Annotated in this window: 37 protein-coding genes (2 of these 37 running past the window's edge); 5 read left to right on the top strand and 32 right to left on the bottom strand. The window is 56.8% G+C overall.

The features are described from left to right. The 3 genes from J8E65_RS11895 to J8E65_RS11885 all read left to right on the top strand — a co-directional run. A protein-coding gene (locus J8E65_RS11895; RefSeq protein ID WP_210376367.1) for an ATP-binding protein crosses the window boundary here: on the top strand, nt 1-1,303 show its 3' portion. The gene continues 365 nt to the left of window position 1, outside the view; the window shows 1,303 of its 1,668 coding nt (coding positions 366-1,668); the start codon falls outside the window, past its left edge; its stop codon occupies nt 1,301-1,303. 97 nt (nt 1,304-1,400) lie between these two features. Further along, the gene (locus tag J8E65_RS11890) at nt 1,401-4,208 is read left to right on the top strand and encodes a serine hydrolase domain-containing protein (RefSeq protein WP_237181988.1); all 2,808 of its coding nucleotides are present in this window, start codon (nt 1,401-1,403) and stop codon (nt 4,206-4,208) included. A 101-nt stretch (nt 4,209-4,309) separates the two neighbouring features. Further along, nucleotides 4,310-4,558 (top strand): FmdB family zinc ribbon protein, encoded by a 249-nt coding sequence (locus tag J8E65_RS11885; RefSeq protein ID WP_210376363.1) that lies wholly within the window; start codon nt 4,310-4,312, stop codon nt 4,556-4,558. Nucleotides 4,559-4,674: 116 nt separating this feature from the next. Here the strand turns inward: J8E65_RS11885 and J8E65_RS11880 are convergent, their stop codons facing one another. The 8 genes from J8E65_RS11880 to J8E65_RS11845 form a co-directional block, all read right to left on the bottom strand. Then, nucleotides 4,675-5,562 carry a hypothetical protein gene (locus tag J8E65_RS11880; RefSeq protein ID WP_210376361.1) on the bottom strand — a complete coding sequence of 296 codons (888 nt, stop codon included), beginning with the start codon at nt 5,560-5,562 and terminating at the stop codon, nt 4,675-4,677. A gap of 70 nt (nt 5,563-5,632) precedes the next feature. Continuing rightward, entirely contained in the window at nt 5,633-6,388 is a 756-nt protein-coding gene (locus tag J8E65_RS11875) for a ThuA domain-containing protein (protein WP_210376359.1), read from the bottom strand. A gap of 18 nt (nt 6,389-6,406) precedes the next feature. Further along, complete coding sequence (locus J8E65_RS11870; RefSeq protein WP_210376357.1) at nt 6,407-7,429, bottom strand: sugar phosphate isomerase/epimerase family protein; 1,023 nt, start codon at nt 7,427-7,429, stop codon at nt 6,407-6,409. A 32-nt stretch (nt 7,430-7,461) separates the two neighbouring features. After that, nucleotides 7,462-8,634 (bottom strand): Gfo/Idh/MocA family protein, encoded by a 1,173-nt coding sequence (locus tag J8E65_RS11865; RefSeq protein WP_210376355.1) that lies wholly within the window; start codon nt 8,632-8,634, stop codon nt 7,462-7,464. Between the two features lie 13 nt (nt 8,635-8,647). Then, a complete protein-coding gene (locus J8E65_RS11860; protein ID WP_210376353.1) occupies nt 8,648-9,505 on the bottom strand; it encodes a sugar phosphate isomerase/epimerase family protein in 858 nt (285 codons plus the stop codon). A gap of 21 nt (nt 9,506-9,526) precedes the next feature. After that, complete coding sequence (locus J8E65_RS11855; protein WP_210376351.1) at nt 9,527-10,192, bottom strand: gluconate 2-dehydrogenase subunit 3 family protein; 666 nt, start codon at nt 10,190-10,192, stop codon at nt 9,527-9,529. Nucleotides 10,193-10,210: 18 nt separating this feature from the next. Continuing rightward, nucleotides 10,211-11,932 (bottom strand): GMC oxidoreductase, encoded by a 1,722-nt coding sequence (locus J8E65_RS11850; RefSeq protein WP_210376344.1) that lies wholly within the window; start codon nt 11,930-11,932, stop codon nt 10,211-10,213. 14 nt (nt 11,933-11,946) lie between these two features. Further along, nucleotides 11,947-13,665: a GMC oxidoreductase gene (locus J8E65_RS11845; protein ID WP_210376342.1), complete on the bottom strand. Its 1,719-nt coding sequence runs from the start codon at nt 13,663-13,665 to the stop codon at nt 11,947-11,949. A gap of 177 nt (nt 13,666-13,842) precedes the next feature. Between J8E65_RS11845 and J8E65_RS11840 the strand changes: the two genes are divergently transcribed. Next, the gene (locus tag J8E65_RS11840) at nt 13,843-15,087 is read left to right on the top strand and encodes a Gfo/Idh/MocA family protein (RefSeq protein WP_210376340.1); all 1,245 of its coding nucleotides are present in this window, start codon (nt 13,843-13,845) and stop codon (nt 15,085-15,087) included. Nucleotides 15,088-15,140: 53 nt separating this feature from the next. Here J8E65_RS11840 and J8E65_RS11835 read toward each other — a convergent pair whose 3' ends face one another. The 20 genes from J8E65_RS11835 to J8E65_RS11740 all read right to left on the bottom strand — a co-directional run bounded on the left by J8E65_RS11835 (nt 15,141) and on the right by J8E65_RS11740 (nt 48,780). Further along, nucleotides 15,141-16,475, bottom strand: a complete 1,335-nt coding sequence (locus J8E65_RS11835; RefSeq protein WP_210376338.1) for a Gfo/Idh/MocA family protein — start codon at nt 16,473-16,475, stop codon at nt 15,141-15,143. Nucleotides 16,476-16,488: 13 nt separating this feature from the next. Then, entirely contained in the window at nt 16,489-17,886 is a 1,398-nt protein-coding gene (locus J8E65_RS11830; RefSeq protein ID WP_210376336.1) for a Gfo/Idh/MocA family protein, read from the bottom strand. Nucleotides 17,887-17,889: 3 nt separating this feature from the next. Then, nucleotides 17,890-18,600, bottom strand: coding sequence for a 3-keto-disaccharide hydrolase (locus J8E65_RS11825; protein WP_210376334.1), 711 nt, complete (start codon nt 18,598-18,600; stop codon nt 17,890-17,892). Nucleotides 18,601-18,612: 12 nt separating this feature from the next. Further along, the gene (locus J8E65_RS11820) at nt 18,613-19,527 is read right to left on the bottom strand and encodes a sugar phosphate isomerase/epimerase family protein (protein ID WP_210376332.1); all 915 of its coding nucleotides are present in this window, start codon (nt 19,525-19,527) and stop codon (nt 18,613-18,615) included. A 16-nt stretch (nt 19,528-19,543) separates the two neighbouring features. After that, nucleotides 19,544-20,806 (bottom strand): nucleoside permease, encoded by a 1,263-nt coding sequence (locus tag J8E65_RS11815; RefSeq protein WP_210376330.1) that lies wholly within the window; start codon nt 20,804-20,806, stop codon nt 19,544-19,546. Between the two features lie 132 nt (nt 20,807-20,938). Continuing rightward, nucleotides 20,939-22,138: a tetratricopeptide repeat protein gene (locus tag J8E65_RS11810; protein ID WP_210376328.1), complete on the bottom strand. Its 1,200-nt coding sequence runs from the start codon at nt 22,136-22,138 to the stop codon at nt 20,939-20,941. 5 nt (nt 22,139-22,143) lie between these two features. Further along, complete coding sequence (locus J8E65_RS11805) at nt 22,144-23,406, bottom strand: tetratricopeptide repeat protein (protein ID WP_210376326.1); 1,263 nt, start codon at nt 23,404-23,406, stop codon at nt 22,144-22,146. Next, nucleotides 23,346-25,061, bottom strand: coding sequence for a CRTAC1 family protein (locus tag J8E65_RS11800; protein ID WP_210376324.1), 1,716 nt, complete (start codon nt 25,059-25,061; stop codon nt 23,346-23,348). The genes J8E65_RS11805 and J8E65_RS11800 overlap by 61 nt, the downstream gene beginning before the upstream one ends. A gap of 89 nt (nt 25,062-25,150) precedes the next feature. Further along, nucleotides 25,151-26,203: a PorV/PorQ family protein gene (locus J8E65_RS11795; protein WP_210376322.1), complete on the bottom strand. Its 1,053-nt coding sequence runs from the start codon at nt 26,201-26,203 to the stop codon at nt 25,151-25,153. 90 nt (nt 26,204-26,293) lie between these two features. Continuing rightward, nucleotides 26,294-28,540, bottom strand: a complete 2,247-nt coding sequence (locus J8E65_RS11790) for a T9SS type A sorting domain-containing protein (protein ID WP_237181987.1) — start codon at nt 28,538-28,540, stop codon at nt 26,294-26,296. 53 nt (nt 28,541-28,593) lie between these two features. Continuing rightward, entirely contained in the window at nt 28,594-31,866 is a 3,273-nt protein-coding gene (locus J8E65_RS11785) for a TonB-dependent receptor (protein ID WP_210376320.1), read from the bottom strand. A gap of 116 nt (nt 31,867-31,982) precedes the next feature. Beyond that, nucleotides 31,983-34,196, bottom strand: coding sequence for a CRTAC1 family protein (locus J8E65_RS11780; protein WP_210376313.1), 2,214 nt, complete (start codon nt 34,194-34,196; stop codon nt 31,983-31,985). A 14-nt stretch (nt 34,197-34,210) separates the two neighbouring features. Continuing rightward, nucleotides 34,211-35,425, bottom strand: coding sequence for a tetratricopeptide repeat protein (locus tag J8E65_RS11775; protein ID WP_210376309.1), 1,215 nt, complete (start codon nt 35,423-35,425; stop codon nt 34,211-34,213). A 20-nt stretch (nt 35,426-35,445) separates the two neighbouring features. Beyond that, a complete protein-coding gene (locus tag J8E65_RS11770; RefSeq protein ID WP_237181986.1) occupies nt 35,446-37,191 on the bottom strand; it encodes a CRTAC1 family protein in 1,746 nt (581 codons plus the stop codon). A gap of 3 nt (nt 37,192-37,194) precedes the next feature. After that, on the bottom strand, nt 37,195-39,909 hold the full coding sequence (locus J8E65_RS11765) for a tetratricopeptide repeat protein (RefSeq protein WP_210376307.1): 2,715 nt from the start codon (nt 39,907-39,909) through the stop codon (nt 37,195-37,197). A 14-nt stretch (nt 39,910-39,923) separates the two neighbouring features. Then, nucleotides 39,924-41,207 (bottom strand): tetratricopeptide repeat protein, encoded by a 1,284-nt coding sequence (locus J8E65_RS11760; protein WP_210376305.1) that lies wholly within the window; start codon nt 41,205-41,207, stop codon nt 39,924-39,926. 86 nt (nt 41,208-41,293) lie between these two features. Beyond that, nucleotides 41,294-42,325 (bottom strand): PorV/PorQ family protein, encoded by a 1,032-nt coding sequence (locus J8E65_RS11755; RefSeq protein WP_210376303.1) that lies wholly within the window; start codon nt 42,323-42,325, stop codon nt 41,294-41,296. Nucleotides 42,326-42,364: 39 nt separating this feature from the next. After that, nucleotides 42,365-44,602, bottom strand: a complete 2,238-nt coding sequence (locus J8E65_RS11750) for a hypothetical protein (protein WP_237181985.1) — start codon at nt 44,600-44,602, stop codon at nt 42,365-42,367. A gap of 15 nt (nt 44,603-44,617) precedes the next feature. Beyond that, nucleotides 44,618-47,893 (bottom strand): TonB-dependent receptor, encoded by a 3,276-nt coding sequence (locus tag J8E65_RS11745; protein WP_210376301.1) that lies wholly within the window; start codon nt 47,891-47,893, stop codon nt 44,618-44,620. Between the two features lie 278 nt (nt 47,894-48,171). Next, the gene (locus J8E65_RS11740) at nt 48,172-48,780 is read right to left on the bottom strand and encodes a hypothetical protein (RefSeq protein ID WP_210376300.1); all 609 of its coding nucleotides are present in this window, start codon (nt 48,778-48,780) and stop codon (nt 48,172-48,174) included. A gap of 192 nt (nt 48,781-48,972) precedes the next feature. Here J8E65_RS11740 and J8E65_RS11735 point away from each other — a divergent pair, with 192 nt between their 5' ends. After that, nucleotides 48,973-49,731: a DUF481 domain-containing protein gene (locus J8E65_RS11735; protein WP_210376299.1), complete on the top strand. Its 759-nt coding sequence runs from the start codon at nt 48,973-48,975 to the stop codon at nt 49,729-49,731. On the opposite strand, the gene hisN is transcribed toward J8E65_RS11735, so the two are convergent. From hisN to J8E65_RS11715, 4 genes are all read right to left on the bottom strand, one after another. Beyond that, nucleotides 49,721-50,479 (bottom strand): histidinol-phosphatase, encoded by a 759-nt coding sequence (gene hisN / locus J8E65_RS11730; RefSeq protein WP_210376298.1) that lies wholly within the window; start codon nt 50,477-50,479, stop codon nt 49,721-49,723. The two genes, J8E65_RS11735 and hisN, sit on opposite strands and share 11 nt — an antisense overlap. A gap of 40 nt (nt 50,480-50,519) precedes the next feature. Continuing rightward, nucleotides 50,520-53,876 (bottom strand): VCBS repeat-containing protein, encoded by a 3,357-nt coding sequence (locus J8E65_RS11725; RefSeq protein WP_210376297.1) that lies wholly within the window; start codon nt 53,874-53,876, stop codon nt 50,520-50,522. Continuing rightward, nucleotides 53,873-57,199, bottom strand: a complete 3,327-nt coding sequence (locus J8E65_RS11720; protein ID WP_210376296.1) for a VCBS repeat-containing protein — start codon at nt 57,197-57,199, stop codon at nt 53,873-53,875. Before J8E65_RS11720 ends, J8E65_RS11725 begins: the two co-directional genes overlap by 4 nt. A gap of 103 nt (nt 57,200-57,302) precedes the next feature. Continuing rightward, nucleotides 57,303-57,671 carry the final stretch of a RagB/SusD family nutrient uptake outer membrane protein gene (locus J8E65_RS11715; protein WP_210376294.1) on the bottom strand. 1,230 nt of this gene lie beyond the right edge of the window, so 369 of the gene's 1,599 nt are visible here — the last part of the coding sequence; its start codon lies beyond the right edge, outside the window — the gene reads right to left on this strand; the stop codon is at nt 57,303-57,305.

Here is a 57,671-nt window from a genome sequence, read left to right as displayed (position 1 = left end):
CCATTTTGCAGCGGTCTACCGCGCCACCGCTGAAGATGTAACGCGCATCTTTGGCCACGAAGCCAACGAGGGCGGCAACCGCTATTTTCAGGTTGGCGAGCCGCTGGGTATGCCCGGAATTCCAGTATGCATGGACTTAGATCGTCTGGTAGAGCGCTCGAATGCGGTTTTTGGCAAAACGGGCACCGGCAAAACGTTCCTTACGCGGCTGCTCCTGTGTGGTACGATCAAAACGGGCAAGGCCGTCAACCTGGTGTTCGACATGCACTCAGAGTATGGCTACAGTGCCCGTAAAGAAGACGGCACGTTTGTTAAAGGCCTGCGGGAGCTTTTCCCGACGCGTGTTGTGGTCTTCTCACTTGACCCTGAAGGCACCCGTAAGCGTACGCAGCGCACCCCAGATTGCGACGTTTACCTTTATGCCGACCAAATCGAGCCAGAAGACATTCTGCCGCTGCAGGAAACCCTTAACCTCAACGAAACCGCAGCCGAAAGCAGCTTTCTTTTGCAACGTAAGTTTGGCCGCAATTGGCTGCTTCAGCTGCTGCAGACTCCAGAAACTGAGCTCAATGACTTGGCCGAAGCGGTCGGTGCCCATCCTGCCTCCCTTGGGGCCTTACGACGCAAACTGTCCCCTTTTGAACGCTATTCCTTCTTTAAGACCGAACCTTCGACGGGTAAGCGAGATGTTCTGGAAGACTTGCTTGAAGCGCTGCGCAGCCAAAAATCGGTAGTCTTTGAATTTGGCCGTTACGACGACTTGCGCGTCTACATGCTGGTGGCCCAGGTTATCACGCGGCGCGTGCGGGCTGCTTACGAGGAGATGACCACCACCTATTTGCAAACCCAAAACGAAGCTGATCGCCCACCCCAGCTTGTCATCACCATTGAAGAAGCGCACAAATTCCTTATGCCCGGCATTGCCCGCGAAACGCCTTTTGGCAAAATTGCCCGGGAAATGCGCAAGTACTTTGTGTCGCTGCTGGTGGTTGACCAGCGGCCTAGTGCTATCGATGAGGAGGTGCTGAGCCAGATCGGCACGCGCATTATTGCCCAACTGAACGACGACAAGGATATCGCTGCGGCCTTGGTGGGCACGCGGGATGCAGGTGCGCTGCGCCAGGTGCTGGCTTCGCTGGACTCCAAGCAGCAGGCGCTCATCTTAGGCCATGCGGTACCCATGCCCATCGTGGTCAAAACGCGCACCTATGACGACGCGTTCTATGCAGCGCTGCGCAGCAGCGACTTGCCTGGCCAGGACTTCGACAGCTTAGACCGCAACATGAAACAGTGGTTTTACTAAGTTTATGCTGGCGTGTCGACTTTTTGTGCTGCTCTGCCTATTGTGGCTAGGTTGCCGCGCACCCCGGTCGCCGTTTGATAGTGCTGCAGCCACAGAAATGGAAGCTGCAAGCTGGGCCGAAGCCCAGCTGCGCACGTTGACGCTGGAGCAGAAAATCGGTCAGCTTTTTGCCGTACGTGCCCGAGGCCTTTTCCAAAGCGTAGATGATCCAGAGTACCGTGAGCTGGTAAGGCTGGTTGAGCATCTTGAAGTTGGGGGTGTGGTTTTCTTTCAAGGGGACCCCTACGCCCAAGCCATGCTAGCCAACGACCTTCAGCGCCGCAGCCGAATCCCCCTCTTGATTGCCCAGGATACCGAGTGGGGTGTGGCCATGCGTGTAGCCCGCACCACAAGTTTTCCCCGTGCCATGGCTATCGGCGCAACGGGCAATCCACAGTACGCCTATGCCGTTGGCTACGTAACGGCACGCGAAGCGCGCGCCCTGGGCGTACACCAGCTGTACGCTCCAGTAGCTGATGTCAACAACAATCCGTTGAATCCAATCATTAACGTTCGGGCTTTTGGGGAAGACCCCTACCTGGTAGCGACCATGGTGCAGGCGTTTGTGCGCGGTGTTGGCCGGGCAGGCGCTATTGCTACGGTGAAGCATTTTCCTGGCCATGGCGACACGGCCATCGACTCGCACAGCGAGCTTCCTGTATTGCCCTTTGACCGCAACCGGCTCGATACGCTAGAGCTGGTACCTTTTCGGGCAGCCCTTGCAGCAGGCGTGCCTAGCGTCATGACCGGTCATCTGGCCTTACCGCGTTTGGAGCCCATCCCCCATCTTCCGGCTTCACTTTCGCGCCGCATCACGCACGACTTGCTGCGCGGGGAACTAGGCTTTGACGGCCTGGTGGTGACCGATGCTTTAGAGATGCGCGGTGTGACCCAGTACTTTGGCGTAGGCGAAGCAGCCGTTCGCGCCCTTGAAGCTGGCGCCGACGTGCTTTTGCTCTCAGAAGACGTTGAGGCCGCACGGGCGGCTATTGTGCAAGCTGTTCAGTCTGGCAGGCTATCGGAAGCGCGGATCGACGTTTCTGCACGCCGCATCCTGCAGCTCAAAGAGCGGCTGAACCTACACCGAGATCGGCTGGTCGACCTTGAGGTGATTCCACAAGTGGTTGGGATTGCCGCGCACCAAGCCATTAGCCAGACCATTGCTCGGGCCTCGCTAACGCTGCTGCGCAACGAAGGGTCGGTGCTTCCTCTGCCCGATGCACCGCTTACCCCCTACCGCTTGCTGGTTGCCTCGCTTAGCGACAGCGACGATCCTGCAACCGGCCGTTTTTTTGTGCAGGCGATCCGGGAAGCAGCCCCTGATGCGCTTGTCAGCGCTCGCTTGCTTGACGTTCGCTCGCATGCCGACGACTACCAAAGCGTTTTGCAGGCTGCAGCGCAGCACGACTTTGTGGTCGTGCCAGCTTATGTGTTTGTGCGCTCTGGAAGCGGCCGCATCCGCCTTCCCGAGGCGCACCGAGTTTTTCTGGATGCGCTCATTGCCCAAGGTAAGCCTGTCGTGCTGATCGCTTTTGGCAATCCCTACATCATCATGGATCTCAAAAGACAACCAGCAGCGTACGTGGTGGCCTACAGCGGCAACGAATCGACCCAGCGGGCGGTTGTCCAAGCCTTGTTTGGGCAGGCGGGCTTCTCGGGAAAACTTCCGATCACGATTCCCGGCTATTTTCGACGGGGCGAAGGCATGGTGCTACCGCAGGTTGCCCCGCGCCGCGCCTATCCTGAAGAAGTTGGCATGCGCACCGAAGGGCTTTACCGGATCGATTCCCTGCTTGAAGCGGCAATCCGCCAGAAGGCGTTTCCTGGCGCCGCTGTGGCCATCGGGCGTGGCGAAGCGATCGTCTGGCTTAAGGGCTACGGCCACTATACCTACAGCTCCGACCAACGCGTCACGCCTGAATCGGTCTTCGACCTCGCTTCGCTGACCAAGGTTGTGGTTACAACGACCGCAGCCATGCAGCTCTACGAGGCTGGAAAGTTGGACCTAGAGGCGCCGGTTGCCCGTTACTTACCCGAATTTGCGCAAAATGGCAAAGACCAGGTAACCATACGGCAGCTGCTGTCGCACACCTCTGGTCTGGCCCCCTACCGTCCGTTTCATCGGATGGGCCTGACCACAGCCGAAGCGGTGCGGCAAGCAATTTTGGCCGACACGCTCGTCTACGCCCCTGGCACCGAAGCGCGCTACAGCGACCTAGGCATGATTGTACTGGGCTGGGTTATCGAGCGTATTACAGGCCAACCGCTTGATGCGTATGCACAAGCCCATATTTTCCAGCCCCTGGGGATGCGCCATACCCGCTTTCGGCCTGTAGGTTGGAGCGACAGCACGGTGGTGCCCACAGAGGTGGATACGATCTTTCGCCATCGCCTCCTTCAGGGCGAAGTGCATGATGAAACTGCCTGGATACTGGGGGGTGTAGCTGGGCATGCCGGCGTTTTTTCAACGGCAGCAGACCTCGCACGCTTTGCTTACATGCTGGTTAACGAAGGCCGCATTGGTGGGCGGCAGTTCCTCAAACCTGAGACCATTCGGCTGTTCACCACACCGGTTGATCCTCCGCGTGCCGGCACACGTGCCCTAGGCTGGGATACCAAAAGCCCACAGGGCTACACTTCGGCCGGCCGCTTCTTTAGCCTAAGGAGTTTTGGGCACACCGGCTTTACAGGCACCTCGCTCTGGATCGATCCAGAGCAACAGCTCTTTGTGATTTTACTGACCAACCGCGTTTATCCCACCCGGGAAAACCAGAAGCACCTGGCCATACGTGCTGCTTTAGCCGACTTGGCCTGGCAGGCGATCATCGGTCCGCCCCAATTGAACTTAGAAGCCCTGCTGCCGTAAAAGAGCGCTGTCTGTCATATTGACGGGCTGGAATGTTGTTTGCACTCGCTCCCAGCCCAAACGTATGGGCAACCCGTTAAACCAGCCAGAAAGGGTGTCGTATGCCGACCTACGTCTACCGTCGTGAGGATGGAAGCATCTTTGAAATGGAGCAGCGTATCACGGATCCACCCCTGACGCATTGTCCGACAACCGGCCAGCGTGTCGAGCGCTTGATTACGGGCTCAGCCGGACTGATCTTTAAAGGAAGCGGCTTTTATCTGACCGACTATGCGCGCAAAGGGAGCAGCAACAGTGCTAACGGTAGCAAAGCCAAAAGCGAGGCAAGCTCCGAGAGTAAAAGCGACTAAATAGGCGCTAGCCAAAAAAAAAAGCCGGGCTCAAGGCCCGGCTTTTTTTTGTCCACCCCGCAAGCAACTGCGGGACACCGTGGACGACCCAACGATTGTAGCAAAAATCGTACAATTTATCGGCAAGAGGCGCGTGCCAACTGACGTTTTAACCAAATCAGCACACCAGGTGTGGTTTTCCAATAGGGCAAGGCCACAGACACGTAGTCGATCGCTTCGTCTGGTTGGCCCGGCGTGATCTGTTCTGGAAGCTGTCGCGGCAATTTTTTCTGCCCCAGCAGGTATGCGGGCACATGCGGGTTAGCCTGGCGGGCTTGGCGTAGTGCCTGGCGGGTTTCGAGCGTATCTCCTTCCTGTTGATAGAGCACAAGCACCCGGCTATAGGTCCAGGCAGCCGAGTCGTCGTCTGGGTACATGTCCAGCAGCATGCGCAGTGCTTCGACGTCTTTGCGCATCAGTAATGCTTCCAGCAAGAGGTAGCGTACGCCTTGGTGGTCGCCCGCATCCAACCGCAGCAGTTCCCAAAAATGGCTCAGGGCTTCTTCTTGCTGGCCGCACAGCCAGAGGCTTTGGGCTAGTCCTAGGCGCGCCCGTAGGTAGGGACGGGCTTCCGGAAGATGCCAAAAGCGGCCGAGATGCCGCTCAAACCAGGCTGGCGGCAGCACGCGCTCGCCTGCGGCAACGCCTTGCCGGTACCACTGGAGTGCTTCTTCTGGCGTTGCGGCTTCTTCGGCAAGGAGGACGTAGGCATCGGCGCAATCGGACGACAGGCTTAAAGCCTGATGCGCCAGTTGAAGACGGCGTTCCGAGGCAGGCTCTTTCCAAGCCTGGTAGACCAGCATTTGGGCCTGCTCGAGCGGCGTACTGTCGGGGGCTGGCAGAACGTCTTCTTCAAGCCAGTTTTCCAGAAACGCCTCGAAAGGGGCTAAGGAATCCGGAAGCGGCTGCTCTGGCGAAGCGTTTGCATTGCTTGCTGCTGCAGAGCGGCGTTTGTGAGAGGCCATTGGGGGTGCCGTGCTGATTGCGAGCGTTTACGCTGCAATCTCCAACCGCAAAAATCCAGGAAGGTTCGGCTTAATCGGCGCGACGGGCTGCCCAAAGGATGCCCCCGAGCAGGTGCTGCCGGAATAGCGGCTCAGCGTAGCTTTCCTTGGTGTGGCCCATAGCCGTGTACCAAGCGCGACCTTCGCCTACCGTGTGATACCAGGCAATGGGGTGATCTTCGCCCATCTTGCCGCCTTCGTACGTAGTCTCATCCAGCACAGCCAGCACGTGCACGTTGTGCAGCCGTGGGTTGGCATGGAAGTTATACCACTCGTCGGTGCGCGCCCAGGCTTCGGGAAGATGCTGCGTGGAAGGATGGGTGCGGTCTACGACGCGCACCACGGCTTCCTGGATATGCGGATGGCTTTCAAAATAAGCACCGACCAGTTGGCCATACCAAGGCCAGTCGTACTCGGTGTCGCTGGCTGCATGCACGCCGACATAGCCCCCGCCACCTTCGATGTAGGCTTTAAAGGCCTCCTGTGCGAGCGTGTCGAGCACGTCGCCTGAGGTATTTAAAAAAACCACTACAGCAAACTGGGCCAGCGTATCGGGCTGAAAGTAGGTAGGATCTTCGGTTGCGGTCACGGCAAAGCCGTGCTCAGCGCCTAAAGCTTTGATGGCAGCGATGCCCTCTGGGATGGAATCGTGCCGGTAGCCCAAGGTTCGGCTAAAAACCAACACGCGGAAAGCCGGCTGGGCGTCGGCGTTATGCTGGCTGGATGGAGCCACGCAGGCGCCCAGCAGCAGGGCCCCCGCCACCCAAAAATGCGCGGTGTGCTTCATGGCACCTTAAGCCCTAAGTTAGGAAGCGGTCTGGGTTTGGCGTTCCCGAGCAAACGCTGCATCGAAGGCGGCAGCTGAAGGCGGGAAGTCCATGGCCTTGACACGCGCGCAGGCTTCTTGTGCGCCGTGCTCACGGTCCATGCCAATGTCTTCCCATTCGATCGAAAGCGGACCGTTGTAGCCAATACGGTTCAGGGCGCGGATAATCTCTTCAAAGCGGATGTTGCCGCGACCGATAGAGCGAAAGTCCCAATAGCGATCGCGGTGGCCAAACGCCAAATGGCCGCCAAAGACCCCTGAGCGCTTAGGCACGGGCGACCACCAGACGTCTTTCATGTGCACGTGGTAGATGCGGTCGGCAAAGTGTTCAATGAAGGCCACATAGTCGACGCCCTGATACCCTAGATGGCTGGGGTCGTAATTAAAGCCAAAGGAAGCGCGGTAGCCTAGGGCTTCGAGTGCCCGTTCGGCCGAGGCGATATCGAAAGCGATCTCGGTAGGATGCACCTCTAGGGCAAAACGTACCCCAACTTCTTCAAACACGTCGAGAATAGGATGCCAGCGCCGGGCAAAGTCCTCATAGCCTTGGTCGATCATGCCAGGCAAAAGCGGCGGAAAGGCATAAAGTAGCGGCCAAATGCTACTGCCGGTAAAGCCGTTGACCACTTTGACGCCCAGCTTGGCTGCTGCGCGCGCGGTATCCATCATCTCCTGGGCGGCTCGCTGGCGCACACCTTCGGGGTTGCCATCGCCCCAGACGTGGGGGGGCAGAATGGCTTTATGGCGCTCGTCGATAAGGTCGCAAACAGCCTGGCCCACCAGATGATTGCTAATGGCCCAAACTTTCAGTCCGTACCGGGCCAGTAGCTCCAGTCGCTGTTCGCAGTAGCCCTCTTCCTTCAGGGCCCGTTGCACGTCGAAGTGATCACCCCAGCAAGCCAGTTCCAAACCATCATAGCCCCATTCGGCCGCTTTTCGTGCAAGGGTTTCCAGCGGCAAATCTGCCCATTGGCCTGTAAACAAGGTTACTGGTCGTGCCATGGCTTTTGGGTTTAAGCGTTTACGTTTGGCATTCATGCTCCTGGGGGCGTGTAGCGGGCATCGACCCATGCGCGGCGACGGCCGCTTTCAAGCGCAGTCAAGATGAAATGCACGCCGCGCGCGCCATCCTGAACCGTTGGAAAATCGAGATCTAGGGGATCTGGCTTTTCACCCGCCAGGTGCGCCTTGAGCGTCCGAGCAAAGTTGAGGTAAATGTTAGCAAAGGCCTCAATAAAGGCTTCGGGATGGCCTGAAGGCAGGCGTGAAGCGCGGCGGGCTGCTGGCGCCAGGTAGTCATTTCCGCGTTTGTATACCTGCTCCGGCCGATCGGGATAGCGCACGTATAGGTAGTTAGGCTCTTCTTGGTGCCACTCCAGTGCGGCTTTTTCGCCGTAGATGCGAATGCGCAGGTTATTTTCTTCTCCTACGGAAACCTGCGAGGCGTAGAGGATGCCGCGCGCTCCGTTTTGGTAATGTACGAGCAGGTTGGCGTCGTCTTCGACCTTACGGCCTGGCACAAACGTAGTCACGTCAGCACAGAGCCGGTCCAGTTCAAGTCCCGTAATGTAGCGGGCCAGGTGTTCGGCATGAGAGCCAATGTCGCCAAGGGCGCCGGCCCCTGCCATCTTTGGATCGGTGCGCCAGGCAGCCTGCTTCTGGCCCGTCTGTTCCAGCGGCGTAGCCAGCCAGCCCTGGGGGTACTCCACCACGATTTTGCGAATCTCGCCCAGCAGTCCTTCCTGCACCATAGCCCGGGCCTGCTTCACCATGGGGTAGCCCGAGTAGTTATGCGTAAGCGCAAAGAGCACCTTGTGTTGCGCAACCAAGCGGCACAGCGCTTCTGCTTCCTCCAGCGTGGTGGTCAGCGGCTTATCGCAGACCACGTGGAAGCCAGCTTCAATGAAGGTTTTGGCGATGGGATAGTGGAGGTGGTTGGGCGTAACGATCGCAACAAAGTCGATGCGTTCTTCTGGGGGCAGGGCTGCTTCTTTTTCGGCCATCTCCTCATAAGAGCGATAGACGCGCCGCGGGTCCAGGTGCAGCACGGTGCCCATCTGGCGCGACTTTTCCGGGTCCGAAGAGAAGGCCCCAGCAACCAGTTCGATTTCACCATCCAGGGCAGCGGCCTTGCGGTGCACTGCACCGATAAAGGCACCTGGTCCGCCCCCAACCATGCCATACCGAAGTTTACGGTTTAGTGGCATTGCTTCTTGCGGTTTAGAAGGTTAGTTGCGACAGGTATTCATAGCTGCGGCGGATGCTGGCCAGCGGATCGGCCGGCTGGTCATGCTCTACAAAATAATGCTGGAGCTGCACGCCTGCCGCCTGCGCGAAAATCTTCACAAAATCGATCGTTCCCTGCCCTACATCCACCATTTGCCGGTCGGCTGTCATGTCTTTTACATGGCAAAGGGGGAACCGTCCCGGATGCTGCTGGAAGTAGACCAGCGGATCAAAACCGGCATAGGTGATCCAGTAGAGGTCCAGTTCCATTTTAACCAGCTCGGGGTCGGTTTCGGCCAGCAGCACGTCGTAGGGGACCTGGTCGCCGATGCGTGCAAACTCGAAGTCGTGGTTATGGTAGGCAAACTGGACGTTAGCGGCTTTGCAGGCTTCACCCCAGCGGTTGAAGCGTTCTGCCCAGCGTCGGTAGTCGTCGATCGTCTGACGCTGCTCGGGCGGTAGCCAAGGCACAATCACATAGCGGTGCCCCAGCGTATGGGCAGCCTCGAGCAGGGCGCTTAGGTTTTCTTCGAGCATCTGGAAGGGGACGTGCGTGGCTGGCGCCGAGAGCTCTAGTTGGTCGAGCATTTGGCGCAGCTCTTGGGGCGTGTAGTTGTAGTAACCGGCAAACTCCACTTCGCGGTAGCCGAGCTGCGCTACTTGCTCGAGCGTACGTGGTACGTCCTGCTCCATGAGCGTCCGCACCGTATAGAGCTGCAAGCCGATGCGTTCCAGCCGGCGGCTACCACCTGCCGTTGATGACGCCTCTGGGCGGTCGCAGCCTAGGCTTGCCCAAGCCAAGCTACCCAAAGCTAATCCGCCTGCCGTGCGCAAAAAGTTTCTCCGGTCCATAGCATCTTACAGGTCTTAAGCTTATGCCCAAGCGCGCCCGAGTTCAGCATAGGGCACGCATGCATCGTAGCGCCCTGGCACGAGGTTCAGGCGCAGCTCCTGCGTTGCGCCCACTTCTGAAGTGTAGTAGCCCACGATCGTTAGCTCTTTCATTACCCGGAAAAACGGCCGCAGCTCGACCGTCAGCGTGCGTGGCGGACGTCCTTGCGCAACGTCTTCGGCCGACGTGTCTGGCCCATCGATGATTTGTCCGGTCGTGCGGTCGATGACCACCCGTCGCGATTGGGCCTGCCGGGCTTCCTGCTCCAGCTCCTCCAAGAGTTGCACTTGTTGGGCTTCCGCAAGCTGCACAAACGACCGTTCAAACCGCTCCCTGGCCATCGTATCCACGCGCTTCAGCTCAGCCAGAAAATGCTCCCGCTCGGCTGCATACATCCAGTCCGTCAGCATCCGGTCAATGAATTCCGGCACCCCGGCTGCCTTTGCCCCTGGCGTATCCGTCTCCGGAATGATGAGCTCGGCAATCGTACTGACCAGATCGTACTGATCGGAGGCCAGCGTCTGCGGCTTGTAAGCTCCTGGAGCTGAACCTGCCCGGCACCCTCCTAGAACGCCGGCAATTGTCGACATCGACAGCGCCCCGCCCGCTAACAGGGCCAGACGCTTCAGTGCTTCTCGTCGGTCCATACGGCTATCGAATCGCTGTTACAAATTACCTTTTTTGAGTTGTTCAACGGCATAGTGCGCTGCCCGCGCCGTCAGCGCCATGTACGTAATCGACGGATTCTGGCAGGCCGATGAAGCCATGCAGGCCCCATCGGTTACAAACACATTCGGCACATCGTGCATCTGGTTGTACGCATTGAGCACCGACGTCTTCGGGTCCCGACCCATCCGCGCCGTACCCATCTCGTGAATGCATAAGCCCGGATGAGCGTACTCAATAGCATCGTAGACCTGGATATTCTTCGCACCTGCGGCTTCCAGCATCTCGGCTGCGCTCTGCGCCATATCTTTGCGCATAGCCAACTCGTTTTCGCTCCAGGTGCAGTGAATCCGCAACAGCGGCATGCCCCAGGCATCCGTACGCTCCGGGTCCAACTCCACATAGTTCTCATAGCGCGGCAGCATCTCACCCCAAGCGCCTAACCCCATGATCCATGGCCCTGGGTCTCGCAATGCCTGTTTGAGGGAAACACCAAAACCTTGCATGTCAATTCCCCGGTCCCATCCTGCCCGGTAAGCCCCTCCCTGGTAGCCAAAGCCGCGCAGATAGTCTGAACGCTTTGAGGCCTTATCGCCTAGATTTCGGAAGCGGGGAATGTAGATGCCATTCGGACGATTGCCATAGTAGTACTTGTCCTCAAAACCAGGAATCTCCCCGGTGGCCCCAACCACAAAGTGGTGGTCCATGAGGTAGTGGCCTAGCACCCCACTCGAATTCCCCAACCCATTCGGAAAACGACGCGACTTCGAATTCAACAAAATCTGCGTCGTCGCCAACGTCGAAGCACACAAAAAAATCACCCGACCATAAAACTCCAACATCTCCTTCGTCTCCCGATCAATCACCCGAACCCCAACCGCACGGTCCCGCTCCTCATCATAAATCACACTGTGCACAATGCTGTTCGGACGCAACGTCAAGTTCCCCGTAGCACGCGCCGCAGGAAGCGTCGCACTCAAACTCGAAAAATAGGCGCCTGGGGTGCATCCGCGATCACAGGGACCGCAGTAGTGGCAGGCGGCGCGGCCGTTTAGGGGCTGCGTCAGAACAGCTACCCGTCCGATAGTCATCTTGCGACCAGGGAAAGCCCGCTCAATGCGCTCCTTCACGTGCAGCTCCACACAGTTCATCGGCATCGGCGGCAAAAACTGCCCGTCCGGAAGCTGCGGCAACCCTTCGGCCTGACCACTAATGCCCGCAAAACGCTCCACATAGTCGTACCACGGCGCAAGGTCCCGATACCGAATCGGCCAGTCTACCCCAAAACCATCCCGCGCATTCGCCTCAAAATCCAAATCACTCCAACGGTAACACTGCCGGCCCCACATCAGCGAGCGCCCTCCCACACGGTCGCCCCGAATCCAGATAAACGGTTCAAGCTGAATGTAGGGATTTTCTTTATCGTTGATAAACAAGTGCTTGGTATCCTCCCGGCAGGCGTAGCAGTTTTTTTGGATGGCGTACGCTTCGTCAAAGAGGCTGCGCTCACCGCGACCCCGGAAGGTAAACTGCCACGGGGGCAGGTGTTCGGTGACGTAGTCTTTGCCGTGCTCCAGCGGTCGACCGCGTTCCAAAACCAGCGTCTTTAGGCCCAGCTCGCAAAGCTCTTTGGCTGCCCAACCGCCCGAGATGCCCGAGCCTACCACAATTGCATCGTACACCTCAGGCTGTCGCGCCACATACACGTTCTTTTTAACCATAGGCCTTGCCGGTTTTAGAGGTTACCCTTTTTGAGCTGTTCAACGGCATAGTGCGCTGCCCGCGCCGTCAGCGCCATGTAGGTAAGCGACGGATTTTGGCACGCTGCCGAGGTCATGCAGGCCCCATCGGTTACAAACACATTCGGCACATCGTGCATCTGGTTGTACGCATTAAGCACCGACGTCTTCGGGTCCCGACCCATCCGCGCCGTGCCCATCTCGTGAATACCTTCACCGGGCTTATAGTCGTCAATGAAAGGCCGCACATTTTTTCCACCAGCCGCTTCCAGCATTTCTGCGGCTGCATTGGCCATGTCTTCTCGCATCTTGAGCTCGTTTTCGCTCAAGGTGCAGTGAATCCGCAACAGCGGCATGCCCCAGGCATCCGTACGCTCCGGGTCCAACTCCACATAGTTCTCATAGCGCGGCAGCATCTCACCAAAGCCGGTAAGGCCCATGCGCCAAGGCCCCGGATCCCGCAATGCCTGTTTGAGGGCAACACCAAAGCCGTCCATTTCCGCACCACGCCACCAGCTACCCCGACTTGCGCCTCCCTGATAGCCGTAGCCCCGTAAGAAGTCTGGATGCCGCGTTGCGCGATCCCCTAGGTTTCGGAAGCGGGGAATGTAGATGCCATTCGGACGATTGCCATAGTAGTACTTGTCCTCAAAACCAGGAAATTCGGCACTGGCTCCTACCTTGAAGTGGTGGTCCATAAGGTAGTGGCCTAGCACCCCACTCGAATTCCCCAACCCATTCGGAAAACGACGCGACTTCGAATTCAACAAAATCTGCGTCGTCGCCAACGTCGAAGCACACAAAAAAATCACCCGACCATAAAACTCCAACATCTCCTTCGTCTCCCGATCAATCACCCGAACCCCAACCGCACGGTCCCGCTCCTCATCATAAATCACACTGTGCACAATGCTGTTCGGACGCAACGTCAAGTTCCCCGTAGCACGCGCCGCAGGAAGCGTCGCACTCAAACTCGAAAAATAGGCGCCTGGGGTGCATCCGCGATCACAGGGACCGCAGTAGTGGCAGGCGGCGCGGCCGTTTAGGGGCTGCGTCAGAACGGCAGCCCGTCCGATGGTCATCTTGCGACCAGGGAAAGCCCGCTCAATGCGCTCCTTCACGTGCAGCTCCACACAGTTCATCGGCATCGGCGGCAAAAACTGCCCGTCCGGAAGCTGCGGCAACCCTTCGGCCTGACCACTAATGCCCGCAAAACGCTCCACATAGTCGTACCACGGCGCAAGGTCCCGATACCGAATCGGCCAGTCTACCCCAAAACCATCCCGCGCATTCGCCTCAAAATCCAAATCACTCCAACGATAGCTTTGCCGGCCCCACATGATCGATCGGCCACCGACCTGATCTCCGCGGATCCATAGGAAGGGCTTGTCTGGATCGTACACATAGGGGTTTTCCCGGTCGTTAATAAAAAAGTGAATATTGTACTCGTTGACCGGACCGGCTTGCAGCTGGATGTAGTGATCTTCCAGCATGCGTTTTCGGTCTTCCTGACCGCGGAACGGCGTCTGCCACGGGGGCAGGTGTTCGGTGATGTAGTCTTTGCCGTGCTCCAGCGGTCGACCGCGTTCCAAAACCAGCGTCTTTAGGCCCAGCTCGCAAAGCTCTTTGGCTGCCCAACCGCCCGAGATGCCCGAGCCTACCACAATTGCATCGTACACCTCAGGCTGTCGCGCCACATACACGTTCTTTTTCATAGGTCATCCACCAAAACGAAAGCCCTTTCATCAAAAGAACGGATAGAAGATAGGATTTTAAAGACTCTTTACGCAAACCTTGAAACCGGTTCCAATGCAGAAAGAGGGGCTTCTTTTTTGTATGTTGTGGATCTATTTTACAGGTTACTTGGGAAGAGGAATCAATTTGGGCCGCTTATGAAACGTCTTGGCGTTGGCTTTATTGGAAGTGGTTTTATTACGCGATTTCACATTCAGTCTTGGCAGGCTGTACGGGATGCCGATATTTTGGGCATCTGGAGTCCTAATCGCGCTCATGCCGAAGCGGCGGCAGCGCTAGCGCGTGCGCTGCACGTTGGGGAAGCCCGCGTTTTTGACTCGATTGAAGCGATGGTGGCCGATCCAGCCATCCATGCGATTTGGATTTGCGGTCCCAACCACAAGCGCATTGAGAACCTGGAGGCCATTGTCGACACGCTAGCGCGTGGTAAGGGCGAGCTTATTGGTGTGGCTTGCGAAAAGCCCCTGGCCCGGAATGTGGCCGAAGCACGGCGCATGGTGGAGCTGGTCAAGCAGGCAGGATTACTGCATGGTTACTTAGAAGATCAGCTTTTTACCCCTGCAATTCGACGCGGCCGGGAAATCATCTGGAAGCGCGGTGCAGCGTTGACCGGTCGGCCTTATCTGGCTCGTGCAGCGGAAGAGCATAGCGGGCCGCATGCTCCCTGGTTTTGGTTTGGCCATCTGCAAGGGGGTGGTGTGCTGAACGACATGATGTGCCACAGCGTTGAGGTTGCCCGCTTTTTGCTTACGGAGCCGGGTGCGTCGCGCCAGAGCATTCGTCCAGTTAAAGTTACTGCCCAGATTGCCAGCCTGAAGTGGTCTCGTCCCGAGTATGCTGCCTGGCTTCGGGAGCATATGGATGCTCGTTTGGATTTTGAGCGGCACCCGGTTGAGGATTTTGCGCGTGCGACCATTGAATTTGTGGATGAGGCCGGCCGCACGCTGATTGCTGAGACGACCACCTCTTGGAGCTATGTTGGTCCGGGGCTGCGGCTTTCGGCCGAGCTTTTGGGTCCGGAGTACTCGCTGCAGGTGAACTCGCTGGACAGTGGTGCCCGGCTGTTTTTCAGCCGACGTGTGCAAGGCGAGGCAGGCGAAGACCTGGTCGAAAAGCAAAACGCTGAGCAAGGCTGGATGCCCCTCGTAGGCAACGAGGCAGCGGAATACGGCTACGAGTGGGAAAACCGCTACTTTGTACGCTGTTTCCTTGAGGGTCGTCAGCCTGAAGAAGATTTCCAGGCAGGCCTCGAGGTTGTCGAGCTCCTGATGACAGCCTACATGAGTGCCGAGCAAGAGCGCACGCTGCCTTGGAAGCCAGAAGGGTTAGAGACTTTTGTGCCCGCCGTTGCACAGGGCAGCTGGCAACCGGTCCTACGGTGAGCGCTCTAGGCTTGAGGTCCAAATCAACTGCTCCCTAGCGCATCGTAGACACTCTACAGATGCCAGCCGTTGCGATAGACGGGACGGAGGTATTCCTCTGGCACTGTTAGGTTGGTCACGCGCATGGTTGCAGCATCCCATTCAATGGTGCCGCCTGCACGAATGGCCAAGTTGCCCAGCAGCACCATTTCCGTAAGCGGTCCAGCGTAATCTGGAAAATTGGAACCAGCCTGAGTGCCGTTTTTACAAGCATCGATCCATTCTTGGTAGACACCTGGAGAGCGGGGATAGCGCGGGGCAGGGGCCGAGGCAATCCATTCCTGGTGGCGTTTTTCGGGGACCAGGCGAGGGTTTTCGCCGTAGGTGCCGGCAATGAGCACGCCTTCGTCGCCAATGAACATTTGGCCGCTGTCCATCGGCGGCCAGGGTTTGTCGGCTTCCCACTGAGGTGGGCGCGGGGGTGCCAGGTTGCCATCACGCCAAACCACGTGAAGGGCTGGGCGATTGGCTCGGGCAGCAAACTCGTATGTTACGCGAGATACCAGGGGGGCTGTCTCGGGGAAAACAGGCGTGGTTTCGGCCGTCACGCGCACCGGATCGCGCAGGTCGAAAGTCCAGAACGCGGCATCCATGATGTGGCAGCCCATGTCGCCCAAAGCCCCGGTGCCAAAGTCCCACCATCCTCGCCATCTGAAGGGTACGTAGGCCGGGTGATACGGTCGCTCAGGGGCGGGTCCCAGCCACAGATCCCAGTCCAGCGTAGGCGGGACATGGTAAGCCTCCATGGGCCGTGCAATCGCTTGCGGCCAAATTGGACGGTTGGTCCAGAAGTGGATCTCGCGCACTATGCCGATTGCGCCAGCCTCGATCCATTCGCGAATTTGGCGTGTGCCTTCGCCGGCATGGCCTTGGTTGCCCATTTGCGTGACCACGCGGTGCTGGCGGGCCGCTTCAGCCAGGCGGCGGGCCTCATAGATCGTACGCGTAAGCGGCTTTTCGCAGTAGACATGTTTCCCCATCTGGATCGCCATCATTGCCGCTACGGCGTGCGTATGGTCGGGGGTGGAGATGACGACGGCATCGATGTGCTGGCTTTCCCGCTCCAGCATGATCCGAAAGTCTTTGTAGCGCGGCACGTTCGGATACGTCCGGTAGATTTCGGCAGCCCGCTCGTCGTCGACGTCACAAAAAGCCACCAGCGTTTCGCTGGCTACGCCGCGCACGTTTGCCGCGCCCCGACCTCCTACCCCGATGCAGGCTATACCCAGCTTATCGCTGGGAGGTACAAAACCACGGCCTAGCACATGTCGGGGCACGATCGTAAAGGCCACGCCAGCGGTTGCCAATTGTCCCAAAAACTTACGCCGTGAAATACCTTGATCCGCCATGGCTTACGTCCGTTTAGGTGAGCTGCATGGTTTGCGGATCCCATCCAATGACCCGATGCTCAAGGTAGCTTGTGTTCGAAAGTAAGGCAGGTGCAGCAGCCCTAAAACCAAACGCACCATCTTCGACCACTTTGCCCCGTGTGCGCACGGCTTCAAAAAAGTTGCGGAAGTGGTCGAGCCGGTCGTCATAACCGGGTGGTGCTTGATAGACCACTTCTTGGGTTTCTGATACCTCTCGCTGCGGGGGGTTTTCGGCCCGGAATGCTTCCAGGAGTTGCCGCTGCATGGCTTCTGGGAACGTCGAAAGCGAATTCCACCCGCGAAATTCCTGTTCGCTTAGGCGGCGGGGAGGTAGCTTTGAAAGCCGTACCTGATTCCAGCCGATTTCAATCATGCCTTCATCTCCAATAAAGCGGAAGGCTTCCCCACCTCCTCCACCGTTGGCAAAGTTTACCTTGAGCGAGAGCGTAAAGGAAGGATGGGATTCGGTGTCGGGATACTCATACAAACCGGCCATCACGTCGGGCACGTCGCGGCCGTCTTTCCAGAAGCGCAGTCCACCAGAAGCGTAAATGTGGGTGGGGCCTAGGGCATCGAGCACGTAGTGAATGCCGGAAAACAGGTGCACGAACAGGTCGCCTGGGATGCCTGTGCCATAGTCCCAGTAGTTTCGCCAGCGGAAAAAGCGTACGGCATCGAAGGGCCGCCGCGGGGCGGGTCCTAAGAAACGCTCCCAGTCAACGGTTTGCGGCGAAGCATCCGGCGGGATGGTGTATTGCCAAGCGCCAATGGCCGAGTTGCGATTCATATAGGCCTCGACCATGTTAAGCTGGCCGATAGCACCAGCGCGGAAAAGCTCTCGGGCTTTGGCGTAGAGGATGGAGCTGACGCGCTGGCTGCCTACGATGAGCACACGTCCAGTGCGCCGCTCGGCCTCAATCACCCGCAAGCCATCCTCGATGCGCTGGACCATAGGCTTTTCCAGGTAGACATCCTTGCCGGCTTCCATCGCCTCGATTGCGATTTGGGCATGCAGGTGGTCTGGTGTGGAGATGACCACAGCATCGACATCGGTTCGTGCTAGCACTTCGCGATAGTCCCGCGTGGTGAACACCTCAGGGCCGAACACTTCTTTGGTGCGCACGAGGCGTCCGTCGTAGCAGTCGGCTACGGCTACAAGACGCACGCCAGGGATCTGCAGCGCTGTACGGGCATTCCCGAAGCCCATGATGCCCATGCCGATCATCCCCAAGCCGATCGTGTCAGAAGGTGGCCCTGGCCGCAGGGGTTCGGGATGCAACATTTCTGCTTTTGAGGAACGCGCAAGCACCCAAGGTCCTACGCTTACGCCCAGAAGCGAAGCAGCGCTCCAGCGCAAGAAATCGCGCCGCGATGGTTCAGAACGTTCCATGGCTCAGGGATTCAGTGGACGAATGCGAATGTTGCGATACCAAACCGGATCGCCATGATTCTGGAGGGCGATATGCCCTTGACGTGCTTTGCCAAAATCAGGATAAACTTGAAACTTACTTGCTGCCACACGGGCATTCCAGTCGTCGCTGCCCAGCGTGTACGTGACGACGTTGCGGCCGTTAAGCCAGTGTTCCACGTGCGTGCTGTCGACCACAATGCGCGTATGGTTCCACTCCCCTGCGGGTCGCACAGCGGCTGGATCGGTCGGATAGAGTGCATAGCAAGCCCCAGCACTGGTTTTGGGGTCATTGCCATCGGCATGACCAGCGTTATCCAAGATTTGGTATTCCGGCCCACTCATCCATGGGGCCTCGTAAGCCTCGGTGACGCGGTACATGATGCCGCTGTTGCCTTTTGGAGCGACTTTCCACTCTAGCTCCAGCACAAAATCGGCAAACTGCGCCTTGGTCACCAAGTCGCCGCTGCCTTCACCGGTGCAATGCAGCGAGCCGTCTTCAGCAATTTGCCAGCAAGGCGGAATGGTTTCGCTTTGGTAGCCTCGCCAGGCATCCAGGCTAGTGCCGTCAAACAGGACGATCCAGTCAGCACTCGTATCGGCCACTGGGGCCGAACCCGAAGGGTTATCGGAACGGGACGGTGTGCACGCGGTCAGTAGCACAACGACAGGAAGCAAGGGAGCAATCTTTATCATTGGAGGTTTGGTTTATTCTTCGGAAGAAACAGCCAAAGCATCGCGCACGCGCTCCAAAAGGGCTTTGGTAGCCCGAATGCCCTCCATCTCCTCGAGCCGGTTGCCTTCGTACTCGATACCGATGTAGCCGCGATAGCCGGCGTCGTGCACGATGCGCAGCAGCCGGTAGTAATCCAAGCGGGTTTCGTTTCCCTGCGCGTCGAAGTCATGGGATTTGGCGCTCACGCCTTTGGCAAACGGCATGAGCTCAGCCAGCCCCTGATAGGGATCGTACCAAGTGTCGGCTTCTATGCGCCAGTTGCCAAAGTCCGGCAGCGTACCGCAGCGGGGGTGGTCGACCATACGGATGACCCCAGCCAGCCAGGCCCCATTGCTGGAAAGCCCACCGTGGTTTTCCACTATCACGTTCAGTTCATACTCAGCGGCAAACTCAGTTAGCCGGCGCAGCCCATCGGCAGCCAATTTTTGCTGCTCTTCATAGGAGCCTTCGCTGGCAGCATTGACCCGGATAGAATGACATCCTAGGAAACGTGCGGCTTCAACCCATTTGTAGTGATTTTCCACGGCCTGGCGGCGCTTTTCGGGATCCGGGTCACCGAGTCGACCTTCCCGGTCGCACATAATGAGCAAGCTGCGGACCCCTTCCCCTTCGGCACGCAGTTTCATTTCCTGCAAGTAGGCCTGGTCTTTTGCGCGGTCAAAAAAGAACTGGTTGACGTACTCTACAGCATCCAGGCCAAACGTGCGTCGCGCAACCAGCGGGAAATCCAGATGGTCGAGCTTTCCCCCAAAGATTGTGCGGTGCAGTGACCATTCAGCCAGCGAGATCTTAAACCAAGGCTCATCGGCCGAAAATGCCCAGCGTGGCATCATTGTACTGGCCACCACGCAGGCAGCCGTATGGCGCAGAAAGTCACGTCGGTTCATGGCATGGATTTTTGGATTACTGTTCTGCAGTAGTGGCTTGGGGAGCTGTTACCGGAGCCCGTTCTACGCGATCGTTAAAGAGCAGTCCAAAGCCCACCATAACCACAGCCGCAAAGGCAGCTGGGATAAACCAGAACTGCTGCCACTGAGCCAGGGTTAGGTCCGAGGCGCCGTTTAGAAAACTGTTGTACACGTTACCAGCCACTTGAGCGCCAATCAGCATACCGACGCCATAGGTTACCAGCACCAGCATTCCCTGCGCCTGGCCGCGAATTTCTGGCGTGGATTTTTTATCCACGTAAATCTGGCCAGTGACAAAGAAAAAGTCATAGCAAATGCCGTGCAGCAGAATACCCAGGATGATCATCCAGAAAATTGTATCGGGGGCAGCCAGCGCAAACAGCACGTAGCGCAGTACCCAAGCGCCCATGCCAACCAGAAGCATCCATTTGACGCCCAAGCGGGCAAAAAACAACGGCATAAGTAGCATGAAGATCACCTCAGACATTTGGCCGAGTGTCTGTGTGCCGGCAATGTTCTGAAAGCCCGTAGCTTTCAGGAAAAGCTGCGTGAAGTTGTAGTAAGCCGCCAGGGGAATGCAGATTAAAAAGGAACTCACAAGGAACACGTAAAAAGGCCGGCTGCCCAGTTGCTGCAGAGCGTCGAGCCCTACGATGCTGCGTATCGAGACACGCTGCCCAGCAGCAGGCGGGGGTGTATGGGGCAGCGTAAAGCTATAAAGCCCCAGAAGGATGCTGGCCACCGCGGCCGTGTAGATGGGCATAGGTGTCTGCTCAGGCAAACGCCCATCCGTCACCAACGCTTTAAGCACAAAGCTGACAAATAGTCCAGCTATAATCCAACCGATTGTACCGAAGACGCGAATAAGCGGAAATTGCTTTTCTTGGCTTTGGATATTGTGAAAAGCGAGCGAGTTGGCTAGGCCCAGTGTAGGCATGTAGCAGAGGTTATAGAGCAATAACAGCAAGATAAACGCCACAGGTGTGCTGCTAAACTGCGGCACCAGCAGCATCACGAATCCTCCCAGCAGATGAAGCACGCCCAGCACCTTTTCAGTAGCAAAAAACCGGTCGGCCACCAAGCCCAAAAAGAAAGGAGCGACAATGGCTGCGATGGGGTTAACCGTGTACGGCCAGTGCGTAAGGGTTTCCATACCTTCGGCGGTCATGTACACAGCTACCGACGTATACCAAGCTCCCCAGATAAAGAACTGGAGAAACATCATGGCACTTAGCCGTGCGCTAAGAAAGTTTTTCATAGCTACGGTGGGCTTAGGTTTTCGAGAAAGCGCTATCCTGAAAACGTGAAGAGATTTTAGAGCAAAACAATCGATAAAAACAAGTCCCTAGATAGGGACTTTCTTGTTGGAAGCGTTCCCATGCTTACACCGCTAAGGGCGCGCTAGGCGGGCTAGGTACCGACGTGCAGCTGGATGCTCTGGATCGTAACGTAACACCTGTTGCCAGGCATGCCTTGCGGCTTCGCGTTCGCCGCGCAGAGCATAGAGAATGCCCAAATTCAGCCAAGCGTCGGCAAACGTAGAGTCGATGGCCAGCACCTGCTGGTAGGTGGCTATGGCCGTGAGCGTATCGCCCTGCACAAAGTGCAGGGCAGCTACGTTGTGCAAAATTTCAGGATTGTTCGGGGAAAGAAAGAGCGCGATGGTGTAGGCACGCAGCGCTTCGTCGTAACGTCCCAAGCGGCGCAGTACAGATCCTAATGCAGCAAATGCGTAGGGATTGCCGGGTGTGGTTCGCACGGCTTCTTCCATCATCTGCAGTTGGGCATTCAGTGGCCGGAGCTGTTCTGCGCGCCGAAGGGCAGCTTCGCCAGCTGCGCGCTGTCCCAATCGTAAGAGCGTCTGACCTATGCTATACTGGATTGCGGCATGCCAAGGCCAGGCCGTCGCGGCTTGTTGGAGATACCGAAGGGCCTCTTCGAACCGTCCGTTTTTCATCAGCAGCTCGCCCAGCAGATAATTCGTCTCGGGGCTAGCTGGGCTGAGTTGCTGCGCCTTTGCGGCATAGGGTAAAGCCGCTTCAAAGCGGCCCTCATTGTCCAGCAATTGGGCCATGCCGATATACGCAGGTACGTAGCTGCTGTCTAGGCTTAAGGCTTGCTGATAGGCGTAAGCAGCGCTGTCTACTTGGCCGAGTTCACGATAAGCCCGTCCTATAGCTTGCCAGGAAGCCGCACCGGGGTGGTGTTTGAGTTCATTATGGTACAAGCGTATGGCTTCACGGAATTGATGCTGCCGTGCTTTAAGATTGGCCAGGTTATGCCAAGCGCCTTTAAAGCGGGGATTGCGGCGTAGCACCTCCTGGTAGGCAGCCTCGGCTTGTGCAAACTGGGCCATTTCAGCATAAAGCCGTCCACGCAAAAACGCAATTGCTGGCTCGTCCGGATCGTATCGGGCAGCGCTGTCTGCCAGAGCCAATGCTTCGGCAAAAGCATAGCGCTCGAGTGCTGCCTCGGCGCGGAGCAGAAAGTACTGCACGCGCTTATGAACCGGCCGCTCTTTTGCGCCTGGCTGGTTGCAGGCGACAAGTGCGAGGCTGATCAGGCAGAGTAGGGCAAAGCAGGGTTTCATTGCGCTCAGGGGAGTTGTCGCAAATACGTTTGGGCTAGCGTGTGGGAGGGGTTCAGCTGCAGCGTGCGCTGCCAGGCCCGGCGGGCAGCCTCTCGGCGGCCAGTCATCGCGTAGAGCACGCCGAGGTTGAACCAGCCTTCGGCAAAGGTAGTATCGGCTTTGACGATGCGCTCCATGCCAGCTAAGGCACTTGCGGTATCGCCCATGGCCAGGTAAAGCTGCGCTAAGTTGCTCAGCAAGGCCAGATTCCCTGGAGCTAAGCTCAAAGCTGTCTGTAGCGCTCTGTAGGCCTCCTCTAGATAGCCGACCTGCATAAGCTGGCGCGCATAATTGGACCAAGCTTCGGGATCGCGAGGACTTAGTTCAACGCGTCGCTGTGCCAAAAGAAGTGTTTCGGTTACACGCTGCAGCGAATCGGCTTTTTGCAGATAACGTTGGCCCTCAGCGGTTTGTCCTAAACCGATCAAAGCGCGGCCCAGGTTATAGGCTGCACCGTCATGTCCCGGCCAGCGGCGTGCAACTTCCTCCAGAAGCGGTCGGGCTTCTGCAAAACGTCCCAACTGTACCAATAGGGCGCCTACGTGGTAGCGATAGGCGATATGCTCTGGGTGCTGCAGCAAAGCTTTTTGAGCATGCTTTAGGGCTTCTGCATAACGTCCTTGGCGCTCGAGCACTTGGCGCAGGCCGTCGTGGGCTTCGGCAAACGTGCTATCGATGGTCAGCGCCTGGGCGTAAGCACTTCGCGCACTGTCGTCTTGCGCTAACCGCTCGTAAGCGCGTCCCATTTGGGCATAGATGGCGGCAAGCGCGCGTGGGTCTACGGTTACTTTACGTGCCAACGCCAGCTCTTGTCGGTAGTAGTGCAGGGCTTCGCGGTATTTTCGGGCCAGTGCAGCGTTTTGCCCCAGATTAAACCAAGCGCCTGCGTAATCGGGTTGCACCGCCAGTACGCGGCGAAAAGCGGCTTCGGCTTCTTCGTGGCGACGCTGTTGCATATAGACCAGCCCACGTGCAAAATGCACATCAGGCCATTCAGGAGCATATTGGGCAATGCTATCTGCCAGCGCCCATACCAGGGCATAGGACTGCGTTGCCAGCGCCTGTTGCAGGCGGGCCAGATAGACTTGTGCTGGTGGAGGCAGCTCCGGCCGCGAAGCAGGCTCCGGGTAACAACTGCTTAGCAGGAATGCTGCAGCAACACCCAGCCTTATCGTTTGCTTCCAGGAAGCGGAAGCGGCTCGAGGCCTTTGGCTTCGATTACGCGCCATGCACTTTGCGCCGGTAGTTGTACCCATCGGTCAATTTGGCCGCTAGGCCATAGCACAAACAGCGAGTCAATTTGCCGGGCTGAGCCTAAACCAACTGTTAGGCGATATTCATGCTGAGAAAGATAGCTGCTCCCTCCATGGACACGGCGCTCTTGTCGCTGGCCATTTGCGTAGAGGATTAGGTGTGTGCCTAGAGCGTTGCGGTTACTGCGCGTTCCCTGCAACTCAAGCTGCACGCTATAAGGCGCTCCAGGACTTCCTGGGTTTACCCGGTTACGCCACAAATGTACCGGGCCACCATTTTCAATGAGCAGCACATCGAGATCGCCATCGCGATCATAGTCGGCATAGGCAGCCCCGCGCCCCAAAAGCGGTTGTGCTAGTGGTCCTTGGGGTGGCCATGCTTCAAAAATACCCTCCGCACGCTGCATAAAAAGCTGAGGACGTTGCCGAAAGGTTACGCCATCCTGTACCTGTTCGATCGTTTCCTGGATATGGCCATTGCAGAGCAAGAGGTCGAGTCTTCCGTCCAGATCCGCATCAAAGAAAAACAGTCCAAATGTTAAGCTCAGCAGGGTCGAAGAGCCCAGTCCAACCTGTGGGGCCCGATCAATAAAAACCCCTTGATCAACGTACTGAAAAAAAGCGACCATTTCGTTGGAAAAATTACCAATCGCAATGACCGGTGTAGCCGTTGTGCCGATAAACCCTACATCGATCCCCATGCCTGCTCGAGCGCGACCATTGGCGTCAAAGGCAATACCAGCGGCAAGGCCTTGCTCGGTAAAGGTCCCATCGCCATTGTTGATAAAAAGCAGGTTGCGTTGCGTGTCGTTGGCCACGACAAGATCGGGCCAGCCGTCGCGATTTACGTCCAGCTCGGCAACGCCAAGTGTTTTGCCAGGCATGGCAGCAAAGCCGGCTTTGTGGGTTTGCTCAGTGAAGGTGCCGTTGCCGTTGTTGCGGAAAAAGCGTCCCGACACCCCTGGGTACTGACGTGGCGTGCAATAATCTTTATGTACCCCATCAGTTGAGCAAAACAAATCGGTCTCTGGGGTCCAGTCCACATAGTTTCCGTAGAAGAGATCCAGCCATCCATCTCGATCGGCGTCCAAAAAAATCGCTGCAGTGCTCCATTGCGCATCGCGGGGTAATCCGGCCTCACGGCTGACTTCGATAAACCGTCCTCCTTCATTCCGAAAAAGCAGGTTTGGCCCTAGGGCTGTAAGGAAAAGGTCCATATCGCCATCGTTATCGTAGTCAGCCGCTGCGAGTCCCATCCCATAGGCTGTATAGCGATCCAGCCCTGTTTTCTCGGTCCAGTTTTCAAATGTGCCGTCGCCCCGGTTGCGATACACGGTCAGGGCAGGCAATGCAGGCCCGTGGCCAGGCCAGTGGGCACCGGTGACCAGCACAATGTCGGACCAGCCGTCCCCATCGATGTCTACAAATCCGCCCCCTCCGCCAAGGCTTTCCGGCATCCATTTTTTGCCGAATGCACCGGTTTGGTGGCGAAAATCAGCCAGGCCGGCTTCAGAGGTGACTTCTTCAAAAAGCGGTGTATCGACATCGGTTGCTGGTTCAGGAGCGTGACATCCCCATCCAACAAGGAGGATCCCCCAGAGGCCTAGATAACATCCCAGCTGCTTTGCCATGACTCCTTTGGTACAAAGGAAAAAACTCGGTCTGCACCTAAAAAGGGCAGACCGAGTTTACAAGGCTCTAATGCTATAGTTTACGCTACCTAAAAGGAAATTTGGATACCTAGGCGGTTGACGTTGCTGAAGGTTTCAAAGACGGTGTAGGCGTAATCGAAAGCAAAGTTCACCGAGCCAAAGCGTTGCCGCACGCCTACGCCCAGACTAGCGCCTTCCACGTCCGAGGGGTAGGCATAGCCAGCCCGCAGGGCCAGTGTGTTGAGCAGCAGATATTCAGCGCCAATGTGCAGTCGTTCGTCGAAGTCGCGCGGGCGCTCGGCATCTACGGCTACCAGAAGCCGGTGCATATTAGGATCTTGGTTAGTCAGGTCGAGCAGGTTCATGGCTACGCCAATGCGGAAGGTAAGCGGCGGTTCAAAGTTTTCGCGTTCGTACTTAAGCTCACGCGAAAAGTTACGGGCGCTAACGGCAAACGTTAGGCTTCGGAAGCCCGTTTGATAGATGACGCCGAAGTCAAAGGCTACTGTGCTTTTACGGTAGTCTTTGTGCACCAGGTCTCCACCGTCACCGAAAGCGACCGGGAAGCTGCCCAGATCTTGATTGACGTACTTCACCTGGCCGCCGACGGCAAAGCGGTCGGTTAAGGCTCGGGCATAACCTACGCCGATGGCCAGCGCGGTAGGACTGAAGTTGAACGTGTCTTCATAGCCACTTTCGTTATCTGCCCGGATGGTCCCGATAAACTCGCCGTAGTCCACGGCGGTTACCGACACCCCCCAAACCCCATAGATGCCGCCACGTGGACTAAAGGCGAGCGTCCCGCCATTGTAACGGATGTCGGCGATCCATTGCGTTTGCATGACCGCAAGGTGGAGACGGTCGGCCATGTGCGCCATCGTGGCTGGGTTATATAGGAGCGCCAAGGAGTTGCCTAGATTTTGGGCTGTGGCGGCTCCTCCCATAGCCGAGAGCCTGGGATCCAGCGACATGCTCAAAAATTTCAGGCCTGTTTGAGCGCGTTTTTCACGTTTTGCCTGCTGGAACCCTCCTTCGCCTAAGGGCTGCGCGTAAGCAGGGGACCCCATCCAGAACAGGATCAGAAATAGGCCCCATCCCCAGCGTAGTACATGTGTTTTCATGGGAAGTCGTCTGTAGGTTTACACTTGAAACAACAGCGCTAGCGGCGTTAGGGGTGTGCGGGCCCTGGGGGCCCGCACACCAGGGTTGGCTCATCGAATCACGACAAACTTGCGGATGAGCTGTTGACCTGTGGTGTGGTCTTTAATGACCGCGATATAGATCCCGCTGGAAATCACCTGTCGGGCATCGGTGGTCAGATCCCAATACTCATCTCCGCTACCGTCGGTGTGCTCGATCCGCTTTACGAGCTCGCCGAGCTCGGTATAAATCTCAATGGTGCACTGGCCTGGGATATCCAGGAAGCCGATCTTGTCTTGCTGGTCGGGCCAGCGCAGGTCTTGGTCCGCAGCGATGATGTAGGGATTGGGCACAATGCGGGCTTTAGCGATCGTTTCACCCGGGGGCCGCTTCAGGATAGCTGGATCATAGGTTTGCGTATAGTAACGACTGCTCCGCAAGGGACGCCCATCGGGTGTGCCGTTAATGGCCATGGGGTCAACCGGCGTAGGATTGCCTACAGCCTGCAGGTAGTAGTAGTAGGCTACGCCGCGGGCCACATCGGTATCTTCATAGCGGGTTACATTAGCGGGCAGTCTTGCAATCAGTTGGTAGCGCGTGCGGTCGTCTGGAGCCGGAATCCCATCAAAGCGGTTCTGGGCTCGGTAGAGCTCCCAGCCCCCTGGGGGCAACTCGCCTGGATAGGGTTCCCACGTGATGGTGATGCGGTCTACGCCCGAGGTAACCTCAAAGCGGCGTGGTGGCAACGGTGGACGGATGACGTTGAACCCAGCTGCATAGACCGCCTTAGCACGCTCCACCAACTGGAAGAGCGAGTCGCGCGCGGTCATCACCCATTCGTTTTTGGTCATGCCAATGCAGCCTTCCTCCCCTTCTTCGCAGGTTTGGTTGCGTTTTGGATCCCACCAGAAAATGGCTGCGTCGGCTGCCTCTACGCCGCGTGAAAGTACCTGGCGTTTGTACCAGCGCCCAAGCTGGAGACTCAGCTCGTCACTGAGACCAGCCACACCTTCTACCAGCACGACGCGGTACATTTGTCCTGGAGCCATGTCAAAGGGACCAAAGCCATAGGCGTAGCTCCAGCTGTTGTACCCGATGCGCGGGTCGCTCTTCTGCGCAGCGAAATGCCGAACAAAATCGACCGGCGTATTAGGATCTGGCGGCGGCCAGGCGCAGAAAGCCTGTGAGGGAATCGTCCGAATGCCTGTCCATGTGCAGCCGGTAGTACTATAGCTGCGCGCTGGCGCTCCTTGCTCGATCCACTGCCGTTCCAGCTGCATTCCGGGAACGTTATTGTGGTTGTTGCTACCCGTCAGGTCTCCATCGTCCGAGTCCAGATAAGTCATCACGCGCGGCTGGGTTGGGTCGTCTGGAAGCACTGCTCCTGTATGGGGTGTGCCATCGGCATGCAGCACAAAAGTCCCTACCATAGCTGCGCCACCCAGTCGACCGATGGTATCCACATTGAGCGTGTACCACCACCCGACCGAGTTTTCCCACATGGGGTTACCGATGGTATTGAAGCGGGCTTGCTCCGGAATGTAGCCTAGCCAGGAGAAATGTCCGCGCCAGCTTGCATCCAGACCGTAATCTTGGTATCCATCCCCCACGGCATCGGTCATCACATAGCCGCCCCAGGCAGTAGCATTGGCGCTACCGCCCCAGGAACCCGCGGGAGCATTGATTTTCGGACGTCGAACAAAGGTGAAGTATACGTCCTCCAGCTGCTGATTCGGCAGCTCGACTTCGTCGTCGTCATCGACGTTGCCGGTATTGACGAACGTATATTCTACAATGTGGTAGTCGTCATGGAATTCGTTGCTGAGCTGATAAGCGCGCACCTGCATGGTAATGCCCACCGAGGTATTCACCTCGTTGTACACCATGCGATCGGCCTTGAGCTCAGGGTCCACTTCGTCTAGGGGAGCTGGACGCCGGAACGACTCGACCCCATCGACCAGCACCTGTGGGGCTTCAAAGCTTCCCACAAGCTTGAGGTCACGCTCAAAGAACTCCCCAATGCCTTCCGTACGGGGGCCAATATGCGAGACGCGTACGGGGAATTGCGTGCCCTTTTCATCGGTAAAGTTCTTTACACTGACCCATAAGGCCTGACCGTGCATGTAGGACACCTGGGGACGGATGCCGGGCCATTGGAACATGACCTCATCGTAGGTTTCAGGTTGGGCGCCCCCACCCACATACCGGTGCTGAAAGTCCCCTACCGACAACCAACGCATGTTCCATTGTGCCCAGGCCTGGGGTATGCCTATCGCACTGACAAGCAGCGCTAAAAAAGCGTTTCGTAGCCCCTTCATTGCGCGTTTCTGTAACGTTTTCATAGCAAACTTCCAAGATCGCGTCAGCGGGTTTAGAAGGTGATGCGCACGCCAAAGTAGACGTCACGTGGATTCAGGAAGGCCAGGTACGACTCACTGGGCATGCTGATATAGGCTTTATTTTTCAGCACATAATCCACCCGCCGTTTATCTGCTGGTCCCCAACTCCCGTTGGCATACGTCATGTACTGGCCTGTTTTCTTGTCCCAGTAGAGCACATTCGGTATAGGATCAGTAACCTGGGTGACGTCCAAAACGGCAAAGATGGGATCATAGGCGACACCGGGTTTACGGTAGTCTCCTGGTTTATCCTTGCCTGGCACCCACACATAGCCTGGATCTTTTTCACCAAAGATATCACCTGGCAGGTGAAGCGAGCGGAAGTAGTTGGTCAGGTCATTGGGTCCTTCAAAGATGGAGCCATTGCTCCAATACATCCGCCGCAGGTTTAGCACATTGGTCACGTCGACAAAGAACTGGACGCGCCCAACGGACGTTTGCAAGTTTTTACTGAGGCGAAGGTCTAGGTTGTAGTAATCCTTCCAGCCCGTGTTAAAGGCGATTTCAGGATCGTTGCCTGGGCCAAATTCAAAGTTTTGGCCATTCCAGGTGCCCTTAGCACCTGCCCGCCACTCGCCTAGCAGGTTCAGGCGCCAGTCGCCCAGCAACAAACCATAGTCCTCGGGAACGATCAGTTCCAGGTTGACCCGTGCAAACGGCTCAGGCACTGGTGCCCATGGGTAGTGATCTGTAGTGGTTGTTAGGTATTGGCGAAATTCTGCCCGGTTTTCGTTGATCTGCCCGTAGCCAAAATTGCCAAACTTGCGTGCCAGATACGTATAGTTCACAAACCCACGGATCCACCGCCCACGGTTCTTTTCCACGGTGAGTTCAAAGCCGCGCACATCGCCATAGTTCAGTGGTTCAACCCGGAAGTAATCCACAGCATCATCTACGCTGATATATTCCACTTCGCGCGGTTGATAGTGCAGGTCGCGATAAAAACCTGCTAGGCGCAGCAGAAACTGGTCTGCGATATTCTGCTCAAACCCCAGCTCGTAGGCGATTGTCCGAGGCAGCGGCTGGTTGGGATTGCCAATGCTAAAAATGGCACCATTTGAGATATACTCAACCCGGAAGAGGTCTTGTGGGGTGAGCATTTGACGAAAATGGCCGTAGTTGAAATAAAGCTTGCTGTTCTCCGTAATGGGGAACGACACACCTAAACGCGGGCTAACGGTAAGTTGCTTTTCTACCGGCTTACGCGGCAGCACCTGATCGAGCCGTCGAATGCCGATACTGGCCGAAAGCGCCCGGTCAAAGGCTGTATAGTCGTACCACCTACCGCTGGGATTGAAATAGTCGAAGCGTAACCCCAGGTTGGCAATCATGCCCTTGAATTCCAGCTTAGCCTGAGCGTAGTAAGCAGCCTGCACAGGGGTACGATCCCAGCGGAATTTTTCGTTTTCATGATGCGGGTTGGCTGGGTCATAGACGCCATGCCGGATGTGGTAGTCACTGAAAATGTACTCCAGCCCTGTCTTGATCTGAAGAACGCGGTTTACCTGGCTGGTCAAATCCACGCGGCCAGCATAGCGCACAATGTTGGAAGTGTCCCGTGCCGAACCTGCCTGTGAACCTAAAAGCCCAAACGGCGTGGGCGTAGCCGCATTCTCATAGGACTCTTTAAACCCAAACGGCGCTTCGGTCACGCCCAGTTCACCTGCCGCGCACTGGCCATTCTGTGGATCGGCAAACGAACCATCTCGACGAATGCACTTCACAATCGCGCTCGGACCGGTAATGCCACCCTTACGCGGGCGAGGCATGAACGTGAAATAATCCGACTCAATGCGCTGCAGCTGCACCTCGTAGAATGTAGCCGGACTCAGGGCATGGGTAAACTTTGCCCCAATCATCGACTGGGTAATGTTGGTTGGGCTAAAGCCCCAGTCACCAAACAGGGCCATGTTGATGTTAAAGCCGATGTTCATTTGTACCGGCATGAGATCCTCTCGGCTATCCCAAGGATAGCGGGGCATCTCCCCGGTGAGAATCGTCCCTCTACCATCCCGATGGGCCGCATGCCCAAGCTGTTTTCGGTACAGCCCATCGATGCTCAGCTTCATGCCCGTGGCGATATCTGAGATCAGCTTCCCCTGAAAGAGGCGATCCCGATAGGCAGGACGCTGCTCGGGAAACATAAGTGCCGTTTGCACCTGGCGGTAGGAAGCGGTAAAACGCAAATTGCCTAAGTACCGGCTCACCAGCGGAACAGGACCTCCAATGGTGCCATCAAACTCATAGTTTGGCTCGCGAATGGTAAAATCTTTACGCACCAGCCACTGATAGGCTGAATAGAGTTGCTCTGGCGTCCAAGGCGTTCCCCCCGCTAAGGCATCCCATCCCTGATGGCTTGGATACTCTTCCTGGAGCCATCGAGGCCATACACTGGTGCCGCAGTAGGCTACACCCCGCGGGCATCCTTCAAGTGGCGTCGTATCTAAGAATGGTTTAACAAAATAGGATTCTAAATCACCAGGTGTAGCCCCAAAATACGGACGGGATGGTGGAGAGTAGCGCGCTAAGACATCAGCAAAATACCGATTGGTCGTGGGCTCTTTCGTAACCACATTGATTAGGCCGCTGCGCACGTTCCCATATTCTGCATTAAAGCCCCCGGTTTGCACTTGCACCTCTTCAATGGCGGTAAAGCTTACACCCAGAATCGGCGTGTTGCCACGGGGGTCGGCAAGCGACATTCCATCAATCGCAAAAGCCACCTGATCCCCTCCGGCACCGCGAATGGTCAGCCCTGGCTCAAAGCCTGCCTGCAGGCCAATCACATCTGCGATGCTGACCACTGGAAGGTTTTCGACCTGTTCAGCCCGAATATTAGCCAGTGAGGCTGAAACGTCGGGCTGCACGACCGGACGCTGCACCGTAACCACCACTTCCTCTAACCCGATTGCCTGCGGCTGCAAGCGGAAATTGAGCTCGGTCGTCAGCCCAATGCTTACATCCACGTTTTCTGCCACAACGGGCGCATAACCCACAAACGAAGCCCGCACGCGATAGGTACCCGGACGCACATTCAGGATAACGTAGTATCCTTCAATATCTGTGGTGGCCCCCATCGTCGTGCCTTCAATCACGACGTTCACGCCTGGGAGCGGCTCGCCTGTTTCGGCGTCTGTTACCACACCGGCAATCTTCCCTGTCTGCGCCCATGCTCCTGGAATCCCTACGCCTATCCATACCAATCCAATGAACATTAGCTGCCGTAACTGTCCCATTGCAAACATACCTCCGGCTGGGTTGAAAGGCACTTTTTGTGCGTTCTTAATGAAGAGACAAGAGCACCCAAACCGCTTCCTATTCCCCTCAATTACTTCACGCTTTATTCACAAAAGGGCAATTTTTACTTGAGCGGCTTTAAGCTTGCGCCTTCCTGCAGGTGATAGGTTTGATTTACGGCCAGATGCGTCCAAACGTCTTGGCGGCGATCAGGTGTAGGCCAAACAACAACGAGTGTATCGATTTGCACGGCATCGCCTAGGCCTATCCAGGGCATCAAGGGCGAAGCGCCAAAACTTCCCCCAGAAGAAACGGTGGCGTGCAAAACGCGATGCGAGCCAGAGGGTTGCCGTACAACCAAGCGTACACGTGCCCCGATAGCTGCCCGATTGGCACGTTGGCCTTCAAGCCGGAGCTGCACCCAGTTTCCTGAGGCTGCTTTTTCGTTGTCGAAAAGTGCATTGGGGAAAACGTCGCTTTCATAGGCACCTCCCAGCACAACGTACAGGTCCAGATCCCCATCCTGATCGAAGTCGGCCATAGCAACCCCATGGCCTTTTTGGAGGTGACCGGTTCCAGATAGGAGCGTTTGCTCCACGAAATGCTCTCCTTGTCCAAAAAAGAGGCGATTAGGGACCAGTGCTCGAAAATCAGGGGTTCCGGTTCCCCAGTACACATCGGGCCAGCCGTCGTTGTTTAGGTCGCCATAGTTTCCACTCATGGTAAAGCAAGCGCGGTCAAGGCCTGCAGCTTTTGTTACGTCGGTAAACGTACCGTCGCCGTTGTTGCGGTAGAGCACAGGTTTTTCAGAGCGAATAGGATGCCCCAGCCAATCTAGCGCAAACTCTGCGGGGGCTTCCCCTAAATAGCGCAGGTCGAAGCTGGCGGCCAGCAAATCTTCCCACCCATCTTGGTTGTAATCGAAAGCCCAGACGGGAAAACTAAAAAGTGGCTGTCCAACGCCGGCTTGCTCGGTTGCGTCTTCAAAGCGCCACAGGCGTCCATCGCTACTTCCCCGATTCAAAAAAAGCCGATTTGGGGCGCCTAGGATCGACAGATACACATCTGGAAGCCCATCGTTGTTCACGTCTGCCCATACCACCCCTTTTACCCAAGCGCGCACGTCCAGTCCTACTTCGGATGCAATATCGGTAAACGTGCCATCGCGGTTATTTACGTAGAGCTTACAGGGGAAGTCCAGGGGAGCTGTCGCAGCAGCCGCGCCCAAGCCCATGACCGATCCTCCTTGCGACTCGCATCCTACAAAGAGATCGATCCATCCGTCCAGGTTAAAGTCACCGAAGGCAGCAGTTTGGGTGGGGCAAGGTGTGCCTAAGCCGGCTGCATACGTAACGTCAGTAAACGTGCCATTGCCGTTGTTGCGCAAGAGCGACATAGGGATGGCCCCCGCGGGTCCAAGCCAGGCACCGCGCAGGATCAGGACATCGACGTAACCATCGTTGTTATAGTCGGCCTGCACCACGTTGAGTCCGCCCACAATGCCGATTAGGCCGGCTTGCGCTGTATGGTCTATAAAGCCGCCCTTGCCGTTGTTGAGCAAAAGTCGAACCTGGTCGTTGAGTCCATAGGAAGTGACCAAGAGATCGACAAAACCATCTTTGTTGAAATCCTCAGCGGCCACACCGCCGGCAAGCCCAACGACTGCTGCGTTGCGACTCAGGGCTACGTTGCGAAAAAGCGGCGTTGTCGCTTCGGGGATAGATAGGCCCTCGATGCGCCAGCGCTGGGGTACTTCTTGAGGATAGCGACCCAACGCCATGTAGGCTAAGTTTAAAAGCCAGCGTGATTGGAAATCAAACGGGCTGCTTTCTACAAGACGTGTGAGGAGCGTTATGGCCTGTTGTGCGCCTTCAGGATGGCGGTGGATGGCGCGGCCGCGCAAGGGCAGGATGCAGGCTTCGTCGGCATGACCGGCTAGGCAGTTTTGCTGTTCTCCAAGCCGAAAGTAGGCCGTAGCTAGCATCTCAAGCAGGCCGCGCGTTTCTGGTGCCTGCCAATAGGCCGAGCGCTGGTAGCGTGCCAGAAGGGCCTTAATTTCTCGAATAGCCTCTTCGGTTTGGCCAGCAGCTAAAAGCTCTTGGGCGTAGCTAATCCGGTGGAGGGTGCTAGCTTTGTCGCCAGCCGATGCCAGTTGCTTTTGCCACCATGCTGCCCGAAGTGTATTGAGCAGGTAATAGTCCATCGGTTGCTGCTGCGCCCGGCGATAGATCGCCGCCAAAGTATCAACCATACGCGCAGTGCCGTTTTGGGGAACTGCAAGCTCTTGGTCAGTAGCTCGGCATCCCCAGATCGCCCCCACGCAGAGGGCTATCACCATGCTTTGGCACAGCTTCATGGCCCATTGGGCGCTGTCCCTGCTGCAAGTTGGGTCAAGTAGCGTTGAGGCTCTGGACGGTTGGGGGCCAAACGGCGTGCCCGCTCCCAGGCCTCACGTGCAGCAGCAACGTTGCCACGCCGCGCATAGAGGATACCTAAGTTGATCCAGCCATCGACAAACGTCGAGTCTTGTTGTACGGCTTGCTCTAGCCAGGCAAGGGCTTGGTCTGCCTGACCCAGGAGCAAGTATAAGATGGCGATGTTGTTTTGAAATTCCAGATTTTTCGGGTCCAGATAGCGGGCTACCTGGTAGGCATAGAGCGCTTCAGCATACTGGCCCAAGCGGCGCAGGAGTGAACCTAGCGTAGCGTAAGCATAGGGATCGCGCGGCGTGTTAGAAATCATGAGTTCGGCTTGTTCTACCTTGGCCTGCAAGGCGCGCAGCGTTTCGGCTTTTTTAATGAGGTGTTGGGCTGCCTCCCGTGCTCCTTGCTGCTGCAGCAGCAGGCCTAAGCTGTAGTGAGCAGCATGATGCCATGGGGCTTCCTGTACGACCGACGCTAACAAGACCCGAGCGGCCTCCAGCTGGCCGGTTTGCCGAAGCAGATTCCCTAGTCGGTAGCGGGCAATCAAGCTGTGCGGCACCTGCTCCCAAGCGCGCCGCGCGGCCAGGAGCGCCTCTTGGAGGCGTCCTTCTTTTTCGTACAGTTCTGCCAGGTCCAACCAAGCCTCGGCATAGGTACTGTCTAAACGCAGTGCCATCTCATAAGCGACATGGGCACTATCGACGCGTCCCAGTTCCTGATAAGCTCGGGCAAGCCCTCGCCATGCCAAGGGCGTTGGTTTTTGTTTCAATTCTTTGCGATAGTAAGCCACAGCTTGCCCGAACTGTCCTCTTCGGGCGGCATTGTTCGCTAGGTTATGCCACAGACCGGGATAGTCGGGCACGCGTTGTGCCACCAGATGATACAGGCTGTCGGCCGCGTCGAGCAGCATCATGCGCGTGTAGAGGCGTCCTTTAAAAAACAGTACATCGGGGTGCGCTGGCGCCTGGCTTTCTGCCCGATTGGCTAGCTGAAGGGCTTCGATAAAAGCCTGCTGTTGCAAGGCGGCTTCTGCCTGCACTAGGAGCGCCTCAGCTTCAGGAGGCAGTGGTGCATAGCTTGACGGATTGGCGCGACAAGCAACCAGTCCAGCACTCAGCAGCAAAACACTCCACGCACGGCCCATCCTCTATGCTAGATTAGGGTTCACTGTCCTGCCTGTGCCAACGTTGTTGCAGGACGTCCGGTACCTTCGACCAGACGCACTTCCTGGTCGGCGTCAAACGGCCCAAAGGTCTCCTGAAGTCCTGAAGCCCAGCGGACTTCAACGGCATCGACGCGTCGCGCAGTGCCAAGGCCAAAGGTGAGGGTTTTTTCAGAAACGGACAAATAGCTTCCCCCTGTTCGCACCCGCTGCTCTAAGCGACGCTGGCCTAGGCGCACCACCACTTGGCTACTGATTCCCTGGGGATGGCTCTTGGTCCCGACCAGCTGCACGCGCAGGTAATGGCCAGCACCTTTGGTTTCGTTGCGCCACAGGTGCGCCCGACCACTGTTTTCGGTGACCAAAATATCAACCAAACCATCCCGGTTAAAGTCACCATAGCAGGCGCCTCGGGCCACGATAGGTTGTGCCAACACGCCCCCAGCCTTAGGGGCCACGTCTTCAAAAAAGCCGTAGCCGTCGTTCAGAAACAGGTGAGGTGGTTGGGCATAGGTAATGCCATCCTGAACGCGCTCGATTTCATCTTGCACGTGTCCATTAGCCGCAAACAAATCCAGATCACCGTCCCGTTCTACGTCAAACAAGAACAACCCAAACGTCAACGTCTGCAGGCTCGCACGGCCGATTTTTGAGACAGCTGCCCGGTCGATAAATAAGTCGTTGCCGATGTAGCGGTAGACACCGATCATCTCTTTGGAGAAATTACCTACAAAGAACGTGACCTGTCCGGTGGTATCGACCACGCCCGCATCGTTACCCATGCCGGCGCGGGCTTTGCCGTTTTCATCGTAAGCTACCCCACTAATGAGGCCAATGTCGGTAAACGTCCCATCGCAGTTGTTGCGGTAGAGCTGGTCTGGTTGCGTGTCGTTGGCCACATAGAGGTCAGGGCAGCCGTCGTGGTTATAATCTGTTTCGGCCACGCCTAGCGTTTTCCCCGGTGCGGGTGCAAAGCCTGCCTTTTGGCTTTCGTCGGTAAAGGTGCCGTTGCCGTTGTTACGGAAGAAATACGGTGGAATTCCGGTGTAGGCCTCAGGGGTGCAGTACCCTTTGGTTTTTTCATCAAGCGAGCACCAGAGGTCGGTTTCAGGCGTCCAGTAGACATAATTGCCGACAAACAGGTCCAGGTCGCCGTCGCCGTCGGCATCAAAGAAAATCGCTGAGCTACTCCACACCGAGTCGCCTGCCACGCCTGCTTTTTGGGTTACGTCGGTAAACGTCCCATTGCCGTTGTTGCGGAGAAGAATGTTTTTCCAAAGGGTGGTTACGTAGAGGTCTTCATAGCCGTCGTTATCGTAGTCGGCTGCGGTGATGCCCAGGGCATAAGCCGTAAGGTTTCCTAGACCGGCTTCGTCGGTAACGTCGGTAAAGGTGCCGTCACCGTTGTTGCGGTAGAGCCAGAGGGGTCGTACCCAATCTTTTGCACTGCGACCGGGCCACACCCCACCTCCAACCAGGACGATGTCGAGCCACCCGTCGTTGTTATAATCGATAAAGCCGCATCCCGAGCCCATCGACTCAGGGAACCACTTTTGTCCAAAAGCGCCTGTTTCATGCCGGAAAGCCCCCAAGCCAGCTGTTTCGGTCACATCGGTAAAGGCAATCTGCACGGTTGAGGTGGGCGCTGCATCGAGTGGCCGCTGCACCTGCTCGGCGCGTTCACACGCACTGGTCAAAAGCAACAGGATGCCTAAAAAGGAGGCTTTCCACATGTTGTCTATACGCATAGCTTATTTTGAAGCAGGAGATTGCCAAGCTACAGCAGGTTGTCGGGTTAGTTGCGGCTGAGGCAGCACGGGGTGCAGCTCATGCTCATGGATGGCCTGAGCCTCACGGTTGACCATGGGATGACGGTGTTTGTAGGGGGTACTCCAGGCTGAGGCCTCCTCGTCCACCTTATGATACTCATAACGCGCCTTGGCCGCAAGGAATTCTTCGGTGCGACCCAGCGCACCTAGAGCCAACATGCGGTTATAGAGGCCACCTAAGTCTTCGGGATCGATAGCTAAAATACGGTCGAACCAGCGCAACGCTTCCTCATAGCGCCCCGAGAGGTAATGCACACGTCCAATTTCTTGCAAAAGGATACGGTCCAAAGGATAGTGTTCTTGGACCTTCATCCATTCGGCCAGGGCCTGGTCGTATTCACCACGGCGCTGATGGATTTGCCCGCGGAAGTAGGCTGTTTTAAGGTATCCTGGACGTCGGCGCTCTGCTTCAGCCAAAGCTTCTGCTGCACGGTCCAATTGCCCTTCGGCAATCAGGACGCGTGCTAGGTTGATCGGTCCTTCGGGGCTTTCTGGAGCCAGCAAGCTTACCTGCTCAAAGGCTTCCAAGGCACGACGGTTGTTGCCTTCAAGGAAAAGACCGATGCCATAATCATTCCAGCGCTCCCAGAGCGGGGTGTTGCTTTCGGGGGGTTTGCCGGCCACGCGTCGGGCTGTAGCGATTGTTGTAATAGGTAGTGCCGGCGCTTGCCGATCTTCGGCCAAGATCCAGCGGCGGTAGTCGACCTCAGGTGTAGCCAGCGAATCCGCTTCTCCAGGAGCTACCTGTCCCCGAAACGTCCAGTTATGGAAGTACCATTTGAATTTGCGGTGGTTGAAGGCCACGGCCAACTCGGTAACCGGCTGCGCTTGGGGTATGGTAAAGCGATAGTGAACCGTGCGGGCGGTGCCAGGACCGATAACGTTCACGTAAACGGGCGTGCGAAAGTCATGTGGGTTGCGTTTGTTGGCCTCTTGACCGGCGCGATCGACAAAAACAGCACCGAAAAAGTGGGCTGTTGAATCAACACGGCCTTCAGCATCGAGCAAACCAGAGGCCAGTACCACGTGTCCCTGGCTATTGCGTCCAACCACTTCTAGCCAAAGCTCATTGGAATCGTTGGTCCCTCCAGGGAGGGCATGGCCGACTTTGCGGTTGCGCACGACCACCGTCAGTTCCACCTGATCGCCGGGCTGCAGCACAGGCATGGGTTGATTGGGGCCATAGGTGCGACCGTTGACGCGTACGAGAAACAGGTCGACGGTTGCGATCGAGTCTTGCAAAAAAGCCTGCGTTGCATGCAGTTGCTCATCATGCCCTTTAAGAAATGGAAGCGCAGTGTTGGCCGCAAGGAAACGATGGCTGCGGACAAATCCGCCATCGTTGCCTTGGTCATTGGAGGGCACCAGTGGCATGTGACAATCGATGCACGTGCGCGGCCGGGACGGCAGGTAGAACGAGCGCACGGTATTGCCCGAAACGCCACTCATCTGCCAGGCATCGTATTCATTTTGTCCCCGAATCCAGCGGTAGTAATTCACGTCGGGCGGCAAGCCTACCTTATGGCAGGCGCTGCAGAACTGCTCCGTACGGTGTACCGGTCGCAGCATAGCTTGCCGGTGTGGCTCAGGGCGAGCCAAAATAAGCTGGCGGTGTAGCCATTGACCTAGAGCCGTAGTGCTGCGAGCAAACGGATATTCATCGGGTTCAGCAATCACATAACGCCCGTTGCCACGCAAATCGCGTAAACCCGTGATCGCGTGGCAAGCGAGGCAGGTAAGGCCCTCATGGGCTGTCCAGTGCGTGGTATCCAGGGGCATACGGTGGCCGAAACGGCCCGAAAAAAGTACTACCGGATCGTGGCAAGAGGCGCACCAACGGGCAGCCTCTACCGGCCGCCGCTCGAGCATGTATTCGATGGAACGGCGGTAGTAAGGGTTATTGAACGATGCAAAACGATGTGCTGAAGCTTCCCACTGGGCGTAAATGTCGGGATGGCAACCTGCTTGACCGCAGGTTTTTGAGCCCGAAAGCGCGGCTTCTTTTAAAAAGCCTTCGTGTGCTAGCAGCGCTTGGGAAGACCGCAGCGGATTGTCTTCGCCAGTTTGTACATATACTGGTTGCGGACGCTTAAGCCAGGGTACAGCGAAAAAAGCCACCGAAACCACCAGACCGGCGCCTAAAGTAAGCGCGAGTGGATGCCGCAAAAGTTGGGCTCGCTGGGACAGGCCTTCTAGGAGCAAAAAGCGGTAACGCTGTCCTCGTTTGAGGGAAACATGTAGGGCAAAACCCAACACCGAAGTGGCTGCGGTGACGACATGCAGCGTCAGCACCCAGCCCTGGGCCACGGTAGAGCCCCCAAAAAAGAGTAAAATACCACTGCCTAAAAGCAAGGTTATCGACAGCGCCGTAAAGCCCCCCGCCGCCGTAGCCCGTAGGTTCCAGCGGATCGGCATGGTACGCAGGTGGGCCGCAAGGAAAATCACAAAAGGCACACTAAGCAACAGCCCCAGGCCTACGTGCAAGAGCACGTTACTCATATAAACCAGCGCGCTGGAGCGATCGAAAAGAATCAGCACAAGGCTGTTGAGAAGCATCACCAGAAAGCCGCCAAGCAAAACGCTCACCCAACGGCGCTGCTTATCGGGGAGATAAAACAGACGTTTACGACGAGACATAGCCGCAAGACAGATTAAGACCCTTCCGAGTGCATACGACGGTCCAGCAGCTGCAGATACTGCCGTAAGGTATCATCATCGGGACGGTAGCGCAAGGCTTGTTGCCAGGCCTTGCGGGCTGCTTCGTACTGTTTCTGCTGGGCATAGACAACGCCTAGATTGAGCCAAACATCAGCAAGCGTAGGGTCGCGACGTAGAAGCTGCTGATAGCGCGCAAGGGCATCTAGCGTGTCGCCCAGCAGGAGGGCTAAATTTGCACGGTCATTTTCGAGAGCCAGGTTATGCGGCTCCAAAAACAGCACAACATCCAAAGCACGACGGGCCTCTACGTATCTTCCAGCTTCAATCAACAAAGTGGCTAGCTCTTTCCAGTGGCGTACGTCTCCGGTCTGATAGGCTGCTAATCGGGCTTGATCGATCTTCCCTGTGAGCTGTTGAATCCGCTGGGCTCGCGCCAGGTAGAATTCCCCTGCACGCGTCTCTCCTCGTAACATCAAGGCGCGGCCCAAGTTGTAGTTTGCGCCCCGGTGCAAGGGGTGGCGTTCCAAAACCAGCTGCAAAAAATGCACTGCGTCTTCGGTGTGTCCCGTGCGCAGCAGCAAACGAGCGAAGGTATACAGGTTTTCCAGCTCTTTAGGATTCAGGGCGAGTGCTTTTTCGGCAAGCTGCAACGCGGTTTGAAGGTTCCCTTCTTGTTCTTCTAGTTCAGCCAGCCATCGGTAACTTTCGCTGTCTAGGGAATCCAGTTCCAAGGCGCGGTGATAGAACTGGCGGGCTGCCTGCAAGCTATCGAGCAAAAAACAGGCACGTCCAGCTTGTCGATAAATGGCTACCTTAGCGATGCGGTCTGTTTCGGCGTAGTAACGCTGCACTTCTGTAGGGGACTGTTCAATCAAAGCGAGCTCTTTTAAGTAGTAAGCGAGTGCGCGGCGATAGAACCCTTGAAGAAACGCCGCGTGTCCGATTTGGAAATCGATTCCCCGCAGGTAAGCATCTAAAGCCCGGGCTTTTTCGAGGTGGGTTAAGGCTTCTTCAAATGCATTGATGTCCAGGTAAATGCGGCCTTTGAGTAAATAAACCTCCGCGATTTCAGCACCTTCTTGCAGCAAGCTATCGGCAAGCTGCATGGCATGTTGGTAGGCCCCTTGAGCATAAGCTTGCCAGGCCTGATGCAGCCGTGCTGCCTGTGCTGCGGTCAGCACGCGTTCCGAGGGCGGACGGTAAGCCTCCGGCGCTGTTGGCCGGCAGCCGGTAAAGATCAGTAGACTTAAGCCAATCCAAAGACGTATGCGCAACACCTTGCTCTTCCCACTGCTGTTGACACATCAGAGCCCCGACCGGCCGTACCGGTCGGGGCTCTGCATTCTTTTCGCGCTCTTCTGCTTTAGAAGGCCAGCTGTAAGCCTAGTCGATGGACGTTGTCGAAGATGCCAAACGAGGTGTAGGCATAATCGACCCCAATGCGAAAGCTTTCTGACCCTAAGCGCAAACCGGCACCCACGTTGATCCCTTGTTCATCGGTAGGTGTGATGTAGCCGGCCCGCAAGAATAGCAGGTCCATGAAACCATATTCCATGCCTACCTTAATTTGCTCAGGGTAGTCGCGGGGCCGGACAGCATCGACGCTAAGCCAAAGCGTATGCGTGCTGTTGGCCGGCGCGAGCAGATCCATGAGGTTATAGGTAGCCCCAATTTGGAAGGCCAGTGGCAGCTCAAAGCTTTCCTCCACATAGGTTAGCTCGCGCGAGAAGTTTCGCACGCTCATCGCAAAGGTTAGGCTTTGCAGCGCTGTCCGGTAGAGCACGCCAAAGTCTACAGCGATCGTCGACTTCGCGTAGCTTTCCATGCGACCGCCTTGGGTAACTTGGGCCTCACCCAGGTTTTGGCGGGCAAACTTTGCATGTCCGCCAACGGCAAAGCGGTCGGTGATCGCACGCGCATAGCCCAATCCGATCGCTAATGCGCTGGGGCTATACGTGCCCTGGTCCAGGTAGCCCTGTTCGTTGTTAGCGAAGATAGTCCGGAGCACCTCCGGATAGCTTACGGCTACCACGCTGAGCCCGATCACGCCAAACTGGCCGCCCATGGGGCGATAGGCCAGGCTGGCGAAATTATAGTCGGTGCTGTTAATCCAGCGCGTTTGTCCAGCTGCAAAGTGGAACGTGCGATCGAAGTAAGCCATGCTGGCCGGGTTATAGAAAAGGGCCAGTGATGAAGCGTTATCGCGGGCCGTGAGGGCATCGGCCATTGCGGCTGCCCTGGGGTCTACGGATACGCTAAGGAACTTAAACCCGGTTTGGGCCAGCTTTTTGGTTTCCAGCTCGGTCCCCGTTCCTGTACCCTGAGCGTAGAGTAAGGCCGGGAAAACCAGCCAGCCCAATAGCAAGAGGCTGGTCCCGATATAGCTGCGTTTCATGGTCATCGGCAACGTTTGCGTGATCATTATCCCAAGAAATCAACGGATGATGACAATGGTGCGCGTGGTCTGGGCGCCGGTATCTGCGTCGGTGATGACGGCAAAGTAGATGCCGCTAGCCACCACCTGACGCGACGAGGTAGTCAGGTCCCAGAACTCGTCACCGCTTCCGTCAGTGTGTTCGATCACCTTGACCAGCTCGCCTAGCTCTGTGTAGATCCGGATCGTTGCCCGAGCAGGTAGGCCGTAGAAGGCGATCTTGTCTTGCAGGTCAGGGAAGCGGACGCCCAAGTCTGCCTCCAGGTTGTAGGGGTTGGGGACTACGCGCACTTCATCCAACGACCTTCCTGGCGGCCGCCGCAACACAGCCGGCTGGTAGGTTTGCGTCCAGTACCGGTTGCTCTTGAGGCGCACGCGGCGACCTGCGGTTGGATCGTCGACTTCATTGCCCACCGCCTGGATGTAGTAGTAGTAGTTGACCCCGCGCGTCACGTTTTCATCGACGTACGAGCGCGCATTGCCAGGCAGCGTTGCGATCCGTTGGTAAACCGTAGAGCTATCGGGCAGGGGGATACCAAAGTAGAAGCTTTGGGCACGCCAGATTTCCCAGCCTCCAGGTGGATCCGGCTCGCCGCTATAGGTCTCCCATTCCAGCGTAATGCGATCGGTGCCTGAGGTCACCACGAACCGACGTGGCGGTTTAGGTGGCTGTGGGATGTCCAAGTTGTTCTCCCATACGTTGAGGATCCGCTGGAAGAGCTGGAAGAGTGAGTCGCGGGCAGTCATCACCCACTCATTCTTGGTCAGGCTAACGCAGCCTGGGCTTCCCTCCTGGCAGGGACTATCCGTCACTGGATTCCAGCTGAAGCGTGCCGCGTTAGCAGCAGCCTGCCCTTCTGCCCGAACTTTGTTCTTATACCACTTGCCCAGCATAAAGCTAAGCTTGTCGCTTAGGCCTGCGATGCCTTCGGCCACAACAATGCGGATGCTCTGGTTGGGCTGAAGCGTGTACGGGCCAAAGCTTTGGACATAGCCCCATCCGCCTGGACGGCCTTGCGAAGGATCAGAAGTTTGCAGATGGAAGCGACCGTCTGGCTGGATGATATACGCATGCGTGGGGTTGTTGGGGTTATAGCGGGCATTGGCTGGATCACTGGCCACCTTATTGCCATCCTCAAGCCAGTTGCGTTCCAGCTGCATGACGCTGAGGTCGTTGTGGTCATTACGCGCTGTTAGCTCGGCATCGTCCGAGTCTAGCCGCGTCATCATCCGGGGCTGGCTGGGATCATGGGTCTTGTTGGTTGCCGACTGATCCGCATGGATAGTCAACGTACCGAACATGGCAGCTGCGCCTAAGCGCCCTGTAGTGTCACCCCCGATATGGGCAATCCAGGGCTGCAGTTCAAACCACATGGGGTTACCAATGGTGTTGAACACGGTCTGCGCCGGCACATGTCCCAACCAGGAAAACTGCGCAGCATGGCGTTGGGCAAACGACTGCCCATATTCTTGAAAGCCCGGCACCAGCGCATCATTCATCGTAAACTGTCCCCAGGCTGCTCCACCCCCACTGTTATCCCATGCACCCGCTGGCGCATTGGCTTTGTTGCGATAGAAGAACGTGAAGTAAACGTCTTGCAGGGTTTGGTTAGGCAGTTCAATCTCGTCGTCTTCGTCTACATTGCCGGTATTGGTAAATACATATTCGATAATGTGATAATCCTGATGGATTTCGTTACTGAATTGATATACTTTGCGCTCCATCTCGATGCCCATGGCATTACGTGTTTTATTGTATACCATGGCATCGGCTTTGAGCGAAGGATCAATTTCGTCAGGTATAGCAGGTTTATCAAAAGTGCGAAGGCCATCAACCACAATTTCTGGCTGCTCAAATTTGTAGACCAATTTAATCACATCTTGAAACACCTCTCCTACCCCGTTAAAGCGAGGACCGATATGCTCAATGCGCACGGGGAACGTCTGTCCATCAGGCGAACGCCAATTTTTAGCGCTCACCCACAGTCCTCGCCAGTGGCCCCAGTAGGCACCAATGTGGTGGCCTGGCCAGGTATACGTGCCGGTACCATCAATACCAGCCATACTTTCTGGCTCTGAGCCACCCCCTAAGTAGTGGGATTGTAGCCGGCCAATGGCAAGCCAGCGACCGCTCCACTGGGCTTGCGCGATGTCGCTGAAGATCAGCAGGAGCAACAAGGCTCCCACGCAACGCCCTAAACTTGCCGTTTTGTGGGTTGCAATCATAGATATCCTCATCCTTTTACTTTCTTGTTAGAACGAGACCCGAATACCGAAGAACACGCGCCGCGGATTGAAGAAGGTGAAGAAGTCCGCGTTTGGCATGTCGATGTAGGCCTTATCCTTCAGCACCCGGTCAACAAACTTGCGGTCCGCTAGGACGAACCCATTGTTTTTGTATTGGAAATACTCCCCATCCCTGTAGTACAGGGCTCGGCCTGGGTTGCTAGCCGCCGGCGCGCATTCTCCCGTGCATACGATAATAGGCACGAACTCTACGCCTGGCTTCCGATAGTCCCCTGGCCGGTCGTTGCCCGGGATCAGCGGATAGGGCGGACCGCTCTCAAGGCCCTCGAAGGTCTTTTTGGGCAGATGGAGCGACTGCAAGTACTGCAGCAGATCGGTCGCGTTCACAAAACCACTCCAGCGATTTAGATGCCGGATATTGAAGACGTTGGTTACGTCCATGAAAAATTGGACCTCACCTATCCGGCTGTCGATGGTCTTACTTAGGCGTAGGTCAACGTTGTAGTAATCTTTCCAACGCACGTTGTGCTCAATCCCGCGCACCGGGCTACCGGCCTCAAGCAGGCTGTTGCCGGTCCAGGTGAGCACTTGTCCCGCACGCCATTCGCCTAGAATGCTGAGCCGCCACTCAGCCAATGGCCGCAGGCCGCCATAATTTGGCCCAAAGTCCGACGGCGTCAGGATGTCGACATTAAACCGGGCAAAAGGCTCCGGAATTGGCCGGCTCTGATAGTGGTCTGTAGTGGTCAGCAGGTACTGCTGTTGGCGAACGGGGTTTTCGAAGTTGTTTGTGTAACCAAAGTTACCCGTTTTGCGGGCCATGTAGGTATAGTTCACAAAACCCTGCACCCACCGTCCACGGTTTTTCGAGAGCGAGATCTCAAAGCCACGCACATCCCCGTAATTCCACGGACGGGCTACCCAATAGTTGACCTCGCCATCGATGCTTTGGAAGTTGATATTGCGCGCCTGCAGCGATACATCTCGGTAATAACCGGCCAGACGCAGCAGGAACATATTGTAAAGGTTCTGCTCAAAGCCCAGCTCGTAGGCAACGGTCTTCTGGAGCGGCAAATTGGGGTTGCCAATACGGGATACAGCCCCACTGGAGATCTTTTCGACCTCAAACAGGGGCACAGGGTCTGGCATTTGCCGGAAGTGACCGTAGTTGAAATACAGCTTGCTGTTTTCCGAGACCGGGAAGGAAATACCCAGGCGTGGACTTAGCGTAAGCTGCTTGTCTACGGGTTCTTGCGGGAGCACTTCGGCAATGCGGTCTGCCCCAATGACTGGCGTAAAGGCTCGGTCATAAAGCTGATAGACATACCACTTGCCGCTTGGGTTAAAGTAGTCGAGCCGCAGGCCCAGGTTGGCGATCAATCCTTTGAACTCCAACTTGCTCTGCAGGAAAGCTGCCCCTTGCTGCGGCTTCCGATGCCAACGGTATTTTGGGTTGGGGTGGTGTACAAAGAAGGGGTCATTTTCCCCATAATTCATCTTGTAATCACTCAAGTTAAACTCTACCCCACCCTTAACCTGCAAGAAGCGGTTCACCTGGCTTGTCAGTGCCGCAGAGAACAGCCAGCGACCTACTTTAGAGGTGTCATAAGGCGTACCCCCGTGGCCCCCAAGCCGCAATCCAGGCCCAATGCCGTCATCCATACCGCGATACTCATAGCCAAACGGCGCCGAGGTCAGTCTAATTGCGTTGGCATCCTGACAGGCTGGATCGTTGATATCCCGAATCTCTGGATTACCAGGCGTTACGCAAACCACCGGGTTCGGATCTCGAGGCGGAATATGACCTGTCTTGTACTCGGTCTGCGTCCGCTGCAGCTGCACCTCATAGTAGGTCTGCGGTGAGAAGGCATGGGTAAACTTCAGGCCACCCAGCGTATAGGTGATGTCCATCTGCGCAAAGACCCAGTCTCCGTAAAGACCGGCACGTGTGACGTGATCCCCTACAGAACCAATGGCCATATTTTGCAAATCTCCCCGACCATCCCACGGGAACGTAGGCGTCGAGCCATCGACAATGGCTGCCGTCGGGGCATCGCTCAGCACCGGCTGCAGCCCTTTACGCTGCGAACGCATGCCCAGGATTTCCAGCCGGCCTCCTGCAAAAATGTCTGAAACCAGCTTCCCTTGGGCGGTATAGTCCTGATAAGCCTTGCGACGTTGTGGGATCACAAAGGCGCTTTGCGTTTGGCGATAAGAAGCCAAAAAGCGCAAATTGCCTAAATAGGACCCAATACCAGGCACAGGGCCTGTAATCGTACCATCGAGCTGATAATCTGGCTCGTGGATTTTATTGTCTTTGCGCATGTACCACTCGAACGCCTTCTGCAACTGCTGCGGCGTCACATTGGTACCATGCGCAGTGTTATAGGCATTGGCTGCTGCATTCCACCCCGCAAACTCTGGATACTGTCGCTGCGTCCACTCATCCCACGCTGCCCTCGTTCCCACAAACGCCACACTGGGATCAAAGTAGGGGCGCACCCAATAAGACTCTGGGTCGTTGGGGGTTCCGCCAAAGTTCTTCGGCTGGGGTGGCGCATAGCGCGCAATCAGGTCAACCGTATACCGATTCCGCGCAGGCTCTTTCATAACCACGTTGATCAGACCCGAACGCACGTTCCCGTACTCAGCTGTAAACCCTCCCGTTTGCGCTTGCACTTCTTCAACCGCAGTAAAGCTGACGCCCGTAAACGGCGCATTGGTGCGCGGGTCGGCCAGGTTCATACCATCAAGCAAAAATGCAATCTGGTTTCCACCATAGCCACGCACTACTAGCCCTGGCTCAAAGCCCGGCTGCAGGCCAATCACTTGCGCCACATCGGTTGCTACCGGCAGCGCTTGAATCACCGAAGCGCTAATGTTGACAATGCTGGCCGAGATGTCGGGCTGCACGATAGGCCGCGTAGCCTGCACCACCACTTCTTGCAAGCCAATCGCTACTTCTTGCAGGGCAAAGTTGATCTCCGTCGTCAACCCCACGTTAACTTCCACATTCTCTACAACCTGGGGCGTATAGCCCACAAACGAAGCGCGTAGGGTGTACGTACCGGGACGAACATTGATAATGTTGTAGTACCCATCAATGTCGGTGGTGGCCCCCAGCGTGGTCCCTTCGATAACCACGTTTACCCCTGGAAGCGGCTCACCACTGCTGGCATCTACCACCCGACCAGAAATTTTGCCCGTTTGGGCCCATGCCACTGCTCCCCAAAAGAGGGAACCAAGCAGCAGCAAACCCTGTAGTCGCAATACCCGCTTCATAAGGTCTCGCTAAAGGTTGAGGTGACAGGTCAAATTTATTTCCAAAATTTTGACAAACTCTGCACCCCGTCAAGTGCAAAAATTCATCCCTGCACACTTTGGAAGCGGTCCCAAGAAATAACCTATAAGCATTTATAGGTTTAGCAAACTTAGAGCAGCCTGTTTCCGGAAAGCGGTTTCTCTTTCAGGACTAGCCCATCGGGCTCAAATTTGTAGTGCTCCTACGCGAAAAAAAAGCCCCCAGTATATGGGGGCTCAAGCTGCGTTGTTACTGCAGTTTAGCGGCTTGCCTGAAGCAATTTGTGCTTCTGGGTCAGCTCTTTGGCCAATCGTTTAGCGGCATCCTTAAGCGCAAGCTGCAGATCGTGATCTGGGCTGGTCAAGACCCCGCTTGTTTGCATGTTTGAACGGGTAAGCACACTACCGACCCAAAAGGTGCGTTGCTCGCTGGTTTCAATTAGACGTGCTTCCAGCAGGGCATAGTCTCGCACTGAGCCGGTTTGTTCGATTACCGTGGTCGTACGCCGGCTATTTTCTACACGGGTATCGACTCGCGTATAGGTGGGCTTAAACTGCTGTCCCCGTTCACGCACAATCACGTGTAGGTAGGCATCGTAGCCGGATTGCCTTGCCCAACGCGGCCAGTCTGCGACACTGCGTGTGGCAGGCACTTTTTCCAATGACATTTCGGCCTCTACATGGCGTTTGCGCAGGGCTTCCGTTAGCGAACGCTCAATTTGCTGGCGCAACGCTAAATCTTCAGCTTCTGCATGCACAAGTACCCGACGCAGCGGATAGGCCTCTGGGTCTGTTTCCCCAGCTATGCGTACGCTTGTGCACCCGGCAAGAAAAATCGCCGTGCTGAGTAACCAGAAACGCAAGTTCATAATTATAGAATTTGTTTTTTTGAGTTTCACCCTGGAAGATGAGCATCCAATGTTGTACCAGCTTGAAATAGCCCTTAAAGTACCTGCCTATTGTTGTCAATTGTAGACACCTGGTGTTGATCTCAGGAAAGGAACCTCACGGTTTGACCGGTTTACTAGGCGGCATTTGTGCGCAATCGATGGGGCTATGCCATGCGTTGGTGTATAGTTATGGGGTTGTTTTTGTTGGCCTACGCAAGCGCTCAAGCGCAGGTCAACACCGAACGCCTGCGTCCTACAGAGCCCCAAGGTTTTGGAGGCATGTTCGGGGGCGAGCTCGACGTACGACGTGGGAACGCCGCGCTTTTCGAGGCTACCCTAAATGCCCGCTTTGATTACCGCAAGGATGCCCATCTCATCTTCTGGGTAGGCACGCTGCGTTATGGCGAGCGCAGGGGACGCACGTTCAGGAACAGCGCCTTTTTTCACACGCGCTATAATTACGATGTAACGTCTCGATGGACCTGGGAAGCTTTTGGACAGCTTGAACGAGATGGCTTTACGCTTCTCCAGCTTCGCTCATTAATAGGATCGGGACTGCGTATAGGCTATATGCACACGCCTGCCCTGCGTATTCACCAAGCCAGCGCGCTGATGTTCGAATATGAGGTGCTGGATCTGACGCGTGTAGCGCGCCATCCGGTTCGTGTGCGGGCCCTGCGCTGGAGCAACTACCTAACGCTGCGTTTACGTTTGGGGGAGCAGCTTGCGCTGCTTTCGGTCACTTACCTTCAGCCGCGCCTGGAGGCGTTTCGGGATGTGCGCCTTTTACATGAAAGCAGCTTTGAAACGCGCCTAAGCCCTCATGTGGCCTTTTCTACAACCTTTACGTACCGCTACGATAGCGATCCCCCTGATGCGGTGCTCCCCTACGACGCTGCGCTACGCACTGGACTACGGCTCACGTGGTAGCTGCACGTAAGATGCCCAGCACTTCGGCATGTAATGTGGGCGCAGCGGCCACGCATCCTGGCCCTTGAGGTGCATCCCCGCCGTACCAAGAAGTGATCATGCCCCCTGCCCCGGTCACAACAGGAATGAGGGGTAACACATCCCAGGGATGCATTTCGGCATCTAACATGATATCGGCCCGTCCGGTAGCTACCAGCAAATATCCATAGGCGTCGCCCCACGTTCGAAACAGCCGCACGCGGCGGCGTAGCTGGGTAAAAGCTGCGCTGCCATAGTGCTGCTCGATGTGGTTTTCGTCGGTGGTCAGCAGTACGGCCTCTTCCAGCCGCATGCACTGCCGCACGCGTACCGGCTTGTTATTGAACCAAGCCCCTGTGCCATCTCCATAGAGAAACTGTCCTAAAACCGGCTGAATAATGGCGCCCTGGACGGGGCGTCCCTCATGCAGCAATCCGATAAGCGTGGTAAACAGCGGCACGCCAGCAATAAACGACTTGGTGCCATCAATCGGGTCCAGTACCCACACCCATTCGGCATCTGGCCGCTCCGGTCCATACTCTTCGCCCCACAACCCATGGGCCGGATAGGCTTGGGTAATCTGCGCACGCAGAGCCCGCTCAACGGCGCGATCGGCTTCGGTAACGGGTGAGGCATCTTCCTTAAGCTCTACCGCCAGCTGCTGGCCCCAGTAGGGGCGCAGCGTTTCAGCTGCAATGTCGGCCAAACGGCGAAAAAAGGCCTGGTTCATCTTTGGCAGCGGATTAGCAACCCTAAGGGCAAACAGCACCTTATGGACGAAGCGCTGTGGCGGCCGAAGCCGGTTGCCCTGCCAGCACCTGCACCGGTGCGTCATTGCGCGCAGCTAGCAGCAGCTTTCGGCCCGAAGCGCGATGCAGCAGCCACTGCAAGCGCCGCACCTGCCCCTCTAGCCACAGGCCGCTTTGCGACGGCAAGAGCGGACGCCAGGCATCGGGCGGTCCCAGCAGTACCAATCCATAGCCGGCACCGTAGGATCCCAGGTGCGGCTGTGCTTCAAAAAAATTCCCTGCCAGGATTAGGTCCAAGTGGCCGTCGCCGTTGAGATCGGCCTGGGCCATGGCCCGGATTGGAAAATGCTGTGCTGCAGCTGGTAGCGCGTGTACGGTGAAGTGGCCCTTACCATCGTTTTCTGCCCAGACGGAAGCGAACGTTTTGGCCTGGCGCACTTCAGCCTGCTGTACCACCTGGGATCCGAAGAGGTCTTCCAGCCTGGGCACCCCCCAGTTGTGGTACCCCTTAAAACGCGATCGAAGCTTAGGGAAACGTTGCAGTAGCTGATCTGTCAGCGCTATGGGATAGGCTTGGTTTCCCCAGTAGGCCGTAATCACTGGATCTGGCTGCCCGTCTTCGTCCAGGTCTTGCAGGTAGAGTCGAGCCGGCCGCTCAGGCGAAGCCTGCAACAGCGCATTGCGTCCTAAGTTGCCTGCCACAAGGTCTAGGTCTCCGTCGCTGTCGAGATCTACCACCTGCACGGTAAACCACCAGCCTTCGGTGTCTGCTAAAGCAGTGGGGGTAAACGTGCCGTCAGGCTGCTGGAAAAAAAGGGTGATCGGCATCCATTCGCCAACAACGACCAAATCAAGCCGGCCGTCGCCATCGAGATCGGCCCAGGCGGCATCGGTGACCATCCCTAGCCGGGCCAGGGCAGGCGCACGGGCTTCTGTGACGTCTATAAATGTTCCATCGCCCTGATTTTCCAGCAGGTAGCTACGCGGAGATTGTCCATAGCGGCCGGTTTCAACCCGACCGCCGATGAACAAGTCCGCATAGCCATTACCGTTGAAATCGGCTGGGCGCACGCAAGCGCCATTGACAAATACATCAGGGAGGGCTGTTTCATCTCGCCTAAAATTTCCCTGGCCGTCATTCCGGTACAGCCGACCGCGCAGGGCTTCGGCACGTCCCCACCATTCGTTGCCTCCACTGACGACCAGGAGATCCAAGTGGCCGTCGCCATCGGCATCAAAAAGTGCGGCGTCGACATCTTCGTAGGGGCTTTCGGCTTGCCACAAGGCTTCGTTAGAGGGTGCGAACGTGCCATCGGCTCGTTGCAAAAGCAGCTGGGCTGCTTGCCACTTGGCTCCGCCTAGGAACACATCTTCCAAACCATCTCCGTTGACATCGCCTACTGCTAGCGCCGGGCCTTCTCGGGAAAGACGGTGCGGTTGCAACGGCTCCCGGGTGAAATCCACAAAAGCATTTTCTTCGTGCCGGTAGGGCAACGCTAAGGTCTGCGTTACGTCGGTAAAGAACAGCGCTTGTGGCAAAGCATGCTGGTAGCGATCGCTTCCACTGGCTTCGCTTTGGCGAAACGTCAGCGTTTGGTTGGCAGCGAGCTGGCGGCGCACTTCATAGCGCCCGTCGGGCCAGACGACCACCACCGAATCAACCTGGGCGTAAGCGCCTAGCCCAAAGTGCACTACGGGCTCAACGGACGACAGCCAACCCCGCACAGGCTGTTGTTCTCGAAGCAGCATCCTACCGGCATAGTGTACGGTCACGCGCGCCCCAATCCCCATGCGGTTCATCCCTTCGCCTTCCAGGGCAACGCGCAAAAAGTTTGCATGCTCAGGTTGCAGCTCGCGCACCCGATTGCGGTACACGGCTGCTGGCGCGTTGAGGTTATTGACGACCAAATCCAACGCGCCGTCGCCGTCGAGATCGACGTACACGGCACCGGTAGAAAATCCTGGTTCTGCCAGACCCCAGCTGGCGGCCTGATTGGTAAACGTCCCGTCGCCGTTGTTGCGAAAGGCAAAGTTTGGCTGCGGCACGTGGGGCATGTGGCGCAGCACCTCGGCCATCAACTTGGGCGTTAGGCCATGGGTTAGGGCTTCTTGGACTTCAGGCTGCTCAATGTAACGGATATAATCGAGGTCGTTGGGTCGGTGATAGATCCCGTTGGTCACAAACAGGTCCACATGCCCATCGTTGTCCAAATCGGCCAGCAAAGGGGCCCAGCTCCAATCTGTAGCGGCAATTCCAGCCAGAAAAGCTACATCGATGAAGCGCATTTGGCCCTGATTGAGCAAGAGCACGTTGTGTGGAAATTGGGGATGATAGCCCAATCGCCGCTGCAGTTGATAGAGTTCGAAGCTTTCAGGTCCCCCAGAAGCCTGGTAGATGGCTACATCAAAAGGCATCATGTCGAGCACGACAATGTCTGGGAGCCCATCGCCGTTCACATCGCCGGCATCAACGCCCATAGAGGCGCGCGAGGTGTAGTAGGTGGCTGTTGGCAACACGTTGGTGAACGTACCGTCTCCGTTGTTGCGATACAGGCGATCGTCTTCGTGAAAGTCGTTAGCCACATACAAATCGGGCCAGCCGTCCTGGTCCAGATCGCTCACGACCACACCCAGGCCGTAGCCAATCAGGCCGTCTTCGATGCCGGCCTCAGCCGTAACGTCCACAAAACGGCCGTTATCATTGCGCAGTAGCCGATCGCTGGCATTCGGATCAAAGCGGGCTCGCAGCGTTTGCGCAGGGCCATAACTTTCGGGGGTGTGCAGTGCCCGGTGCAGCAAGTAGACGTCGAGATCGCCATCACGGTCATAGTCCAAAAACACAGCCTGCGTGCCATAAGCTGCGATGTCGAGGCCAAATTCAGCAGCTGCCTCGCGAAAGCGCGGGATGCCGTTTTCGTCAGGGCCCAGGTTCAAGAAAAGCTGGTTGCGTCCGGTTCGGTCTAAGTAATTGCTAAACGTCACGAGGTAGATATCCGGCCAGCCGTTGCCGTCGAGGTCTACTACAGCCGCGGCCGTATTCCAGTTGCCTGTGCCGGCCACGCCAGCTTGCTCTGTGACGTCCTCAAAGCGAAAATCTCCCCGGTTTAGGTACAGCCGGTTTGGGCCCAGGTTAGCGACGAAGTACAAATCGGGCAGCCTGTCGCCGTTAAAGTCTGCTGCAGCTACCCCAGCCCCATCGTAATAATACATGTATTCGATGATGTTAAAAGCGGGGTCATCGGGTGGCACTGCATTAACAAACGTGATTCCAGTGCGCTCGGCAGAGAGTGGTTCAAACAAGGTAGGCGCGCTTGGCTTGGAGCAGGCCGACAAGGCAAGCAACACAACGATCCCAAGAAAATGGCGTATCTGTGTCATCGACGTAACTGGAAAAAGCGTGGAGCATCGTCATTTAGGGCAACAAGCACCAGGGGAGACAGGCCAGCCCGTCGCAGCAGACGCACGTCGCGCACTTCACCACGCACAAAAAAGCCGCTATCGCGCGGCAAAATGGCTGTAAAATGGCCCCGGCCATCTCCCTTGAGCCAAAGCCCATAGGTAGCTTCCATCAGCCCAATCCCGGTTTGTGCCCAGCGAAAGTTGCCGCCAGCCAGCAGATCCAGGTGGCCATCCCCATCCACATCGATTGGCAGCAGTCCGTAGAGCGGCGCCCATTGCGCTTCAAAGGGTAGCGGGTGCACTTGAAACTGCCAATTCCCCAAGTTTTCGATGTACAGACTCCGCAGTTCGGTCACTTCAAGCGCCAAGGCGCCTTCGAGCTCTTCGGGGCGGAAGATATCTTCAAGCATCATCTGGGCATAGGCGGCATGAGAAGGGATCCGCAGCGCAACGTAGGGAAGCTGGCTGCGCAGCTCGGCAAGCAACGTAAGTGGTCGATGGCGGGCACCTTCACGGCGGGTGAGGATGTGGTCGAAAAAGCCGTTTTGGTCAAAATCTTTTGCCCAGAGCACTAAGGGAGCCTCGGGTGAGGCCTGGAGCGGGGTGTTCAGTCCCAAGTTGGTCACCACAAAGTCGAGGTCGCCGTCGCCATCAAAGTCGGCTATGGCCAGTCGGTGCCACAGACCTTTTAGGCTATCCAGTGCAGGCACAGCTTGGCGTTCGAGCCGTCCCTGGCCCGCGTTGCGCAAGAAGGTGATTGGCATCCATTCACCAACCACGACCAAGTCAAGCCGGCCGTCACCATCGAGATCAGCCCAAGCGGCATCGGTGACCATGCCTACTTGGCGTAAGCCGGGGGCGCGCAGATCGGTTTGGTCGGTAAAGTATCCCTTGCCGTTATTCACCAGCAGCACACTCGGGGGCGTTTCGCCATAGCGCCAGGGGACCAGACGGCCGCCCACGAACAGATCCAGATCCCCATCGCCGTCGTAGTCGGCTGCGGCAACGGCCTGGGTGCTGATGCGGTATTCTGGCAAGCGATCAGGTGCCTTGACAAATCGTCCGCGGCCATCATTGAGGTACAGGCGATCCTGCAAGGCTGAGGCTTGCGGGGCATAGGCTGTACCCCCGCTGGCGACGTAAAGGTCGAGGTTGCCGTCGCCATCGGCATCAAAAAACACAGCGCCTACATCCTCCGACAGGGCATCGACCGCAAAGAGGGCCTCGTGGGTTGGCGCAAAGCGCCCGTCGGGTTGTGCGATAAAGAGCACGCCTGGAAAACCTTTAGCCCCACCAAGATAGAAGTCTTCGCGCCCATCCCCGTTGACATCGCCCACAGCCACCCGGGGACCTTCGCGCGAACGCATCCAGGGAAGCAGGCCTTCTCGCTGGAAGTCCACAAATGCATCTTCCTGATGCCGATGGGTAAGCCCTATGCGTGCGGTGACGTCCACCAAGTGCGGGATCTGCCGTGCAGGCAACAGCGGCACTTCAGGCGTTCCAGGTTGCGCTTCAGATTGGCGAAAACGCAGTCGCTGGTTTGTGGCTACCTGACGACGCACCTCATACCGGCCGTCGGGCCAGACCACCACCACGGCCTCCACGGTATCCAACTTACCCAGCCCAAAGGTCAGTACGGGATCGACCGACGACTGAAAGCCGCGGTTGGGCATCTGCTCCTGGTAAAAACGCTGATCCCCAGCGACAATCGTTACTTGAGCCCCTACACCTTGGGTATTCGGCGCTTCACCTTCGAGGTGGATCTGAAGAAAACGATGATGGGTTAGCTCTTGGGCCCGATTTCGGTAGAGGCGTACGGGACCGTTGACATCGTTGACCACCAGATCCAGATCTCCATCGCCATCTAAGTCGCCATAGGCAGCACCGCTCGAGAAGCCCGGGCGACCCAAACCCCATGCTTGCGCACGGTTGCTAAAGGTCAGGTTGCCCTGGTTATGAAACAGGTAGTTGGGGAGCGGATGCGAAGGCATGCGACGGATAAGCTCCAGGTAATCGACGCGTTCACGCTGGAGCATGGCCTGCATGGTTTCTTCGCTGGCCAGATAGTCCAAGTAATCCTGATCGATCACGTCCCAGTAGATGCCGTTGGCCACGAAAATGTCTTTATAGCCATCTAAGTCGGCATCAAAAATGAGTGCAGCCCAGCTCCAGTCGGTAGCGGCTACACCGGCAATCATGCCGATTTCGCTGAAGGTGCCATCGCCATGGTTATACTGCAGCGTGTTGCGTGTAAACTGGTGGTAGAACCCTTGTCGGAGTTTCGTCTGGTAGAGCTGCCAGCCTTCATAGGTTGTGGTGGTTTTCAGGCGTGCGTCCGCTTCGGGGAGCATATCGGTGACAAACACTTCTGGGAAGCCATCGTTGTTGAGATCAGCTGCATCGGCCCCCATCGAGGAAAGGCTAATAGAGGCCATGGCCTCTTCCAGCACTTCACGAAACGTCCCATCCCCTTGGTTGAGATACAAGTAGTCGCGTTCAAAGAAGTCGTTCGAGATGTATAGATCAGGCCAGCCATCTCGGTTGAGGTCAGCTACGGTCACCCCCAACCCAAAGGCAATTTCTGGGCCGTAGATGCCTGCTTCGGCGCTGACGTCTACAAACCGTCCTCCGTCGTTGCGGTAAAGCCGGTCACCCCCTTCCCAGCTGCGCTCATGGCGCGTGTTGCGTAAATCCAAACTGATAATGGGGCGCATGGAGTTGTTGAGGACGTAGACGTCCAGGTCGCCGTCGCGGTCGTAGTCAAAAAATGCGGCATGGATCGAAAAGCCGGTGTCGGCCAGGCCCAGTTCAGCGGCAGCTTCTCGAAAACGGGGAATGCCGTTTTCGCCGGGACCCAAGTTTAAAAAAAGCTCATTGGCCCGCAGGCTATCGGCAAAAGGACCGCTGTTGCACACGTAGATATCCGGCCAGCCGTTGCCGTCGACGTCAGCAATAGCTACACCCGTGCTCCAGGGTTTGCTGCCAGCCACGCCGGCCTGTTCGGTAACGTCCTCAAAGCGCCAATTGCCGCGGTTCAGATAAAGACGGTTAGGGCCTTGGTTGGCAGTGAGATAAATGTCCAGTAAGCCATCGCCGTTAAAGTCGGCTAGCCCCACGCCACCGCCGTTGTAAAAGTTGCGATAGATAAACACGTTGAACTGTTGCGTTTCACGCAGGCGATTTTCGAAGCGCACGCCGGTTTGGCGTCCTGAAAGCGCCTCAAAAAGCGTGCTGCTAGGCGGCGTCGATCGGCACCCTAGTCCGATAAGCACTAGTCCTATCCACCATCCCTTCCGAGTCATACCGTACATTGCAGGCTGTTCGATAGGCCTTAAGAAAACATCGCCGGGGCGCTGCGGCAAGCGCAGGCCCCGGCGATGCGTCACCGCGCAACCTAACGGACCATCAGTAGCCCGGGTTCTGCTGGAGATTCGGGTTAGCGTCGAGCTGCGCTTGTGGAATCGGTAGGAGTAGGACGCGCTGCGGGCTTTGCGGCTTAAACTGGTAAGCCCGCGTATATTTTCCGTGCCGAATGAGGTCTTGCCGCCGCTTAGCCTCCCAAGTGAACTCAAAGAGCCGTTCTTTTAGGATGGCCTCTCGTAGGGCCTCTTTGGAGGGATAGTCGGCCAAATTCAAGGGTTTAGGTGGATCGAATACGCGCGCCCGCACCTGGTTGATCAGGTTGATCGACTCGGCATTCGGGCCGTTGATTTCATTGAGCGCCTCGGCCTTAATCAGATACATTTCAGCCAGCCGGAACCAAGCATAGTCGTT

This window comes from Rhodothermus bifroesti (assembly GCF_017908595.1).
Lineage (GTDB): Bacteria > Bacteroidota > Rhodothermia > Rhodothermales > Rhodothermaceae > Rhodothermus > Rhodothermus bifroesti.
The sequence above is the reverse complement of the archived record's forward strand: the minus strand, read 5'-3'. Positions and strand labels throughout refer to the sequence as shown.

Excerpts from the sequence above, each read along its gene's own strand:
- J8E65_RS11890 (WP_237181988.1), top strand. The coding sequence starts at position 1,401 with ATGGAAGCTGCAAGCTGGGCCGAAGCCCAGCTGCGCACGTTGACGCTG.
- J8E65_RS11885 (WP_210376363.1), top strand. The coding sequence starts at position 4,310 with ATGCCGACCTACGTCTACCGTCGTGAGGATGGAAGCATCTTTGAAATG.
- J8E65_RS11880 (WP_210376361.1), bottom strand. The coding sequence starts at position 5,562 with ATGGCCTCTCACAAACGCCGCTCTGCAGCAGCAAGCAATGCAAACGCT.
- J8E65_RS11875 (WP_210376359.1), bottom strand. The coding sequence starts at position 6,388 with ATGAAGCACACCGCGCATTTTTGGGTGGCGGGGGCCCTGCTGCTGGGC.
- J8E65_RS11870 (WP_210376357.1), bottom strand. The coding sequence starts at position 7,429 with ATGGCACGACCAGTAACCTTGTTTACAGGCCAATGGGCAGATTTGCCG.
- J8E65_RS11865 (WP_210376355.1), bottom strand. The coding sequence starts at position 8,634 with ATGCCACTAAACCGTAAACTTCGGTATGGCATGGTTGGGGGCGGACCA.
- J8E65_RS11860 (WP_210376353.1), bottom strand. The coding sequence starts at position 9,505 with ATGGACCGGAGAAACTTTTTGCGCACGGCAGGCGGATTAGCTTTGGGT.
- J8E65_RS11855 (WP_210376351.1), bottom strand. The coding sequence starts at position 10,192 with ATGGACCGACGAGAAGCACTGAAGCGTCTGGCCCTGTTAGCGGGCGGG.
- J8E65_RS11850 (WP_210376344.1), bottom strand. The coding sequence starts at position 11,932 with ATGGTTAAAAAGAACGTGTATGTGGCGCGACAGCCTGAGGTGTACGAT.
- J8E65_RS11845 (WP_210376342.1), bottom strand. The coding sequence starts at position 13,665 with ATGAAAAAGAACGTGTATGTGGCGCGACAGCCTGAGGTGTACGATGCA.
- J8E65_RS11840 (WP_210376340.1), top strand. The coding sequence starts at position 13,843 with ATGAAACGTCTTGGCGTTGGCTTTATTGGAAGTGGTTTTATTACGCGA.
- J8E65_RS11835 (WP_210376338.1), bottom strand. The coding sequence starts at position 16,475 with ATGGCGGATCAAGGTATTTCACGGCGTAAGTTTTTGGGACAATTGGCA.
- J8E65_RS11830 (WP_210376336.1), bottom strand. The coding sequence starts at position 17,886 with ATGGAACGTTCTGAACCATCGCGGCGCGATTTCTTGCGCTGGAGCGCT.
- J8E65_RS11825 (WP_210376334.1), bottom strand. The coding sequence starts at position 18,600 with ATGATAAAGATTGCTCCCTTGCTTCCTGTCGTTGTGCTACTGACCGCG.
- J8E65_RS11820 (WP_210376332.1), bottom strand. The coding sequence starts at position 19,527 with ATGAACCGACGTGACTTTCTGCGCCATACGGCTGCCTGCGTGGTGGCC.
- J8E65_RS11815 (WP_210376330.1), bottom strand. The coding sequence starts at position 20,806 with ATGAAAAACTTTCTTAGCGCACGGCTAAGTGCCATGATGTTTCTCCAG.
- J8E65_RS11810 (WP_210376328.1), bottom strand. The coding sequence starts at position 22,138 with ATGAAACCCTGCTTTGCCCTACTCTGCCTGATCAGCCTCGCACTTGTC.
- J8E65_RS11805 (WP_210376326.1), bottom strand. The coding sequence starts at position 23,406 with ATGGCGCGTAATCGAAGCCAAAGGCCTCGAGCCGCTTCCGCTTCCTGG.
- J8E65_RS11800 (WP_210376324.1), bottom strand. The coding sequence starts at position 25,061 with ATGGCAAAGCAGCTGGGATGTTATCTAGGCCTCTGGGGGATCCTCCTT.
- J8E65_RS11795 (WP_210376322.1), bottom strand. The coding sequence starts at position 26,203 with ATGAAAACACATGTACTACGCTGGGGATGGGGCCTATTTCTGATCCTG.
- J8E65_RS11790 (WP_237181987.1), bottom strand. The coding sequence starts at position 28,540 with ATGAAGGGGCTACGAAACGCTTTTTTAGCGCTGCTTGTCAGTGCGATA.
- J8E65_RS11785 (WP_210376320.1), bottom strand. The coding sequence starts at position 31,866 with ATGTTTGCAATGGGACAGTTACGGCAGCTAATGTTCATTGGATTGGTA.
- J8E65_RS11780 (WP_210376313.1), bottom strand. The coding sequence starts at position 34,196 with ATGGTGATAGCCCTCTGCGTGGGGGCGATCTGGGGATGCCGAGCTACT.
- J8E65_RS11775 (WP_210376309.1), bottom strand. The coding sequence starts at position 35,425 with ATGGGCCGTGCGTGGAGTGTTTTGCTGCTGAGTGCTGGACTGGTTGCT.
- J8E65_RS11770 (WP_237181986.1), bottom strand. The coding sequence starts at position 37,191 with ATGCGTATAGACAACATGTGGAAAGCCTCCTTTTTAGGCATCCTGTTG.
- J8E65_RS11765 (WP_210376307.1), bottom strand. The coding sequence starts at position 39,909 with ATGTCTCGTCGTAAACGTCTGTTTTATCTCCCCGATAAGCAGCGCCGT.
- J8E65_RS11755 (WP_210376303.1), bottom strand. The coding sequence starts at position 42,325 with ATGAAACGCAGCTATATCGGGACCAGCCTCTTGCTATTGGGCTGGCTG.
- J8E65_RS11750 (WP_237181985.1), bottom strand. The coding sequence starts at position 44,602 with ATGAGGATATCTATGATTGCAACCCACAAAACGGCAAGTTTAGGGCGT.
- J8E65_RS11745 (WP_210376301.1), bottom strand. The coding sequence starts at position 47,893 with ATGAAGCGGGTATTGCGACTACAGGGTTTGCTGCTGCTTGGTTCCCTC.
- J8E65_RS11740 (WP_210376300.1), bottom strand. The coding sequence starts at position 48,780 with ATGAACTTGCGTTTCTGGTTACTCAGCACGGCGATTTTTCTTGCCGGG.
- J8E65_RS11735 (WP_210376299.1), top strand. The coding sequence starts at position 48,973 with ATGCGTTGGTGTATAGTTATGGGGTTGTTTTTGTTGGCCTACGCAAGC.
- hisN (WP_210376298.1), bottom strand. The coding sequence starts at position 50,479 with ATGAACCAGGCCTTTTTTCGCCGTTTGGCCGACATTGCAGCTGAAACG.
- J8E65_RS11725 (WP_210376297.1), bottom strand. The coding sequence starts at position 53,876 with ATGACACAGATACGCCATTTTCTTGGGATCGTTGTGTTGCTTGCCTTG.
- J8E65_RS11720 (WP_210376296.1), bottom strand. The coding sequence starts at position 57,199 with ATGACTCGGAAGGGATGGTGGATAGGACTAGTGCTTATCGGACTAGGG.